This window comes from [Flexibacter] sp. ATCC 35208 (assembly GCF_001975825.1).
Classification (GTDB): domain Bacteria; phylum Bacteroidota; class Bacteroidia; order Chitinophagales; family Chitinophagaceae; genus Chitinophaga.
This window is the reverse complement of sequence record NZ_MTKN01000056.1, coordinates 1-52,284: the sequence shown is the minus strand read 5'-3', so window position 1 is coordinate 52,284 and position 52,284 is coordinate 1. Positions and strand designations below refer to the sequence as shown.

The following is a 52,284-nucleotide window of genomic DNA, read 5'->3' as shown; positions in this document are numbered from 1 at the left end:
AGTGTAAACAACTTCATTATGAAAAAAGGAGAGGGTATTTGCGGGAATTAACAAAGAATAGCAGGATTTTAGCCGATGGGGTTGCTAAAATGATTTAGTTTTTTCTTAGCTTGCTTTATATGTCCAAAACTGTATTGATCCTCGGCGCCAATTCTGATGTAGCGAAAGAAGCTACATTATTATATCTCGAAAAAGGGTATCAGGTGATAGCAGCCTCCCGTAGTACAGCAGCAATAGAATCGTTTATGGAAGCGAAGAAGGTTTCTGATAGCCGGTTGACTATCTGTTATTTTGATGCCATTGCTTTTGAAACACATGTGGCTTTCTACGCTTCATTGCCTGCAAAACCCCATATCGTTGTATATGCAGCCGGTTTTCAGGTAACGAATGAACAGGCCCTGACAGATTGGGAAGGTTGTTATCGGATGATGCAGGTACACTATGCCGGCGCTGTATCCATCATTAATATCATTGTAAATGACAAGGGGAATGAGCACCTGGAACGGATCATCGGGCTATCCTCGTTATCAGGTGTACGTGGACGAAAAAGTAACTTTATTTACGGTAGTACAAAAGCAGCATTTACGCAATATCTGGCAGGGATGAGACAATATTTGTTTGCCAGAAAGGTCGTGGTAAATGTGATAGTAGCAGGCTATATCCGTAGTAAGATGACGGCCGGACTTGACCTCCCGGAGTCTTTATTAATGGAACCTTCGTTTATTGCGAATGAAATTGTAAATGCAGGTAATGGGTTTACGATTGTACCGGGCATAAAATGGAAATTAATATATCAGGTATTGAGATTGATGCCTGAAAAGTTGGCGGCGAGATTGCCATAGTTTTAAAAGGTCTTTCTTTCTATCCCCCCCTACACCCCCAAAATCCGCCCTTACGTCAAACTTATTTCCCCCTCCCCAACATCCTCGCTAATTTTCCTGCATAAACTCAAACTTATGCAATCTTGAGAAGATTGATTTTCTTGATCTGAAAGGCATGTGTGAAAATGCCATTGAATTGAACTCGTTGCTAAAACAACAACAGGTAGATGTTTTATTCCTGGATATTGAGATGCCTTATATGACAGGTATTGAATTGTTAAAAAACCTTACCCGCCCGCCAAAGGTCGTATTTACCACTGCGTACGAAAAATACGCACTACATGGATATGAACTGGAAGTACTGGACTATTTATTAAAACCTATTTCTTTTGAACGCTTTCTCAAAACAGCCAATAAGATCTATGACCATTTCCAAACCCAACCATCCACAAGCGATTACTTCTTTGTAAAAGTTGATAGCAAGCTGGAAAAGATCAGCGTGAATGACATTCTCTTTGTCGAAGCCATGGAGAATTATGCTGCTATTCACGTACCTGACAGAAAGATCATCACACACCTTACATTAAAGATGTTGCAGGAGCACCTGCCCGCAACATCTTTTGTACAACCACACAAGTCTTACCTGGTGGCCATCGACAAAATCAATAGTATTGAAGGTAACACGCTGTATGTAGGTGCTTTCCAGATTCCAGTTTCCAAATATCAGAAGGAAGAAACACTACAACGCATTTTACATAATCGTTTCCTAAAGCGATAAGGCCGTAGCGACATTCACTATCCCCCAGCCAAAAGAACTATTGCGGGTCACAGGGTAGGTGCCTGCTCTCTGCATCTTGCTGATAATGCTATCTCTTGGATAACCCGGGTTTTTACTCCATATCAATGCTGCGATGGCAGAACAACTTGCCGTTGCTACAGAAGACCCGCCTACTGTGGAAGGTACATCCCCGCTCATCGCAATACTCAATGGATGCAAACCGTTACTGGCTTTTTCCATCACTATTGTAAAATCTACTTTGCTCCCTACGTGACAGTCGTCACAACGTGTGGTCAGGTTATCTTTCACCCCCGTTACAGCATGTACCTGTGGCTGGTTAGCCGGAAAGATCACTCCCACAAAACTTGCAAAGAATGAAAATGAAGTACCTGCGGCACAGAACATCAATTTCTGTTTGCTATCAGCATAAGCAATCGCATCCTTGATCTGACCATAGCTAAAGATGGTACCCAAACTCATACTGATGATCTTTACATCCGGATCATCTGCACCCAGTACATAAGCATCAGTTACACCATTTACAGATTTTGAAGAGAGGATCACCACATTTTCAGCCGCATGTACCATGAGCAGATTACAATTGTAGGCAATGCCAGCAGTATTGCCATCTGTGCCCCGAGGTCCTGCCAGTACACCCGCCATACTGGTACCATGCCCGCAATCGTCATTGGTGGTAGCACCGGAATATGTCACCGCACGTGCAATGCTTCGTCCCGAAGAGTAACCCTGATTGAATGCGGAGCCTAAGTTTTCCTGCGCATCACTGATACCCGTATCAATAATCATAACCTTGATATTTGCTCCTGTAGATTGTGCCCATGCCTCAGGAATGTGGTGATAAGTGTAATTCCAGGATTGTTTGGCTGCAGGGAGTATCGAAGTATATTCAATATTCGTTTGGGCTGTATTACTCCCGCAGCCGAAATTCAATAAGCTACTGGCAGGCCTTGCATTAGCCTGACTATAAGCACCATAGCCAATAGGATCTGCATAGCGAACAAATCCACGCAGTGCTTTGATCGTAGCATAATTACCCACTTTCAAATTAAGAAATGGCAATTTCCCTTCTTTAAATGGATAAATAAGCGCGCCTTCATGTTCCTTTACCACTTTTAATACTTTCTCCTTATCGCCGGTATTATAGCCTATACTTAATACACTATCTGACTGAATCAATGCACTCCACAACATACTATCATTGGCCATGGCCCAGTCGAAATGATCCTCCTCTTTAAGTCGTTGTTCAATAAAATCATTGATAGCAGATTTCGGAATAATCGTGTCAGGATTTGAATTGTTGATAGTGGGAAGCGTATCCTTCCGGGAACAGGCGCTGAGTGCCAGCAGGCACAGAATAGGGTAGATGGGTTTCATAACAAAGGATTTACCTAGAAGTTACGAAAGTTTTATGGAAAAGTTTCATTTGCAACAAAGTTGCATATCTTTGCTGCAAATAATACATATAATAATGACAGACCGTTTGCCTGTAACGGTACTCAGTGGTTTCCTGGGTGCCGGTAAGACTTCTTTGCTCAATCATATCCTACATAATAAAGAAGGCCTGAAAGTGGCCGTTATTGTCAACGATATGAGTGAGGTGAACATAGATGCCCAACTCGTAAAGAATGAAAATACCCTCAACAGAACAGAAGAAAAACTCGTAGAGATGAGCAACGGCTGCATCTGCTGCACCCTCCGCGAAGACCTACTTATTGAAGTAGAAAAATTGGCCAATGAAAAGCGGTTCGACTATTTATTAATAGAAAGCTCCGGTATCAGCGAACCGCTTCCCGTAGCGCAAACATTTACCTACGGCACGCTTGATGAATTATCCAGACTTGATACCTTAGTTACTGTTGTGGACTCCTACAACTTCCTCCAGGACTATGGCAGCACCCGTATCCATGAGGAGCGGACAGTGGTAAACCTGCTTACTGACCAATTGGAATTTGCGAATGTTATTATATTAAATAAAACAGACCTGATCACACCAGAGATGTTAGGCACTTTAAAAGCCATGATTAAAAAACTAAATCCCGGTGCAAAGATCATCACCAGCGAATTTGGAAAAATTGCCCCTGCTGACATACTGAATACTCACTTATTTGATTTCGACACCACCAGTCAACAAGCCGGCTGGATCGAAGAACTCAACAAAGAATACCATACACCGGAAACCGAAGAATACGGCATCAGCAGCTTTGTCTTCCGCAGCCGTGAACCCTTTCACCCAGCCCGCTTCTGGCGATATTTAAACGAGGAATGGCACTCCAACATCATTCGCAGTAAAGGTCTCTTCTGGCTCGCTTCCCGGCAGGATGACGCTATTAACTGGAGTCAGGCCGGAGGTAGTCTCCGCGCTGAAAAAGCCGGTGTATGGTGGTGTAGTATGCCCTACAAAGACCGTATCCGCTACGCCAGCTTCCTCGATTACAAAGAAGAAATAGAAAGCAGGTGGGATAAAAATTTTGGAGATAGATACAATGAACTGGTTATCATCGGCAAGGATATGGACAAGGATCTAATCACCATAGAACTGGAAAACTGTTTATGCACACCTGTGGAAATCGCAGCAATGCAAAGAGGACAAAGGTTTTCAGATGAGTTTCCCTTGTAGTTAACTTAAACATAATATAGAACCATTTTTTTCAATAATAATTTCGCATCGCTTTAGAGCTCCGTCTTATGATGAAGAATTTGACCGATGCGGAATTATTATCCTTAGTCCGGAAGGAGAACGATGAGAAAGCTTTTGCCATACTTGTATTACGCTACAATGTAGCGTTGTATAAGTATATTTATGCCCGCGTGCGATTGGAAGATGACGCCAAAGATATACTGCAGGAAGTACTGATCTCCTGCTGGAATAACCGGCACAACATTCAAAACCCCGAAAAGATCTTCAACTACATGTGCCGTGCCGCCTACTATTCTGTAATAGACTGGCAGATAGCGCACAAAAAAATATTAGCGCGGCAAACTACCTTATTAGAAAAAGACGAACCCAGTACTTTCCCTGTCGAGAACCAGTTAATAGCCGTCGAAATGCGGGAAAAGGTGGATACTGAAGTTGCAAAGATGAATGATACCATGCGGAAAGTTTTTATTTCCAGCCGCTGGGAATCTAAGTCTATCCACGAAATAGCCCAGGAATACGGACTCTCAGAGCAAACCGTAAAGAATACCATATCGCTTGCCCTCAAAAGGATCCGTCTCCGTCTACAAACAGACCATTGGCTCTCTGTTTACATTCTGTTAACATTGTGTTTACAATTCCTTAACGGTACCGCTTATATGATTTAGAGACTATACTGATGAATGCACACATCATCAGACAAAGCAGAGATATTATCGCTTTTAAAAAAATACAGAGCCGGTGAAGCTACGCCGGAGGAAGCTGCCCGTATCAGGGAGTGGTTTGATTCTTTCGAAGAATTACAAGACGATCCGGCATTTACGGATGCTGCTAATGACGCTGCCCTGGAGGCTTTGGAGCGCATATTCCATCCAAAGGTGAAGGTGCGTGTATTGCCACGCATCCTGAAAGTTGCCGCCGTATTTATATTAGTATGTACGTCTGTCCTATTTATATATAAACAATTACACCAGCCTCCTGCTCCCATTACCTATGCCTTGTTGCAGGCAGGAAAAGCTGAGCGTAAAAAGATCACCTTGCCTGATGGTAGTATCGTGACCATCAATGCGAATACGCAACTCCGCATCCCGTCTGACTTTGGCGTACGTGACCGTGTGCTCGAACTGACAGGTGAAGCCGTGTTTGATGTAGCGCAGCATATTGCAAAACCATTTATTGTTCGTAGTGGAAACCTGCAAACAGTAGTATTGGGTACTTCCTTCAACGTGAAAGCCTATCCCGGTGAAAAAGACGTAGAGATTGCGGTACTGACCGGTAAAGTAAGGATCGAGAAAAAGGCAGCTACCCAAACTACTGTACTCTCCGCAGGTTTGACCAAAGACCAGGTATTGACCTACAATAAAGAACACGACTCCTTAAACATAGGTACAGGAAAGTCAAATGAAATTGCCGCATGGCAGAACAATGTTTTCTACTTCGAACAAGCCAGTATTCCGGAAATAGCCGCTGTTTTAGAACGACAATACAATATCCATATCACCCTGACAGGACAAGCCAGACACAATTGTAAATACACATTACAGTTAAAAAATGAAACGGTGGAGAATGCCATGAGATTGCTGTCACAGTTATCCGGCATTACCTATCAGATTAATCATAATGAAATTAAAATCAACACAGCATCATGCGAATAAGATGTAAAATGCCAACAAATATGACGCACCGGGCGTACCTGCTGCTCATATTATTGACTTGTCATGTAATGGGTTTTGCGACAGAACTGCGCAGCCAGATCACGATACAGGTGCGTGATACACGCATTAATTTAGACGTTAAAAACACACCACTCAGAAAAGTATTTTTACTCATTGAATCTCAGACTGGCCTTTCCATTGGTTACAATACTACACATGTTGCAGATAATCAGCTTGTGAGCTACAAAGCTGCTGCTGCTCCACTGGCGTCCGTTTTGCAGGATTTACTGAAAGGGTACGAAGGTGCTGTGAAACAGGTGGATGAGCGTCACATCTTCCTGAAGATTGAAAAAATAAAAGCTGTTCCGGTTGTAGTAGCACAAACTACCGATGCCGCAACAGTGACCATCTCAGGTGTGGTTACTGACGAAAGCAACATGCCTATTCCAGGTGTGAGCATTCACGAAAAAACATCTAAGGTAAACACAACTACCGATGTTGATGGTAAGTACTCCATCAAAGTAAACATCGGTGATGTTCTGGTATTTAACTTCATCGGTTTCGCTCCACAGGAATTACCGGTTACTTCAGAGAACATTCTGAACGTACGTCTGAAAAGCCAGAACAGCCAGCTCCAGGAAGTGGTAGCCATCGGTTACCAGTCTGTAAGAAAGAGCGATCTGACCGGTGCTGTATCCAGCGTAAAAGCGAGCGAAATGAACCTCACAGCACCTACCGTAGGTCAGGCGATTGTAGGTAAAGTAGCAGGTGTACAGGTATCGCAGGTGAGCGGTGCACCTTACAAGAGCACCAAGATCCGTGTGCGTGGTATTGGCTCCTTCAATGCGAGCTCTGATCCATTGTATGTAGTAGATGGTTACCCTGTAGATGCAGACGTTTTCATCAACCCTGAAGATATCGAAACCATCGACATCCTCAAAGATGCGGCTTCTGCAGCCATCTATGGTTCCCGGGCTTCCGGCGGGGTGGTGATGATCACTACCAAAAGAGGTAAATCCGGTAGCAGAGGTAAACTGGAATATAGTTATACCACAGGTGTAAACCAGGTGTCTAAGAAAGTGAAGCTGTTAGACAGCAACCAGTTCCTGCAACTGCTGGTAGACGGTCGTAATGGTACTTATAGGAACCTGATAGAAAACAATACCTCTTTGACATGGAATGATGGTATGATGAGTGATAACAATGCTACCCGCGTGGCAAATGTGGGTAATGCGAACGCTGTGCAGATCGATCCCCGCTATTATGACTTCGCCAATCAAAAGGTAATTCCTTCTAAATATAATACTGACTGGCAGGACCTGATTTACAGGAATGCTTTCTTTGGTCGTCACAATGTATCCTTCTCTGGTGGTACTGACAATATCAGGTATTACATGAGTGGTGGTTACCAGGATCAGGATGGTGTGGTACTGAATACAAGTGTAAAAAAGATCAACCTGAGAATGAACCTGGATGCAACGATCAATCCAAGACTGAAGGCGGGTGTAAACATTTCTTACACCAACAACCAGAACAGGGAATTGAGTGAAGGCCGCTGGGATCACAACCCGATCATGACGGCGCTGTTGATGCCTCCAAGTGCACAGCCATACGATTCTAATGGTAATCCACTGAAGAATGAAATTGCTGCACTGTCTACTAAGTATGGTTACAACAGCTTCGAAAACCCGATTGCTCTGGCAAAGGAAATTAACATTACCCGCAAAGGTAACCGTAGTAACTACAACGCTTATGCTATTTATACCATCCTGCCAGAACTGACTGTGAAGGCAAACGTAGGTATGATGAGTTATTCCGAGAAGTATAACTATTATTACCCTACCAGCTTAAGTAGTGGCGTAAGTGCACCTTATTCTGACAATGCAAAGGCAGCAGCAAATGGTATTGCTCAAAACCAGAACGTGGTAGACCAGCTGGCTGAGTTCACCCTGAACTATAACAAGCGATTTGGTAAGCATAATATTACTGGTCTGGCTGGTTATTCTGCCCAGATAAATACCACTGATCTGGTAAAAGTGACTGCAAAAGGTTTTGAAGATGACCGTATCCAGGAAATCACTGCAAAAGGTGCTGATGGAACTGATTTCCAACTGACGGATGCCTACAAATCTACCTGGACGATGATGTCTTATTTTGGTCGTGCAAGTTATAATTACAATGAAAAATATTTCCTGACAGGATCTATCCGTACAGATGGTTCTTCCCGTTTTGGTCCTCAGAACAAGTGGGGTTTATTCCCTTCTGTATCCGCAGGCTGGAATATTTCAGGCGAATCTTTTTACCATGACTGGCTGGGGCAGCTCTCTACATTGAAACTGCGTGCCAGCTGGGGTTTAAGTGGTAACAATAATATCGGTAACTACAATACGATGACTACTATGGCAACAGCTACCGGTACCGTATTTGGTTCGGGTACTGTGAGCTCTGCCTATTATCCGGGTGACCTGAAAGATCAGAAACTGGGCTGGGAATCTACTTCACAGTTTAATACTGGTCTTGACATCGGCATCCTGAAAGGTCGTTTGAATTTCATTGCTAACTATTACCTTTCTTATTCCTACAACCTCTTGTTCCAACAAACAATTTCTGCTATCTCCGGTTCTACTTCCATCCTGACTAACCTGCGTGATTCAAAGATCCGTAATAGTGGCATAGACCTGCAGGTTGATGCCAGGGTAATTGATGGTAAAGATTTTCACCTGGGTGTAGCGGGTAATATCTCTATCAATAAAAATAAAGTACTGGATCTGGGTGGTGGTAGCACTATTATCAAGGCTGGTGCTGAGCGTTCTTACAAGACACACATTACAGAGGAAGGCCAACCGGTGGGTATGTTTTATGGCTTCAAGGTATTGGGTGTGGCCAAACCTGGTGATGTGGGCAAGGTGGCAGAATCTTCTGCTAACAGTTCTCCATTGAAAGCAGGCGATTTATACTTTGAAGATGTAAATAAGGATGGTGTTGTAAATGATAATGATAAAAAGGTGATCGGTTCTCCATATGCTAAATTTACTTATGGTTTCGCGCTGAATGCCAGCTATAAGAATTTCACCTTTTCTTCTTCTTTCAATGGTTCTTATGGCAACAAAGTACTGGATGGTCAGGATTACTACCTTTACAACATGGAAGGTTCCGGTAACCAATATGCCGATGCTGCAGGCCACTATGTGAGCGAAGCTAATCCAGGTAACGGTCACGTATTCCGTGCATCCAGAAGTGGTACACAGAGTAATAGTACCCGTTTGTCTACTTTCTACCTGCAGAATGGTTCTTTCTTCCGTTGTACAAATGCTACACTGGGTTATGACATTAAGTCGGGAGTGCTGAAAAAACGTCTTGGCCTGAGCAATGCAAGAGTCTATGCAAGTGTAGACAACCTATTCACTATTTCTAAATACAAAGGTTACAATCCTGAAGTAGATTATAATGATGGAAATAACCTGACACCAGGTGTAGACTATGGTAAGTATCCATTGGTACGTGCATATAATCTAGGTGTTAAGGTAGGCTTCTAATCCTTTTATTTTCAAAATTATTCAACATGAAACGAATATTTTTAGCAATAGCGGTAAGTGTGGTAATGGTTTCCTGTAGCAAGGATTTTCTGAACCAGTCTAACCCCAATGCGCTCAGTGTATCCGATTATTTTGCATCAGAAAATGATGTCCTTTTAGCAGTAAACGGTATATATCAATCCCTGAGAAGTTCTAACTGTATCGGTGAAAGCAGTGGCCTGTACCTGGAAGAGCGATCAGACAATACCGGTCGTAATGACTATTCCAACTCTGGTGAGCCATTCCAGTTTAATGATTTCTCAGTATTAGTCGGTAACTCTTATTTACTGTCTCACTGGGCAGCGTTATATGAAACTGTTTCCCGTGCGAATGTGGTATTATCCAATATTGATGGTGTAAGCTATTCCAGCAATGATACGAAGCTGGGTTATGCTGCAGAAGCTAAATTCCTGCGTGCATTGATGTACTTCCACCTGGTACGCCAGTGGGGTGCTGTGCCTTTGGTAACAAAGCAGTTGACTACTTCTGACGAGGTAACTGCTTATACCTATCGCGTAGCTGATACAGCTGTATATGCGCAGATCATTAGTGACCTGAAAGATGTATTGGAAAGTCCACTGCCCAACTTCCAGACCGGCGATAAAATTGGCCGCGCATCCAAGGCAGCTGCCAATGGTCTGCTGGGGCAGGTGTACCTGACAATGTCTCAGACTATTGAAGACGGTCAAAGCACAGCTCACTTACAGGATGCAAAAACATACCTCGAGGCTTGTTACAATATGCGCAACTTCGGTCAGCTGAGCGAAATCGCTTATTCAGATGTTTTTAACGTGGATAAAAAATCCAGTTGCCCTGAGCTGATCATGCAGATCGTGTATAAACAAGGTGATGCTACTTATTCCTCTTCTATAGCTGCAAATAACCAGGCCGCCGGTGAAACCATCAACTCACAAAAAGAAGCAACAGGTGTAGGTGGAAACGTTACAGGTGATTTGATCGATGATTATGAAACCGGTGATCCAAGAATGGATTTCTCTGTGAAATATGCGAATGCTTCCAATGTAAAAGATTACTTCATTACCAAGTTCCGCGATGCTTCTGATGCTGCCGGCGTGAATGGTTATGGTGGTAACGATTGGATCCTGATGCGCTATGCAGACATCATCCTGAATCTGGCTGAGGTAAACAATTTGCTGGGCGACCAGACGACTGCGATCTCTTTCCTGGATCAGGTGAGAACCAGGGCAGGTATGTCCGATTATGCTACTGCCTCAAAGGATGCTAACTATGCGGCTAAGTACCCAACTCTGAAACTGGCTATCCTGCACGAAAGAAGAATTGAACTGGCATTCGAAAACCACAGATGGTATGACCTGCTGAGAACATTCACCACTGACGAGCTGGTAAGTTACTTCCAGGCAAAGGATCCGGCAAGATATGGAATCGCAATTCCGCAACACTTTACCACTAAGGACAGGTATTATCCTATTCCTTCTGATGAGGTCAAGCTGAACCCAACAGGCATGTACCAAAATCCAGGCTACTAATATTTTACATTTTCCCCCTTATATTTGAGCATGGGGCCAGCTGTAATGGCTGGCCCCTTTTTTAATGATATATGTTATGTATAAACGCCTTTTATTTGTTGGCAGGTGGCAGACAGTGCTACGCACCCCGTCAGTAAATATCCTGATAGGATCATAGAATTACAGGATTTATTGGAAATGTATCCTGATTAAGATCACCCAATCGTTTTATGTCTGTTAAGTATAAACGATTTTTTATATTATAATATTTTTATACCTTCGCCCCCGTTGTTAAACCTTAACTCTTAAAATTTCTCTTAATGGGACAAGCGAACTTACCTAAATTCTTCAATCACCACGATTATTTCATTGACGAAAAAATCGGACTTTTTAAATTCTCTAATGCCTATAAAGTGTACGATGATCAGGGGCAGCAAATCGGTAATATTCAACAAACCGTACCTGTCTGGCACAAGCTCCTGCGTTTATTCCTGAGCAAAGCCGTATTCCCTTTCACCCTCGACATAAAAGAAATGGACAACACCATAGTCGCCACCATTCACCGTGGCTGGACTTTCTGGATGTCGAAAATCACGATACTCGATGGGAATGGTAATCAAATCGGTGGCATCAAACACAAGTTCAAACTTTTCAAACCTTTATTCCATATTACAGATCAATATGGTGCTGTGATTGCCGAGATCAAAGGGGACTGGAAAGCGTGGAATTTCACAATTGTGGATGCAAGTGGGAATGAATTGGGACAAATCACTAAAAAGTGGGCTGGTGTGATGAAAGAAGTGTTCACCACAGCTGATAAATACCGCGTGATCATTGGTAAAGAATGTCCTGAAGATCTGAAAAAGATCGCCATCGTAGCTGGTGCCATCACCATCGACATGGTGTTAAAGGAATCAAAATAATGTGGAGGCCGGGTAAAACCGGCCTTTTTTTCACCCCTCGTTGCCCCTCTCTTTCTACAAATTGTGTTAAAATAGTACCACAGCAACACACTCTGGCATTTTCTTTGAATTTAATGGTTGAACCTGTCCTCTAATTAGAGGCATCTTTATTGTGAAACCATTAATTAGATGTGAACCATGAGTAATGTTGTTAAATTCCCGTCTTTATGCATTGGCATTGGCTGCTCCGCCGGTGGTCTGGAACCCGTTTGTGAATTTTTTCAGCACTTCAGAGAAAAAACAGGCGCAGCTTTTGTAGTGATACCGCATTTATCAGCCGATTATCCAAGCCGTTTCAGCCACATTCTGCAGCGGTTTACAGAAATGCCGGTTCATCGTGTGACCGATACCGTAAAACTGCAACCAGATAATGTGTATGTATTGGTAGAAGGGATGATGATGATTGTGGAAGATCATATATTGCGGGTACGGAAACGCTATTCGCGCGAAATCATCAACAAGTCAATTGATCTCTTCTTCATATCAATGGCCAAATGCTATGCTGAAAACGCGGTCGGAATCATCCTGTCTGGTATGGGCACGGATGGTATTGAAGGTATTAAAGCGATAGAGGATAGGCATGGCCTCGTACTTGTGCAGGATCCGGAGACGACTGAATTCAATATCCTGCCCCTGACAGCCATCAATAGAGATGATCCGCATGTGGTACTGCCGCCACCGGAAATTGCTAAGTTCCTGCAGCGATACCTGAAAACTGATAAACGAATGATTTGATGCTATTTTTATATATCTTTATCGATTTATATAGACACAAGTCAAAAAAGTTTGTATGCCTGACATGCATCAAGATGCTGAGAGTAACCGGAGACGAATCGGTGCGGGGCCCAATGCTGCATTAAAAGGTATCCTATCTATCCTGTCAGAATTTTCAGGAGTAGATTTCTTGCAGTACAAGCTTTCCACCATTACAAGACGGTTACAACGCAGGATGTCATTAATGAACATTCCAGGTTTTGAAGAGTATCTAACATTAATAAAAGATAATGAGAACGAACAGAATGTAGTATTTGCTGAACTTTTAATTCATGTATCGTCGTTTTTTCGGGACCCCGGCAGTTTTGAATATCTCTTCAGAACTATCTTGCCACAGGTAACCCGGCAGGCAGTTGATGGGGACGACCAGGTACGTATCTGGGTGGCCGGTTGCGCCACTGGAGAAGAAGCCTATTCTATTGCCATCTGTCTCTATGAAATCATGGGGCACGACAACTTCACCGAAAAGGTAAAAATCTTTGCCACCGATCTCTCCGATGCTGTGATAGCCTCAGCCAGAAAAGCCCTTTATCCTAAAACACAGATGGGAGGCGTTTCTGATGCTAGGCTGGAAAAGTTTTTCAGAGAAGTAGAACAGGGATACGAAGTAGTTAGTTATATCCGCGACGTGTGTGTATTTGCATCTCACAATATGCTCACTGATCCACCATTTGCTAAACTGAATCTCATCAGTTGCCGCAATGTATTGATATACATGCAACCCGTACTACAAAAAAAAATGCTCAGCATTTTCAACTACGCGCTGAAAGATAAAGGGTTCCTCTGGCTGGGCAAATCTGAAACCAACCGCTCGCCCGACCTGTTTGAAATGCCTTCGAAAAAGACGAAGATCTATTTAAAAAAGAACGTAGATAAGTGGACGCTGAGAAGTGCGTTCCCCACTAATAAAAAAATCAAGCACATGACACCCAGCTTCGACCAGGAAAGAGATGAAAATGTAGATGCACAGAAGGCAGCTGATAGTATTATACTTTCCATGTTTGCTCCGTCGGCTGTATTACTCAACGAACAATTTGACATTATCGAATTCCGTGGTATAACCCTGCAGTTTTTCGAGCACGGGCCAGGTAAAGCCAGTCTGAATATCCTGAAACTAGCCCACAGAGATCTGGTACATAGTCTGCGCAGTGCCCTGAACCAGGCTCAAACAGGCAAAAGAAATGTAAAGAAAGAAGGGATCACCATCTCGGTTGTTTCCGGCCAATTCACCGTTGGCTTTGAGATCGTGCCTATCGTCAACCTGCACGAGACTTACTACCTGGTGATCTTTAATCATCAGTCTCCTGACCAATACGCCGCTGATACGAAGAGGACAGAACCTGTCACCGAAAGCACGGATGACAAGACACTGCGCGTATTGCAAATGGAAAAAGAAGTGCAACGCTACAAAGACGAACTGCGCGCTGTAGCCGAAGCATACGAGGCGACCAACGAAGAACTGCAATCTGCCAATGAAGAGCTGAAAAGTCTGAATGAGGAACTGGAAGTCTCGCAGGAAGAACTACAGGTGATCAACGATGAACTGAGTACCCGCAACAACGACCTGCTGGAACGAAATAATCAGTTGAATAACGCGCGGCTGTATGCAGAAGCCATCGTCAATACCGTACATGAATCACTCGTCATCCTGGATGCAAATATCCGCGTAGTAAGTGCCAACGCTTCTTTTTATCGCGTCTTCAAAATAGACAGAAAGGAAACCGAAGGCAAGATCTTCTACGAACTGGGTAATAAACAATGGAACAATTCCGACCTGCGTTCCCTACTCGAAAACCTGCATTCTTCCAGAACGCCGTTTATCAATTACGAACTCACTCACAAATTCAATACAATAGGAGAGCGTACCATGCTGCTGAATGGTCAGCTCATTACCTCCCAGGATCTCAGGGAAGACCTGATTCTGCTGGCTATCGAAGATATCTCCGAGGTCAGGGAAGCGCGTGAACGGATCGCCCGGAAGCAGGAACAGGTGCGTAACAACGAAGAGCGTTTACGCCTGGCCCTGGATGGTACAAAAACCGGTACCTGGGAATTCAACCCCGCTACCAGAGAAATATTATTATCCGACAGAAGCCGCGAATTACTCAATATCAGCAGTGATGCACCTGTAGAATATGATACCTTCATCAAAGCGATCCATCCATTGGACGTAGAAGGCGTACAAGGCTCTATACAGGCCGCACTGGCAGGCATTGACAATGGACAGATCAATATCGATTTCCGTATTACAGCCAGCGAAGACAGGATCAAATGGATCTCCTGCAAGGCGCAGGTATTCTTTGAAGAACGCATCGCCAGCCGCATTTTAGGTGTGGTGACAGATGTTACGGAATCCAAACAATACCAGCGTCATTTACAGGACGTGAACAACCGCCTGAACTTTGCCCTGGAAACGGGCAAATTAGGCTCATGGGAGCTCAATGTTGAAACAGGCATCCTGGAGTGCAATGAACTATGTAAAGCAAATTATGGCCTGTCTGCAAACGCTGTAGTGACCATAGACAAACTCCTGCAGGCCATTCATGCCGAAGACCGGAACCGTGTCATGAAGGCTCTGGATATTGCACTGGCAACCCAAACACCGTTTTCAGAAGAATACAGGATCAAAGGCCATGACCCTGTAATACGCTGGGTCATGGCCCGGGGACAATCTGTACTCGACGAACAAACTGGTGTGAGACACATGATCGGTATCACCCAGGATATCACGGAACGCAAGCAGGCTCAATTACACCTGCAACAAAGCGAAGCCTACTTCAGGATGATTGCCGATACCGCACCTGCCATGATCTGGATCGCGGAAAAAGATGGCTCCTTCTCCTTCTTCAACAAGGCGTGGCAAAAATACACAGGTCGCTCCATGGACCAGGATAAGGACAAAGGCTGGTACGACATTATGCATCCGGATGATATCGATAAATGGAAGATCAACTTTAGCCGTTCCTCCCGCGACAGACGAAATTTCTATGCTGAGTTCCGTTTGAAAAGACAGGATGGCAGCTATCATTGGTTATCCTGCTCCGGTATTCCCCGCTTTATAGCGCAGGATGAATTCGTAGGATTTATTGGCGCCTGTGTAGACATCGACGATCAGAAAATGGTGGAAGATGCGCTGGAAAGAAAAGTGCGCGAGCGTACCATCGCCCTGGAAGAGGCCAATGCAAACCTCTCCAAACGAAACCACGAACTTGAACAATTTGTATTCATCACCAGTCATGACCTGCAGGAACCGCTGAGAAAGATCCGCCTCTTTGCAGACATGCTCGAAAGTGTAAAGCCTGACAACAATAAAATTGATACCAGGTTGTACCTGGGCAAGGTCAAACAATCTGCCATCCGCATGTCGGACCTGATCCGTGACCTGATTGCATATTCCCGCCTGGAACTGGGCGAAAATGCCTTCCTGCCTGTGGACCTAAACCTGATCGTAGCCAATGTGACGGAAGATTTTGAACTCCTGATCAGGGAAAAACAGGCACAAATGGAAATCAGCGAACTACCCGTACTGGATGCCGTGCCATTGCAAATGAACCAGTTGTTCTACAACCTGATCGGCAATGCCCTGAAATTCTCGAATCCAAACGATTCCTGCCGCATCACCATCAGTGCCAAAAAGCTGACGGCCACGGACATGAACGATTACCCACACCTGAGTAAAAATACCTCCTGGTACCGGATCGTGGTGGCAGATAATGGCATCGGATTTAACCAGTCTTATGCCGATAAATTGTTTGTGATCTTCCAGCGGCTGAACCAGAAGGAAAAATTCGAGGGTACCGGTATCGGACTGGCATTATGCCGCAAGATCATGGAAATCCATAACGGTGATATTCAAGCATTTGGGGTAGAACAACAGGGCGCTGCCTTTCACATCATTATACCAGAAATACAACAATAAGCGCTTTTGTCTGCGGGTAAACGCGTATAATAAAAAGATAACATATCCACATTCGTCGATTTTATCCCCACAAATACAATAAATCCCCGTCGGAGTACGTAAAATATAGGAGGGGTTCAAATATTATTAACAAACCCTTGGTAATCATTATATATTATTATTGTAAAATTTAATATAATTTTGCGTAAATTTCGTCCTGATTACAAAATTTGACACTGGTTGGGCAATAGTGATCGAAAATGACTATGAGCCAGACCTACCCATATAGCTATGAGGCCTATCCTATGTCTATTTTTTATTATCGCGCAGTTGATCGTCAGGGGACAATCACAATCGTCGCCTCCGGCTGCATCACCACCACCGGCAGCAACGCCTGTCGCAACGGCATCTCCTACTGGAGGTGGACCGGGCAACACGCCTCCGCCACCAGCTACTCCTGCGCCAGTAGTAAGAAAAGGAAACTTTGAAACTGAATTTAAAATGAAATCAGGGAGCTACCTTGGTTTCGGACAAGTAAATCTGGGGCTGGGGGAAGTGGCAGTCAGAGTGACTGTTTTTTGTGAAAACAAACAATCAAAAGGCTCCAGACTCGAATTTAGAATAAACAGCCCTAAAGGAAAGAAAAGTCGTCGTATAGGTACCCTGAAGATCCCATATACCGGAGACACAACATATGCGCTCAAAATGACGGGCAATTCCAAATACTCATTTGGTGTACATGACCTCTACCTCGTAGCGAGGGGAAGCCAGTTCAGTATTACTGCTATTTCATTCGAGACGGATTATTAACCCGTATTGTCAAAGAAATTATTCTTCCTTGATTATTTTTTCTATTTTAGGATTGTGTTTAACAACCCGGACTTTTCATTTGTGTAATTGTAGCGAAAACCTGATTCATCAGCCAGATCCATGGCACCTTATTTTCATCATTCATTAAAAACAAAACCACGTTGTGATGATCATCCGAAATAAAAGCGTTTAACCAAACGGTAATTTTCGTTTATTAAACTCGTTGAAAACCAAAATCTTCAGTAACACCCGTTACTGCGGTCTTCGTATTCTGTAACTATCAAATCTCGCGTATGAAAAATTTGCTCCTCTTCCGGGGCTGGCTTTGCTATGCCCTGAGCCTGCTTTTTTATTGTAGCGTTATACAGGCACAAGATCTCCCTCTCAAAGGGCGTGTCGTAGACAAAACAAATGCGCCTGTCATCGGCGCCACCATCAAAGTAGATGGCACCTCAAAAGGTACTACCACAACCCCCGAAGGCACTTTTACCCTGCCCGTAGCCAAAGGGTCGAAAATCACTGTCAGCGCTATCGGCTATCTGCCGCAGACACTCACCGTTAATGGAGCAGTTATCGATGTCTCCCTCGAAGCTGATACCAAAGGCCTGAGTGAAGTCGTCGTAGTAGGTTACGGCGCCCAGAAAAAAGAAGCCGTTTCCGGCGCTATCACCAGTGTAAAAGGTGCGGACCTCATCAAGTCGCCCGCTACGAATTTATCCAATTCCATTTCCGGTCGTATGCCGGGTGTCACTGCTATGCAAAACAGCGGTGAACCAGGGTATGATGGTTCCACACTACGCATTCGTGGTTCCAACACCCTGGGGAATAATGATCCCCTCGTCGTGATCGATGGTGTGGCCAACCGCGTGGGTGGATTGGAAAGAATTAACCCCGTGGATATCGAAAGTATCTCCGTTTTAAAAGATGCCTCGGCTGCCATTTATGGCGCCCGCGCTGCAAATGGTGTTATCCTTGTTACGACCAAAAGAGGGAAATCCGGTAAGCCCCAGCTGGCCTATTCATTCAACCAGGGATGGTCTCAACCTACTCACATTCCCGATATGTCCAATGCCCCTGAGTATGCACAGTTGCGTGATGAGCTCAGTCTGTACAGGGATGTACCGGCTACAGAATGGAACAATGCATGGAGTGTATACCAACAGCATGGCACTTACACTTCTCCTTCTACCAACAAGACCTGGGATGTAGCCTTTGGTCTGGATGAAATCCAGAAATACAAAGATGGATCTGACCCCTGGTTATACCCCAATACCAACTGGTATAAGTCTACTTTCAAAACCTGGTCTCCACAATCCAATCATAGCCTGCAAATGTCTGGTGGTTCTGAAAATGTAAAGTACCTCACCTCGTTTGGGTACCAGTCACAGGACGCTTATTACAAACACTCTGCTACCGGTTATAATCAGTACAGCCTCCGCGTAAATCTCGATGCAAAGGTCAATAAGTACATGAACGTAGCTGTAGACCTGATGGGCAGAGAAGAAAACCGTCATTTTCCTACACGTAGCGCCAGCGACATTTTTCGGATGCTCATGCGTGGAAAGCCTACAGAGCCGGCATTCTGGCCAAATGGTCTGCCCGGACCTGATATTGAATATGGTAACAATCCTGTTGTAATCACCACCGACCAAACCGGTTATGACAAAGATCGTCGTTACTATGTACAGAGCAATGCACGACTCGACATCATCATTCCATGGGTAGAAGGATTGAAGCTGAGCGGTAACATCGCTTACGATAAATACCTGAAGCGTACCAAAGACTGGATGACGCCCTGGTACCTATATACCTGGGATAAGAAAACTTATGAAGACGATGGTAAAACACCCTTGCTGATCAAAAGCAAAAGAGGGACAGATCAGGCCAGCCTTTCACAAGGTGCTGAGGACCAGACGAATCTGTTGCTAAGAGGCTTGCTCACTTATGATCATACTTTTAATAAAGATCATACTGTAAACATGGTATTTGGTATAGAAAAAGAAACTGTCAACTTCGACGATTTCGGTGCTTCCCGCAAATACTTTCTTTCCAGTTTGATTGACCAGCTTAGTGCAGGTGGTGATGCAGAAAAAGATAACTATGGAGGTGCATGGGATCGCGCGCGCTTAAATTATTTTGGTCGTGCGGCATACAATTACAAAGAGAAATACCTCGCTGAATTTGTATGGAGATATGATGGTTCGTACATGTTCCCTGCCTCTTCCCGTTTCGGTTTCTTCCCAGGTATCATGGCAGGGTGGCGTATTTCAGAAGAGAACTTCTGGAAGAACAATGTGAAAATCATCAACTACCTCAAGCTCCGTGCATCGTGGGGTAAACTGGGTAATGACCAGATCTATTTTGATGATGATGGAGATGGTACGCTTACGCTGCAGGAATATCAATACTACGCTACTTATGGTTTCAATAGTTATATTCTTGGTGGCAATGTGGTGAAATCACTCTATGAAGCACGTATGCCTAACCCCTTCATAACCTGGGAAGTAGCGAATAATTACAACGTTGGTTTAGATGGTGCATTATTGAACAGCAGACTTTACTTTGAATTAGATGCATTCATGAATAAACGTACCGGTATCCTCGTTAGAAGGAATGCTTCTGTGCCACAAACCACTGGTATGACACTACCTGCAGAGAACATTGGTAAGGTCGATAACAAAGGCTTTGAATTCCGCATTGGTTATACCGACAAGATCGGTCCTGATTTCAGGTACGATATCAGCGTAAACGGTGGTTATTCTAAAAACAAGATCATTTTCTGGGATGAAGCACCCGGCGCACCCAGCTGGCAAAGGTCTACAGGCCGTCCTATGAACACGGCGCTCTACTATGAATATGATGGCGTATTCAAAGATTTTGATGATATAAACAAAAATACAATCGATTACAGCGCCCTGACCAATAACCTCAAGCCGGGCGATATGAAGTTTAAAGATATAGATGGGAATGGTAAAATTGATGGCGATGACAAGGTAAGGAATGATAAGAGTACTCAGCCAACATTTACAGGTGGTGTCAACATCAGTTTACAATACAAGGGCTTTGATATGGCCGTATTGATACAAGGCGCTACCGGTGGTGGGCTGGCCATCAACACAGAATCCGGTGAGATCGGCAACTTCACAAAAGATTATTACGATCATCGCTGGAGTCCTGATCATCCCAGTTCTGTAGATCCTCGTGTCAATGACAGAAATGATACCTATTGGGCTACTGGTAATACGTACTGGTTCAGAAAAACAAATTATATCAGATTGAAAAACCTTGAAATCGGTTACAGTTTATCTGACTTAATAAAGAAGCGTTCAGGCATAAATGGACTGCGCATTTATGCGAATTGTCTGAACCTTTTTACGCTGGATAAATTAGGTATCCTGGATCCTGAATCCGTGAATGGAAATGGCCAGTATTATCCACAGGCCAGAGTGATCAATGCCGGTTTTACATTAACGCTTTAATACAATCATTGTATGAAATATATATGCTTATTATTGTTGCTGACAACAGCAGCCTGTAATACAGACTTCCTGAATACCAGGCCTTTGGGAGAGGCTACTTCAGATGATGTATGGACTGATCCTGCGCTGGCCGAAGCGTATGTCAATGATATTTATAATGGTCTGGGAAATGGTGGTTTCCCTGAAACGATGTTGTCTTCTGCAACAGATGAAACCATGTTTACGCATAACTATGGTATGAAAAATATGGTCGAGTCTACCATTAGCCCCACTGATGCAGAATATGTAAATAGCCGTGGTGCATTCCAGTGGGGAACGATGTATCTGCGTATACGTGCGTGCAATAATTTCTTTGCGAATATATCGAAGGTGACCTTTGATAAACAATTGCAGGCAGCGCGTTTGAGAGGAGAAGTGTTCTTTCTGCGTGCATGGTTTTATCAGCAGCTGGTGCGGAGTTTTGGAGGTGTGCCTTTGGTAGATCAGGTGTATAGTTTAGCTGATGCAGATTATAGTATAGCAAGAAATACATTTGAAGAATGTGTGGATCACATCGTGAAAGATTGTGACTCCGCTGCATATTATCTGCATGGTACAGAATCGGTATCGGTAAAAGGTCGTGCCACGGAAGGTGCGGCGCTGGCTCTCAAATCCCGTATCTTATTATATGCAGCGAGTGATCTGCATGATATACCAACAGCGAAAAGTAAATCGGCTACCATTGCAGCTGCTGCACAACCTGAGTTATTAGGTTATACATCCGGTGATCGTAACAGTCGCTGGCAGAAAGCGCTCGATGCGGCAAAGGCGGTAATGGATCTCGGTACATATTCCTTAGCTTCTCCTGATCCGGCTTCTGCTGAGGAAGCCACTACTAACTATCAGGCGATGTTCCTGAAGGATAATACAGAAAGTATCTTCTCCCGTTATTTTGTAAATGCCAAGTCTGAAGCAGGTGGGCAGATTGGGTTGTACAATGGATTAAATGGGTATCATAACTGGTCGGGAAATACACCTACACAGTTATTGATTGATGATTACGAAATGAGTGATGGTAGCTCTTTTGATTGGAATAATGCGACACAAAAGGCAAACCCATACCAGAATCGTGATCCCCGCTTTTATGCGACGATTTTGTATGATGGTGCTAACTGGCGCCAGCGCCCTACAGATGTGGCGGATATGGATCCGGCCAATCAGGTGCAGGCAGGTAGCTATGAAGTATGGGATGGATCGAAGGCCATTTCCAATCCAGGCCTGGATACCCGCCAGGGGCCTATAGAAGACTGGAATGGTAGTTTCACAGGCTATTATTTTAAGAAATTCATCGACCCTGCTGTAGATGCACAATATTTCAGACAGGAAGTGCCCTGGCCATTTTTCAGGTATACTGAGATCATTCTCAACTATGCAGAAGCACTGATGGAATTAGGACAGGAAGGAGAGGCGCGTACTTACCTGAACATGATCCGGAAAAGGGCGGCCATGCCTGATATCACCTCTTCTGGTGCGGTGCTGAAAGCAGATTACCAGCATGAACGTGAAATAGAAATGGTGTTTGAAGAACAACGTTTTTTTGATGTAAGACGTTGGATGATTGCACCAGCTACCATTGGTCGTGCGCTGAGAGGGATCAATGTACAGGGAAAACTTAAGGCGGGGAGCCAGGTGACCTTGTATAAGTATGATCCGGCTAATTATGATTATACCTATACCCCTGTTACACTGGTCAATGAGAACAGGTTGTGGCTGGATAAGATGTATTTTATGCCAATTCAAAGGGATGAGATCAATAGAAATAACAAATTAGTACAGAATCCGGGTTTTTAATGGCCAATTAACCTCATAAATAACCACTCATTTAAAAAATAGCTACCCTCGCTCCGCAAGAGCGAGGGTATTTTGTAATTTCATCCTGGCTTTAAAAAAACTCAAAACCACGCAACCCAAATGAACAAAGCATTCACTCTGGCTACTGTAGCACTTACCAGCCTCCTCACCAGCTTCGGCCCCGGTGTACCTGGTACTACCGTAACCCCTGATGCAGACAATGCAGGTCTGAAACTCCCTTCCGGTTTCGGCGCCCTGGTAGCAACTGAAGGCCTCGGCCATGCACGCCACCTGACCGTCACCCCAGAAGGCGACCTCTATGTAAAAGTAGAAGGCACCCGCAATAAAGGAAATACTATCTGGTATCTGCAGGACACCAACGGCGATGGTAAAATTGACAATAAGACCAGCTTCTTCAAATACGACGGCACTGGTATCGAAGTGAAAGGCAACTACTTATATGCCTCTTCCAACACCGACGTGTACCGCTTTAAACTTAATAACAAACACCAGGTGATGGATACCTCCAAAGCTGAAGTCATCGTCACTGGCCTCATCAACCGTCACCAGCACGAAGCAAAAGCATTCAAGCTCGACAACGATGGCAACCTGTACGTGAACATCGGTGCTTACTCCAATTCCTGCCAGACAAAAGACCGTACCAAGGGGTCCCTCGGTATGCAACCTTGTCCGGTCCTGGATTCTGCCGGGGGCATCTGGCAGTTCAAAGCTGACAAACTTAACCAGACCTACGGCGATGGCGTTCGCTATGCCACCGGTCTGCGCAACGTGGTGGGGCTTGACTGGAACACGCAGCTGAACCAGCTGTTTGTGATGCAGCATGGCCGTGACCAGCTGCATGACCTTTTCCCTGACATATACGACGAAAAGCAATCTGCCGAACTGCCTGCTGAGTGCATGTACGCCCTGCACAAAGGTTCTGACTGTGGTTGGCCATATATCTACTACGACCAGTTCCAGCACAAGAAGATCCTCGCCCCTGAATACGGTGGCGATGGCAAAAAGACAGGTGGAGATCACATTCAGGATCCCGCTGCAGCTTATCCGGGTCATATGGCACCGAATGATATGCTGTTCTACACAGGCAACATGTTCCCTGAAAAGTATCGCAACGGTGCCTTCATCGCCTTCCATGGATCCTGGAACCGTGCTCCTGAACCTCAGAAAGGTTATTTCGTAGTATTCCAGCCATTCAAAGATGGCAAACCTGCCGGCGACTGGGAAGTCTTTGCTGAAGGATTTGCAGGTCCTGGTGAAATCAAATCACCAGGCCAGGCGCAACACCGTCCATGCGGACTTGCACAAGGCCCTGATGGCTCCCTGTATGTATCTGACGATGTGAAAGGAACCGTGTACCGGATTATATATAAAAAGTAGTATGATAAGATGGATAATGGCAGCGATGCTGCTAATGAGTGTTGCAGGTGTTGGTATGGCACAGACTAAAAGCAAAACTGCTGGTAAAGCTAATGGTAATACTGCTGGCAGCGCCGCTTCAATAGCCCGCGGAAAAGTACTGTACCAGAATATATGTTTAGCCTGTCACCAGGCAGACGGCAGCGGGGTACCCCGCATGAACCCACCCCTGATCAGGACAAGCTTCGTACTGGGCGATAAAACAAAATTGATCACCATCGTCCTGAAAGGGCTGAATGACGATGTGGAAATTGAAGGGGAGTATTACTCCAATCCTATGCCCCCACAGGCGCAGCTCAAGGACGAGGAAATCGCCGACGTGCTCACCTTTGTAAGAAACAGTTTCGGGAATAAAGCCAGCGCCATAAAACCCGCAGAGGTCAAAGCCGTTAGGGCAAAAATTAAATAATTAGAAAGGCCAGCTGAAAATGCCGGCCTTTTTTAATTATTCCCTCGCCCTTCATTTTCAACATATTTGCACATTATAAAACTGATTTATATTTTTGTACAAATTCAATGGGACATGTCATCGAATCTTGAAGTGGTACAGGAAATCAGTGAGTTTAACAGATACTATACCAGTTTGTCGGAAACCTTGAACCGACACGTATCCGAAAACAACCTTACCTTGACGGCCTTAAGGGTACTCCACACCTTAACAGCTGAAGACCAGTGCACCGCTGGTAAACTTGTGGATAATCTTGGAATTGACGGCGGCTACCTAAGCCGTATGCTCAAAGCTTTTGAAAGCGAGCAACTACTTTCCAGAAAGAAATCTGCGTTGGATGGCCGTACCTGGTACCTGCAGATTACTGCCAAAGGACGGAAGCTGCTGGAGATGATGCAGGAAACGGCGGGTGAACAGATCCGTCAGTTGCTGGACCCAATTCCTGACGAGCAACAGTTAGCGCTGGCTGCCGCCATGAAGACCATCCGCCACATCCTGTCCGAAGAAAACCGGATCACCGCTAACGATATTACATGGAGATACCAGCTGCTCCCCGGAGACCCTGGTTACCTGATGTATATGCACGGCACCTTGTATGCCAAAGAACTGGGGTATAACCTGGAATTCGATACCAGCGTATGTAAGAACTTCGCCGAGTTCCTGGAAGCGTACAATCCTTCCAAGGATCAGGTATACCTCGCACTGCATGGCAACCAGATCGTGGCGTCAATCGCTGTCGTTTGGCATTCCCGCTATGCCGCACAGCTCAAATGGTTCCTGGTACATCCTGATTTCAGAGGGATGGGGCTGGGCCGCAAGTTACTGGCAGATGCCATTATTAACTGCCGGGAGAAGGGGTATCACAAAATTTACCTGTTTTCAACCAATCTGGCCGAAACGGCTAATAATATGTTTAGAAAAGCAGGCTTCCGCAAGACAGGCGAAAAACCGGTTGGCTTGTACGGAAAGCATATGAACGAAGAGCGTTACGACATGGATCTCGTCTAAAATAAACAAGGATGAAGGCGGCCGCAGGCCAAATTGCTCCTTTTGCAAAAAAAAATAGCTTATGCCGCTAGGCATAAGCTATTTTTTTTACTACCTTAACAATCCACGTTACTGGTTTTTATATCTCTCAAAATAAACCCACGAAAATGAAACCCATTTTTACACTCAGTGTCCTGCTGTTATTTATACAGCTGTGCACCTTCGGCCAGCTTGCTACCTATGGTCCTGTAGCAGAAACTTTACAGGCAAGTATGTACAACACCTTTGGCGTTCCCACGAATAATTATTGGTGGTGTGCGCATGGTGTAGACGCCCTCAACGACGGTTATTTACGTACCCGCTCCGACACTTACAAGACCCGTATGAAGAGCCTCCTGCTGGGTACCAAATCATTTAACGGCAACACCTATATCAATACATTCTATGATGATATGGAGTGGATGGGATTAGCCGCATTGAATGCGTACAAATCTACTGCCGATGCTGACTATTACAGCGTAGCTTCCCTGCTCTGGACGGACATCAACACGGGGTATTCCAATGGTGCGCTCGACTGGAACAAGAATTGTTCCGGGTGCAAAAACACCTGTGCCAATACTCCTGCGGTGATCCTGGGTGCACGCATCTATCGCTACACCGGCAATGCAGCTGACCTGCAAAGGGCAAAGGATATCTACTCCTTTGTAAAAACAAACCTCGTAGATGCCACCACCGGTGCGGTGTGGGACAACATCAACCTGAACACTGGTGTGACGCAGAAGGACTGGGTCTTCTCTTACAATGTAGGTACGTACATCGGTGCCGCCTGGGAGTTGTACAAGGCGACGAATGACGTCACTTACCTGAATGATGCGATCAAGACGGCTGAATATGCTTACAATAGCCGTCGTCCCAACGGGATGTTTTTTGCAGATGAAACAGGGGGCGGAGATGGAGGTTTGTTCAAAGGTATCTTTATTCGCTATCTCTCTATCTTAGCCAGGGAAGGGGTTTTGACAGATGCGGTAAGAGCAAAGTACAATGCCGCTATTCAGTACAATGCAGAAGTACTCCGTACGCAGGGGATCAATACTTCTAACAACCTGGTCAGCCCTAACTGGTCAGTGCCCCCTTCATCCTCCACAGATTATTCCACACAACTGAGTGGGGTAATGCTGGAAGAAGCAGCGGCCAATTTAGATCAGGCATTTTTCTATAAAGATATCACTTATGGCGGTTATGCATGGCCTTTACCGTTAGGAGCATACAATACGGCTGCGTTAGTGGCAAAAGGTATCAAGGATAATGATATCACCAGTTATGCCATCCCTGCCGGGTACCAGGTAACGCTGTATAAGAATGATAATTTCTCAGGAGAAAATTTCACGATTACAGGATTGAGTACATGGATCGGAAATGCATGGAATGATAGTGCTTCATCTTTGATTGTCCACCCCGTTGGCGTAGCTACTTTCTATAAGGATTGTAATTATACAGGTGCGTTTGTGAGTTTGACAGCGGGTACATATACCTTGTCTCAGTTGCAGGCAAGAGGTATTCTGAATGATGATGTATCTTCTTTGAAAGTGACGGGCGGGTATCAGGTAACACTATATCTGAATGATAACTTCAGCGGAAGAACAATCGTAAAGACGGCGGATGATGCCTGTCTGGTAGATGATAATTTTAATGATTCAACATCATCTATTAAGATTAGTGCAACGGCTGCGGTTATTGCATCATCAGCAGTAACGTCTTCTGCTTCACATACAGCGAACGATCCGTCATTTACCATTTATCCCAACCCGGTAAAAGACGTGTTGACAGTAAAAGCCGGATTTGATTTCTCTAAAGAAATTGTGCGTGTAGTAGATATTTCCGGGAGAGTTGTATTAACTACCTATACCTCCACAGGTAAGATAGATGTATCCCGTTTACCATCCGGCGTATATACACTCGTGTTACTACATGGTAATCAACAATATGTACGTAAATTCATAAAATAAGCCAGCCAGAGGGCGTTCTCACCCTAGGCCGGCCGCAGGCCCCCAGGCCCGGAAAATCCCCTGTGATTGTATAGCAATCATAGGGGATTTTCTCATAATTTATTATACCTTTGCATATTGTGAAGTTTGTTTCGTAGGCGGACAATAGAGAATCATTCCCCATCAATATATGTTGAATTTGAATCGTTCAAAAAGCGGTAAACTGCTATTTTCATTTAATGGCATTTTACTGATTGTGTTAGCCCAATTACTACTCGGAGGTCTGGATACCAAAACATCCACCCCCCGAAAACCTGTGTCGCTCAAAGCGACGGTACCTGTAGCAAGGTTACGTGAACCTGGCATTGCCGATACTATCAGTTTCTCGATAGTAGGAGACCTCATGGTCGGTTCCAGCTATCCTTCCACCTACTATCTTCCAAAATATGATAGTGGAACGATCCTGCAGGAGGCGCTGCCCGTGTTATCACAAACCGATCTCCGCATTGGGAACCTGGAAAGCTGTGTATCCGACTCGGCCCCTGTGTTCAAAAGCTGTGGTACTAACCAGTGCTTCGCTTTCCGTACTCCCACAAAATTTGCCCAGTGGTACAAAGACGCCGGTTTCGAATACCTCAACCTGGCTAACAACCACAGTTTTGATTTCGGTCTGACAGGGGTCACGAACACCCTCGCCTGGTTGCAGGAGAATAATATCCGTACCAGCGGTACCCTGCAGCACCCTACGGATAGCATCACGGTCAGGAATACCCGCATCGGGTTCATATCCTTTGCCCCACACAGTAACTGCCTGGATCTCAATGACGATTCACTGGTAACTGCCATGATATCTGAACTAAAACCCCGTTTTGACATCGTAGTCGTATTCTTCCATGGAGGTGCAGAAGGGGCTTCCAAAATGACCACGCCGAAGACAAAAGAGGTCTTTTTTGGGCAAAACAGGGGAAATGTCCGTCATTTTGCGCGTCTTTGTGTAGATGCCGGAGCGGACATGGTAATCGGCTCAGGTCCCCATGTAGTACGGGGAATGGAGGTATATAAGGAAAAATTAATCGCTTATAGTTTAGGTAATTTTTCAACTTATCACCAATTCAATTTAAAATATCCGCTAAATATTGCACCTTTGTTGCAAGTAACAATCACAAAAGAGGGGAGAATGCTGGACAATAAAGTCTTCTCTTTCAAGCAAGAAGGAGAAGGTATCCCAAAACCTGACTCGGCTATGAAAGCTTTCAAAATGATCCGTTCATTGTCGGTGAAGGATTTTGGATATACAGGAGTGAATGTAGGGACCTTGTGATGCAAAACATGTAATTGTGAAGAGGCTAATACTACTGCTACTGCCCCTGGGGGCGACCATAACGACTGCTGCTGCACAGCAGAAAAAGAAAACCAAAGCCACGCCTGCGAAAAAGCAAACGCACGTGGTGCATTCCACGCATGCTAAAACCACAGCACATGCGCATAATTCCCAATCTGGTAAAACGGCTCACCTGCCCCATACTAAACCCGGAAAAAAAGGGACTGCTCATCACCCTGCAAAGGGGGGGAAAGCTGCTATGGCGGTGAGACCTGGTTCGGGTGTCAATCCTGACTTACCGGACGAGCCGGTGCATCAGGTGTATGTGCCTGACAGCGCCGATCTGGCCAGTATCAAACAGGAGGAGGTGCGCAATATGCTGCTCACCCTGGTATCGGAACTGGGTAAACCTTATGTTCGTGGTGCAATCGGCCCCATTGGGTTTGATTGTAGCGGGTTGATTAATTATGGTTTTAATGCCATCGGTATGACCATCCCAAGAACGGCTGCGAGTATTTCTGTACTAGGGCAGGTGGTGAGTCCGGAGAATTTCAGTCCTGGTGATCTGTTGTTCTTTACAGGAAGGAAGAATGTAAAAGGCAAGAAAGTAGGTCACGTAGGTATGGTCTATAAGGTGGAAGGCGGAAAGGTGATGATGATTCACTCATCCAACCAGGGGGTGAATATTGTTGACATCACGAATAGTACTTACTACAAAAAGAGATTAGTCGCTGCAAAGCGTATATTCTCACCAATGCCGGTAGATTCCTGTCAGGAGCCACTGCCACTGAATGAGAGCAAGAAATAAAAAAATTATAGAAATAAAAACGCTTCTGCCCTGCAGAAGCGTTTTTATTTGCCCCCAATCCCTTATTTTTAAGAAGAATCATCCCCGAACACAAAACAATCGTTATGGAAGCACAGCAACTGGACAAGAACAGGAATGAAGATGCCATGCGCAGATCGCTCAGTACCCTGAAACAACGCCTCGCCATTGTAGAACAGGGCGGAGGTAAAAAGAACCTCGAAAAAGTCCGACAGCGGGGCAAATTGACTCCCCGTGAACGTATCGCATATCTCTGTGACAAAGACGCGACCTTTACTGAAATAGGGGCATTTGCTGCCTATGGGATGTATGAAGAACATGGTGGGTGCCCAGCGGCAGGCACTGTCGGAGGTATCGGCTACATTGCCGGGCGGCAGTGTATGATCGTGGCCAATGATATGACCGTGAAAGCGGGGGCCTGGTTCCCTATGACGGGGAAGAAAAACCTTCGCCTGCAGGAGATCGCAATGGAGAATCATTTGCCCATTATTTACCTGGTAGATAGTGCGGGGGTATACTTGCCTATGCAGGATGAGATCTTCCCGGATAAGGAGCATTTTGGCCGTATATTTCGCAATAATGCGCGTATGAGTGCGATGGGTATTACACAGATAGCGGCGGTGATGGGTAGTTGTGTAGCAGGTGGTGCGTATCTGCCTATCATGAGTGATGAAGTGCTGATGGTAGAAGGTAATGGTTCTATCTTTCTCGCAGGGCCATATTTAGTAAAGGCGGCTATTGGTGAAACTATAGATGCAGAGACCCTGGGTGGCGCCGTGACACATACAGAAATTTCAGGTATTGCTGATTATAAATTCAAATCAGATGAGGAGTGTCTGGATCATATAAAGAAAATAGTCAGCAAGCTGGGGCACCCGGCCGATGCGGGTTTTGACAGGGTCGCAGCTGTTGCTCCGGCAAAAGATCCTTCGGAATTATATAGCCTGATTCCTGAAGATAGTACCCGTCCTTATGATATGGTGGACGTAATTTCACGGATAGTAGATAATTCTGAATTTGATCAATACAAAGAAGATTATGGTAAAAGCATTCTGTGTGGCTATGCCCGCATAGATGGTTGGGCAGTGGGTATAGTAGCGAATCAGCGGAAGATAGTAAAAAGCAGGAAAGGTGAAATGCAGATGGGTGGTGTGATCTATAATGATAGTGCGGATAAGGCAGCCCGTTTTATCATGAATTGTAATCAGAAGAAAATACCGCTGGTGTTTTTACAGGATGTAACCGGGTTTATGGTGGGTAGCCGTAGTGAACATGCGGGTATCATTAAAGATGGAGCAAAGCTGGTGAATGCAGTGGCGAATTCTATCGTTCCCAAAATTACAGTAATCGTGGGAAACTCTTATGGTGCGGGCAACTATGCGATGTGTGGGAAGGCATATGATCCACGTTTTATCTATGCATGGCCCAATGCAAAGATTGCGGTAATGGGAGGGGAGCAGGCGGCAAAGACATTGTTGCAGATCCAGGTGGCTTCGCTCAAAGCAAAAGGGGAGGAGATTACGCCTGAGGATGAAAATAAATTGCTGTCTGAGATCACAGCGAAGTATAATAGTCAAACCACGCCCTATTATGCGGCGGCTAGATTATGGGTAGATGAAATAATAGACCCATTGGATACACGAAGAATAATTTCTGAGAGTATAAAGGCCGCGAATCAGGCGCCCGTGGAGGGTAATTTTAGTTTGGGCGTATTTCAGGTGTAATACAAAATACTCGTCCCTACCAAAGAAGCCGCCACCGCTGTCAAGGAAAAAGAAACCAGCCAGATTAAAGAAATGAAAAAAGATTTCTTTAATCTGGTTACCATTTAAGCTACTACAGGAGGAATAAGACCGACCTTTCATACTGTACGCTGGTCACAATATTCACTACGCTAAGAAAAAATAAGATCTTTCTTGCTTGCTGTCGCAGGCCCAAACCAAATTTCCTATCTTTGCCCGCTATGTCCGAAGTAATAATCTACACAGACGGTTCATCCCGCGGCAATCCAGGCCCAGGCGGCTACGGCGTCATCCTCATGTGGAACTCAGTTCGCAAAGAACTCTCCCAGGGATATCGCAAAACCACCAACAACCGCATGGAACTCCTCGCTGTTATCGTCGCGCTCGAAACGCTCAAAAAGGACGGTTTGCCAGTCCGCATCTTCACCGACAGTGAATACGTAGTCAATTCTATTGAAAAAGGTTGGCTCTGGAACTGGGTAAAGATCGGCTTCAAAGACAAAAAGAACAAAGACCTCTGGCAGCGGTTTATTCCTGCTTACAGAAGACAGCAAGTGAAATTTACCTGGGTAAAAGGGCACTCTACCAATCCACTCAATAACCGCTGTGATGAATTGGCTACTGCCGCTGCTGATAGTGGACAATGGTTGATAGATCAGGGGTTTGAAGCGGGGAATTAAAAAGTATTCGTAAAGGATTTATAAAAGCATTCGGGAAGCATTCAATATAAGTTTTCGTATTACATTCAATAAACGAGGCCGTATCTTACTTAAGATATGGCCTCGTTTTATTCGGGTACCTAATGGAGGTAGTCCTTTAAGCACTTCTGAGGAGGTTTATTTATTTTTGATGCAATCTCTTTTATTGAAAAGGATTTAAAACATAATACCATTAAATGCCTAAACCCATAGAATGCATTAGTTAATCACTTTAAAAACTCGCATAATGCTTCATCACAATATTCGTTATCTCCCCATAAGACCTCCCAACTGCCGCCTGAAACAATTCCCCCACCGTAGGTGAAGGCAAATCCTGCCCGCCAATCAACTTCCTATCCTCCGGGGTCAGCACCCTTTCATCTCCCTTAAAATAACAAAACGAATTACTCCATCCCGCATCCGCAGGCAACACAATCTTCTCCATATCATCATCATTCGCCCCATCTATCAGATAACACACAATATTCCCCCCAGTCACCACACTCACCGTATTAAAATACAACACCCCTTTATATGTCTCCTTCCTCACCTTATCCGCTTGTCTCGGCCGCTTAGTCGTATCCGCAGGCTCTATAATCTCTACCGTCTTTACCAGCTCCCTATAATTCTTCTGTATATTCGGCTTACTCACCAGAAAATCTTCCACCCTGATATCCACCACATAATCTGCATGGAGCTTATTTTTCACTACTTCACTTTCCGGTAATATCTGCACAAAACTATTATTATTCTTTGCCCGCAGGTTATTCAACACATTATCTCTGAAGATCGCTGCACCCGGCTCCAGGGCTCTCTGGTCATACTGTGATACCAATGCTACATCGCGTACTTCCACAACAGCCATTCCCATCTGGTACGCCTGCTCCATCATCTCCTTCGCATTCTTATAATCCGGCACCAGCGACAAAGCCGCCTGGAAATTACTATATGCTTTCCGTGCACTAAATCGATCTCCATTCCTCAACAACGCCATCCCATGATCATATCTCGTAGCTGCTGCCGTATCTCTGGATGCAGATATCGCATTCCTGTAATCCTTCGGTGTCACCACCGTAAGGCATGCCGGACACGCTTCAATATTATTATAGAGGTTTTGCAGTACCTGGTACTCCCTCAATGCTGCTTCAAATTTTAAATTTGCAGTGGTGCCCAATGCAGCCGACGCATTTTTTTCATGCAACTGTACTGATTGCGCATATGCCTGTGGCAATAAAGTCAGTGAAGTCTGGTGTGTGGGAGTTTTACGGAGTTTCTTTACAAATGCAATAACGGCTTCGTCGTAACGGCCCTTATTGTACAATTTCTCCCCTGATTTGCAGGACAATGCAAAAATAAGTGGTGCTATCAGCCACCAGCGACAGTTAGGTTTGTTTATCATGATATAGGTATAGTCCCCCTTGTATAAAAAGAGCTTACTTTAGATGCTACCTGATCAGCTATGTGTATCTCCATGATAAAAAGCCTTTACTTCAGATACCATTTGATCTCTCTGAGAACCCTGCAATTAAAATCTTTCCTTTCAGATACCGCTTGATCTCTCTCTGAGAATCCTGCAGTTAAAATCCTTACTTCAGATACCGCTTAATCTCTCTCTGCGTATCTCTCTCCTTAATAGACTCACGCTTATCATGCATTTTCTTCCCTCTGCCAAGTCCTATCTCCATCTTCGCCAACCCCTTCTCACTCAAAAAAATACGTAATGGAACGATGGTAAACCCTTTCTCCTTAATCTTCCCTTCCATCTTACGCAGCTCCCGTTTTGTCAACAGCAACTTACGCTCGCGCAATGGGTCATGATTCGCGTAGGCGCCATGCGAATATTCGGTGATATGCAGGCTTCTAACAAACAATTCTCCTTTAGAAAAATAGCAGAATGAGTCATTAAAACTAACCCGGCTCTGTCGGATAGATTTAATCTCAGTACCTGTCAATACCATCCCTGCAATAAATTTATCCTCTATTGCGTACTCATAAAATGCCGATCTGTTCCTCAGTTCTGCCACTTTAAATTGGGATTTACAAATTGCGGATTACAATGGCATGAATTCACACCAGCTGTAATCCGCAGTTATTTTAAAAAATTAGTTTTTAAACAATTCGAGCAACTGTGCCAGTTTGGCCTTCATTTCTTTACGGTCAATAATCAGGTCCAAAAAGCCATGTTCCAGCAGGAACTCAGCACTCTGGAAACCCTCAGGCAAGTCTTTCTTGATCGTTTCCTTAATGATACGTGGACCAGCGAAACCGATCAGGGCCTTAGGCTCTGCAATGTTCAGGTCACCCAGCATTGCGAAAGAAGCCGTTACACCACCCGTGGTCGGATCTGTTGCCAGAGAGATGAAAGGCAGCTTCGCATCCGCCAACTGCGTCAGCTTGGCAGAAGTTTTTGCCATTTGCATCAGGGAAAAAGCACTTTCCATCATACGGGCACCACCAGATTTGGAGATGATCATTAATGGCATTTTGTGTGCAATACAATAATCAATGGAGCGGGCGATTTTCTCACCTACCACTGAACCCATAGAACCGCCAATAAAAGCAAAGTCCATGCAGGAAACCACCAGGTCGTTACCAAATACTTTACCCACACCTACACGCATCGCGTCTTTCAGTCCGGATTTCTTCTGAGCATCTATTAACCTTGCGCCATATGGCTTTAAGTCCTTGAATCCCAAAAAGTCCTTTGGATAAATATTAGGGAACAGCTCTTCGAACTGATTGTTATCGAATAAGATCTCGAAATATTCAGCAGAATCGATACGATTGTGGTAATTACACTTATCGCACACGTAAAAGTGGTCCTTCAGGTCTTTGACCGTAACTGTTTTTTTGCAGCTAGGGCATTTGTGCCACAAACCATCCGGCGCTTCTTTCTTCTCACTTGTAGACGTTTGAATGCCTTGTTTAATTCGCTTAAACCAGCTTGACATATTGAACTATTAGGTTACAAAATAGTTGTGCAAGATACAAATTAAATTAACTTCAAAAGTATCTCGTTTGCAATATTATAATAAAACAGGTTGGCGGTCAGGTTTTTCTTTGAGAACGGGCAGGCTGAGAGCTGATTTATTCAAAAGTGGCTGGTTTTCAATCCTTCCGGAGTCCACCTTAAAAGAAAAAGCCGGTAATTTTCACAATTACCGGCTTCCCTGAAGTATATCTCCCTCAATATTAAGCATTTCTGCCAATGCAGTTCAGATCTTTGAACGCCTCTTCCAGACGTTTTACAAAAGTCTCTTCACCTTTACGCAGCCATACACGAGGATCATAGAATTTCTTATTTGGCTTATCAGCACCCTCTGGGTTACCCAGCTGAGCCTGCAGATAATCTCTCTTAGCTTCGTAGAAATCATGAACACCTTCCCAGAATGCCCACTGCATATCTGTATCCAGGTTCATCTTGATTACACCGTAACCCAGTGCTTCTGTAATCTGATGCTTAGGAGAACCTGAACCACCATGGAATACATAATAAACTGGTTTAGCAGCAGTTTTGTGCTTAGCCTGGATGAAGTCCTGGCAATTCTGCAGGATCTCAGGACGCAGTGCCACGTTACCTGGTGAATATACACCATGTACGTTACCAAAAGCAGCAGCTACTGTGAAACGAGTACCTACCTGAGACAGTTGCTCGTAAGCGAAGTTTACATCTTCAGGCTGAGTATACAGCTTGGAGTTGTCTACGCCGGAGTTATCAACACCGTCTTCTTCACCACCAGTTACGCCCAGCTCGATTTCGATGGACATACCCAGCTTGTTCATACGCTCGAAATATTTTTTAGAGATCTCGATGTTCTCATGGATTGGCTCTTCAGAAAGATCCAGCATGTGGGAACTGTACAGTGGCTGACCAGTTTGTTTCTTAAATTCTTCACCCGCATCCAGCAGACCGTCGATCCATGGCAACCATTTTTTAGCAGCATGGTCTGTGTGCAATACAACCGGTACACCGTAGTATTTAGCTACTTCATGTACGTGTTTTGCACCGGAAATGCCACCTGCAATGTTTGCCTGCAACTTATCATTCGGCATTCCTTTACCTGCAAAGAACTGTGCACCACCGTTAGAAAACTGAATAATAACAGGTGAGTTTACTTTTGCAGCAGTTTCCAGTACAGCATTTACTGTATTAGTACCTACCACGTTTACCGCAGGCATTGCCCATGCATTGTTCTTGGCATCATTGTACAGCGCTTCCAGCTCTTCGCCGAATAATACGCCAGCTCTGTATTTTCCCATAGCTTTCGGATTGTTTTACATTTAAGGACAGCAAATATAAGTACTAAATAACAAGTTTTATAGTGTTAGAATCATGTTTTCTAGTGATTTATATGATATTCGTCAAAAAAAAGCCTGATTTTGGTAGAAATTATCCCGAAAATAAGCCGCAGCGCGCAAGATTCTACTACCATACCAGCTGAACATTTCTCCATCTACCAGCTGAACAGGAAGAGAGGTAAAAAATGGAAAATGGGCTGCTTTGAAAGGAAAAGGTTCAGAAGATAATAGAACTAGTTGACAATCAGTATACTGTAATTCATCAAGGGTAATAACAGGGTAACGGGTCCTTTTTTTAAAAACATTCTCAAACCCACATTGCTCCAACATGGCAGATATAAATGTGTCTCCTCCGGCTACCATCCAGGGATCTTTCCAGATGAAATAGGCCACTTTTTTGTGAGGAGGACCATTTTTAGAAAAAAAGGCCAACTGCTCAAAGGCTGTTTTTATCTCCGAACAAATTTGCACCCCCTTTGCTGCCCGGTCTGTAATTGCACTAATTTGTGAAATCATTTCCAGGGCACTCTCCAAATCATGCACATCTGTCACCCAAACCGGGAAATCGGCCATCAATGATAAGATCTGCTCCCGTTCATTCTCCTCCTTATTAGCAATGATCAGATCCGGTATTAACTCCCTAATCTGATCTATATGTAATTTCTTTGTTCCTCCCACCCGGGTTTTATCATTCACCGGGTGAATACAAAATTTTGTCACTCCCACAATCTCATCAGAAAGCCCAAGATCAAATAATAACTCTGTTTGCGAAGGAACTAATGATACAATCCGGTGAGGTGGAAAGGACAACCTCACCGGATTGCCAGTTTGATCTTTAAGCGGTAAATCAGAAAATGTAGTATCCATCTTTCCGCTGTTTACATCTTAGTTGCCAAGTGCCTGAATAATATCGTATTTCGTAATGATGTGTGCCTTTCCACTTTCATCGCGTGTCAGCACCGCACCATTTTCTTTATTGATATAAGAAGACAATTTCTCTATCGGCGTATCCATTTTTACCTCCGGGAATGCAGCCTGCATCACCTGTTTGATCTGCGCATCTTTCAGGTTCACATCATCAATCAGTCTGTTGAAAAGTCCATTTTCAGAAATAGAACCTACTATTTCCTGCTGATGTAAAACCGGGATATGTTCGATATCATACTTCTTCATTTTAGTAATCGCCTCACTCACTTTCTCTTCCTGTTCTACCGTTACCAATGGCTGGTTACGGCGACTATTCACCACATCTTTCACTGTCTTCACATCGAGGAAACCTCTTTCCATCATCCACTGATCATTGTACACTTTACCTACATAACGGCTGCCAGAATCATGGAAAATCACCACGACTACATCTGTTGGTTTTAAAGATGCTTTCAGTTGTAATAGCCCTGCAATCGCAGAACCAGCGGAGTACCCCACAAAAATGCCTTCTTCTTTGGTAATACGTCTTGCCATCACAGCCCCGTCTTTGTCCGTTACTTTTGTAAAGGCATCGATCACATTCATGTCGTAGTTCTGCGGTACAAAGTCTTCGCCAATACCTTCGGTGATGTAAGGATAAACTTCCGACATATCCAGTTCTCCTGTTTCAAAGTATTTCTTCAGCAGGGAACCGTAGCTGTCTATGGCCCATACTTTTATGTCCGGATTCTTTTCTTTCAGGAACTTGCCCGTACCGGTAATGGTACCGCCAGTACCCGTGGCCACAACCAGGTGAGTCACCTTTCCATCTGTCTGTTCCCAGATTTCAGGACCCGTTTGTTCGTAGTGTGCATCACGATTGGCAAGGTTATCGTATTGGTTTACATAGAAACTGTTCGGCACCTCAGTAGCCAGCCGTTTGGATACTGAGTAGTAGGAGCGGGGATCTTCAGGTTCTACGTTAGTAGGGCATACGATCACCTCGGCGCCTACGGCTTTGAGTATGTCTACTTTTTCTTTGGACTGTTTATCGGTGGTGGTAAAGATACATTTGTAACCCTTGATCACAGCGGCCAGCGCAAGACCCATACCTGTATTGCCGGAGGTACCTTCAATGATGGTGCCGCCTGGTTTTAGTAAACCTTGTTTTTCTGCGACTTCTACCATTTTGATAGCCATACGGTCTTTGATAGAGTTGCCAGGGTTAAAGAATTCTACTTTGGCAAAGACAGGGCAGGGAAGGCCTGCGGTAACGCGGTGGAGTTTTACCAATGGGGTGTTTCCTATGGTTTCAAGGATGCTGTTGCAAAACTTCATAACTATATTAAATTGATCGGAGCGAAAATAAGGTAAATGAATGATTTGCCCCAAATCACTCAATAACCACTATATAATTAATATACAATATCTTTGCACAATTATGACAAACCGCATCTTCATCACCGGCATTGGCACGGGCGTAGGCAAAACCATCACCTCCGCCTGTATCACCGAGTCCCTCCAGGCCGATTACTGGAAACCAGTGCAAACCGGTCTGAAAGAAGGCACTGATACTGACACCATAAAAAATCTACTCACAAATCCAGTTTCAAAATGCCATAAAGAGGCCTACCGCCTCCTGGAACCAGCCTCTCCGCACCTCGCTGCAAGGCTCGAAAACGTAACCATTAATGTAAAAAGAATAATAGAAATAGCTGAGACTTACCAACCGGCCAACCGCCCCCTCATCATCGAAGGCGCCGGCGGCCTCATGGTACCTATCACTGAAACGACCTTTACCATCGACCTGATCCAACAACTCAAAGCCAAAGTCATTATCGTGGCAGGCAACTACCTCGGCTCCATCAACCATTCATTACTCACCGCAAAAGTCCTCCAGCAGGCACAAATTCCTGTTCTGGGCTGGATCTTCAGTGGCGAAACACATACTAATGAAGACGAAGTTGTCACCTGGTCCGGATTCCCCAAACTGGGAAGGATTCCTCAAACCAGCCATATTGACAAGGCTTTTGTAAAGGAACAGGCAGAAAAGCTATCTTTACAATTAAAATAACTCAGCGTACCATATTGTTAACAAAAAAGGATATACGCCGGGAGTTTCTTGAAAAAAGACTGAATACTCCCTCCGACGAGATTACCAAGCTCAATGCGCAGTTGCTCGCACAATGCAGGCTACTGGATTTCAGCCCTTACAAGCTGGCACACATTTTTCTACCTATCAGGGAAAAAAAGGAAGTGGATACACCAGCTCTTGTAGACTATACCCGGATCCATTTTCCGGACCTCCAATGGGTAATTTCACGTTCCAATATGGCCGATAGCACCATGTTGCATTACCTTTGGGATCAAAACACCGTACTGGAAAAGAACAACTACGGCATTCCCGAGCCTACATCAGGTACCCTCATCGCGCCATCTGAGCTGGACCTGGTATTCGTACCACTGCTGGCATTCGATACCGCCGGCCACCGCGTAGGCTATGGCAAAGGGATGTACGACCGCTTTCTGGAACAATGCCGCCCGGATGTTACCACCATCGGACTGTCATTGTTCGACCCGGTAACCGGCATTGCCGACATCGGCACCTGGGATGTTCCACTGCATATCGTGGTCACACCCAATACGACTTATCATTTCACAAAAAGCTGATGCATGCTGCAATATCTTAAGATCTTATTATATCCTTTCTCACTTTTGTACGGTTTGGTCATGTGGACCCGCAACAGGATGTACGACAATAAAGTACTCACTGCTGTGGAATTCGACCTGCCCGTGATCGCTGTGGGCAACCTTTCTGTAGGAGGCACTGGCAAGACTCCCCATGTCGAACACCTCATCCGCCTGCTCAAAGACCGCGTACACACCGCTACCCTGAGCCGTGGCTATAACCGCCGTACCAAAGGCTACCTGCTGGCAGATGAAAACAGCACCGCCTCACAGCTGGGTGATGAACCCATGCAGTTTCACCAAAAGTACCCGGACATCAGCGTTTGCGTGGGCGAAGAGAGAATGCTCGCCATTCCCCAACTGCTCGGAGAACGCCCCGAAACACAGGTGATCCTGCTGGACGATGCCTTTCAGCACCGCTCTGTAAAACCAGGTATGAACATTATGATCACCGACTACAGCCGCCGGTTTACCAAAGATCATGTGGTACCATTTGGTCGCCTCCGGGAAGGACGCAAAGGATACGAAAGGGCCAATTGTATCATCGTATCCAAATGTCCACCCCACCTTTCTGAAACTGAAAAAAACGCTATCAGGCAGGAAATCAATCCCTTGCATGAACAACATGTATATTTTACCACATTGCAATATGGTCAGCTGTACGACCTGTTCAGCGGTGCACCCACTACTATACCGGCAGATACAACACTGTTGCTGGTAGCCGGTATCGCCCGTCCTGAACCACTCCTGCAGCACTTGAAAAGCAGCCACCGGGAGGTCTTCCAGCTGCCTTTTCCCGATCATTATTACTATGGGGTGCACGACCTTGATAAGATACAACGTGAACTCGGGAACCTGCCCGGGGAGAATAAAATGGTGATCACCACCGAAAAAGATGCCGTAAGGCTACAGCTCCTGGCCCCGCAACTCCGGGAGCGAAACATAACCATCGCCGTTATGCCGGTGGAAATATCTTTCCTGTTCGGGGAAGGAGATTCATTTAATAATTATATTTTTGATTACGTGGAACAGTTTGGAAGTAACCATGATTAAATGTTACGAGAATGACTAAAAAGAAAAAACCTCAAAAAGAAAAAGGCGCTAGCAGCAGAGAAAAAGGCAGTAGCAGCCAAAAGAAAACCTACAAGGGAACAATAGAAATCACCCGTTCCGGCATGGCTTTCGTCATCGTCGAAGGACAGGAAAAAGATGTACTTGTAAGGCAGAAAAACCTGAATACCGCTTTAGACGGAGATGAAGTAAACGTGGATGTTATCAAACCAGCTAAGAACCAGGGACGAATGGAAGGAGTGATAACGGCGATTACTAAACGTAAGAAGACAGAGTTTACCGGCACCCTGCAGGTGAATAAGGGATTCGCATTCCTTATACCTGACAAGGGTATCTTCATGCCGGATATATATATTCCAGCGAACGAAGTAAAAGACATGAAGAGCGGCGATAAGGCCGTAGTCAGGATTGTACAGTGGGGCGAAAAGACCCGCAAACCCGTTGGCGAGATTGTAGAACTACTGGATGCCAGCGATACCAACGACCTGGCTATGAAGGAGATCCTTATCGAAGCGGGCTTCCCGCTTAGCTTCCCGGCGGATGTGATGCAGGAACTACAGGCCGTCAAAGAAGACATCAGCAGTGATGAAGTAAAGAAACGTAAGGACTTCCGCAAGACCCTCACCTTTACCATCGACCCTGTGGATGCCAAGGACTTTGACGATGCCCTCTCTGTCAAAAAGACCCGTGGTGGCTGGTACGAGATCGGTGTGCACATTGCTGACGTAAGTCACTATGTACTGCCGGATACTGCGCTGGATAAGGAAGCAGACAAACGTGCTACTTCCGTATACCTGCCGGATCGCGTACTGCCTATGCTGCCGGAAAAGATCTCGAACGAGCTCTGTTCCCTGCGTCCGCACGAAGATAAACTGACATTCTCTGCCGTGTTTAAGATCAATGAGCAAGGGGAGATCAGGGAGCAATGGATTGGCAGAACCGTGATCCATTCCGATCATCGATTTACCTACGAAGAGGTACAGGAGATCATCGAAAAGGGAGACGGACCTTACAAAGATGAATTGCTGTTGCTGAATACCATCGCACAGACTATGCGCAAAACACGTATTCAACATGGCGCTATCAACTTCTCTTCGCAGGAAGTTCGCTTCCAGCTGGATGAACATGCAAAGCCGATCGGCATCATGATCAAGGAGAGCAAGGAAGCCCACCAGTTGATCGAAGAATTCATGCTGCTTGCCAATAGAAAGGTAGCAGAATATGTATACAATATCCGCATCGGCAATAACCAGCAGGTGCCGTTCCCATATCGTACCCACGATACACCGGATGAAGAGAAGCTGAAAGTGTTCTCTGGTTTCGTAAACAAGTTCGGTCACAAGCTGGATCTTTCTAACCCTGAAGCGCTGGCGAATAGCTTCAATGCAATGTTGCAGATGGCGAAGGGCAAACCTGAACAGCATGTACTCGAAACCCTCGGTATCCGTACCATGGCCAAAGCCGTTTACCAGACGGAAGATATCGGTCACTATGGATTGGGTTTTGATCACTACTGTCACTTTACATCTCCGATCCGTCGTTACCCCGATGTATTGGTACACCGGGTGGTAGCGCAGTGCCTGGCCAATGATATTCATGCTGATAAAAGGATGGATGCAATGTGTAAGCACTCTTCAGAGATGGAGCGCAAGGCGATGGAAGCAGAAAGAGCTGGGAACAAATACAAGCAGGTGGAATACATGCAGCAGTTCCTGGGCGAGACTTTCGATGGTGTGGTGAGTGGGGTCGCTCATTTTGGTTTCTGGGTAGAGACAGTGGATACCAAGTGTGAAGGACTGGTGAGTTTGCAGAGTATGATGACGAAGGATGATTTTAAGTATGATGAGAATGAATATTCACTGATAGGGATGAATACGGGTCGGAAGGTTCGTATTGGAGATAAGGTGAAGGTGCAGGTAGCTGCGGCAAACCTGGTAAAGAGACAGCTGGATTATGAGCTGATAGAAGATGAGGATGCAGATTTCCCGCCGCAGGGTAGAGTAGTACGTGGTCGTGGCGGAGAAGCTCCACGCAGCAGAAGAGACCAGGATACTGATTTTAATCGCTCTCCCCGCGGCAAAAGGCAACCTTCCGAAAGGAGTGGCGGCCCTGCCAAAGGCAAACCAGCTAAAGGTGACAGATCTGCCACTGATAAGAAGAAATCATCCTCTGCAAAGAAGGGTGGCGGTGCTTCCCGTAAAAAGGCATAATTTCGACCTGATTAATAATTATTGACAAGATACCATGCATTCATTTCAGGAATTAACGATCCAGTTTGGAGAACACTTTGCGAAGGAACATTTTCCGGAAAAACCTAAGAAATTGTACGATGCGGCCAGCCACATACTCAAAATAGGTGGGAAGCGTATACGCCCTATACTGGCACTGATGGGCAATGAATTGTTTGATAATATTCACCCTGACTCGTTCCAGGTAGGAACAGCGGTGGAGCTCTTTCACAATTTCACCCTCGTACATGACGATTTGATGGATAAGGCCCCCCTCCGCAGAAACCACCCAACCGTACACACTCTGTATGGTGATACCGCTGCGATCCTGGCCGGAGATGTGATGCTGATCAATGTATATGAATACCTGAACAAGGTACAGCCTCAGCATAAACAAAAACTGTTAGCCGCTTTTAACAAAGCTGCGATCGAAGTGTGCGAAGGCCAGCAGATAGATATGGACTTTGAAGAGATGGAGCCGGAGCATGTACAATTCGATGATTATGTAAACATGATCGCACTGAAGACTTCCGTATTGCTGGCAGCCAGTCTGAAGATGGGTGCTATCATTGGCGGGGGAAGTGAATACAACCAGGATCACCTGTATCAATTTGGTAAGAACGTAGGGATTGCCTTCCAGATCCAGGATGACTTTCTGGATGCCTTCGGAGATCCGGAGAAATTTGGGAAACAACAGGGGGGAGATATCTTAGTGAATAAAAAAACCTTCCTGTTGCTCAAAGCACTGGAACTTTGTAATGCTACACAGCGGACCAAGCTGAAGGAGCTGTTAGCAACTAATCCGGAAGATAAGGTAGCGCAGGTGCTGCAATTATTCCATGACTGTCAGATTGATCAGTGGGCGGAAAAGGAGAAGGAAAGGTTCCATGATCTGGCATTGGAGCACCTGGAAAAGATCGCGGTATTATCTGCCAGGAAACAACCATTGATCGAACTGGCTGATTTTCTCTTAAAAAGAGAACATTAATGCATAATGCAGGACAACCATCTGCCACAAGATCCGAACTGGCTGATTTTCTGCTAAAAAGAGAACATTAATGCAGGGCAACCATCTGCCACAAGATCCGAACTGACTGATTTCCTCTTAAAAAGAGGGCATTAATGCATAAAGGAGATCACTACCGATCGAATTGGCTGATTTCCTTCTGAAAAATAAAGGAACTTCAGGAAACAATTATTCGAACTCCCTGATTTTCTGCTTCAAAGCGGGCATTAATTAAATTTCAATATATTCGCATCATCGCTAAACCTAAGGAAGGTCAACAACAAAATATCACCACCAGATGTCTAAATCGCTGTTTCGAAAGAAATCTATTACTACTATTCTGAAAGATGCACAAGATGGTTTATCAGATGACGCACATGGTGGCGGGTTACATAAAGTTCTGAAAGTAAAGGACCTGACAGCAATGGGCATTGCTGCCGTCATTGGCGCTGGTATCTTTTCAACCATTGGCGAAGCGTCGTTTCATGGTGGTCCCGGGGTTTCCCTGTTATTTATTATTACTGCTATCACCTGTGGTTTTTCGGCCCTTTGTTACGCCGAATTTGCCAGCAGGGTACCCGTGTCGGGAAGTGCATATACCTACTCGTATGTGACCTTCGGAGAACTGGCAGCCTGGGTGATTGGTTGGGCGCTGATCCTGGAATACGCCATCGGGAACATTGCCGTAGCCATATCGTGGAGCGGCTATTTCAATAACCTGCTCGCTGGTGTAGGAAAGGCTTTTGGGATGAATTTATCCCTGCCGGTGTGGCTGACGAGTAATTATGATAGTGCTACGCCTGAAATTTATGCAGCGGCACCGCACATTGGAGGCCTGCCTGTTATACTGAATTTACCTGCTTTTATTATAGTAATTTTAGTGACTTACCTCGCTTATGTAGGTATCCGTGAGAGTAAAAAGAGCGCCAACTTCATGGTGGGGCTCAAGATCGCAGTGATCCTCTTTGTAATTATAGTCGGTTCATTTTATGTACATCCTGACAACTGGTCACCGTTTATGCCAAATGGTTTTTCAGGGGTACTAAAAGGTGTGTCTGCCGTATTCTTTGCCTACATAGGTTTTGATGCGATCAGTACCACGGCTGAGGAGTGTGCAGATCCGCAGCGCGACCTGCCCAAGGGCATGATCTATTCATTGATCATCTGTACCATATTATATATCCTGATTGCATTTGTATTGACAGGGATGGTATCTTATTCACAGCTGAAAGTAGAGGATCCATTAGCATTCGTATTCAATGCGGTCAACCTTCACAAAATAAGTTTCCTGATATCTGTAAGTGCGGTAGTAGCCACCACGAGTGTACTGCTTGTATTCCAGATCGGTCAGCCACGTATCTGGATGAGTATGAGTCGTGACGGGTTGTTGCCAAAGAAATTCAGTAAGATCCATCCGAAGTTCAAAACACCTTCATTTGCAACAATTATCACAGGTGTGATCGTAGGTGTACCTGCGCTCTTTCTGAACCTGACCGTTGTAACAGACCTGACCAGTATCGGAACTTTATTTGCATTCATCCTGGTATGTGGTGGGGTATTATTACTGCCCCCGCAGGAGAAAAATGATGGTAGCAAACGATTCCGTTTACCATATATCAATGGGCAGTATATCATACCAGCGATCGTGCTGATCTTCATTTTTATCTTCAGAAAAGAATTACCAGGCCGTTTCTCATTTGAAGGTGGCTGGGATGTATGGAAACACAATATTCCATTCTTCTTCTTTGCCATAGCAGCCGTGATCTTTGTGGTGTTGTCATTTGTAAAGAAACTGTCGGCGATACCTGTTCTTGGTTTGCTCAGTTGTTTTTACCTGATGACAGAAATTGGTTTCAGGAACTGGGTAGTGTTCACGATCTGGCTCATCATCGGTTTGACTATTTATTTTGGCTATAGTTACAGAAAGAGCAAGCTGAATCAGGATATACCAAAGCATACTTTCTAAAATATTCATATCAAATAATAAGAACGGTTTTACCAAACAAAAGGTAAAACCGTTCTTTTTTATAACCAGTCCCCAATAAAAAATAGGAAATCTTCCATGTTGCCGCAGGCCTGTTTTATTTAACTACCTCACCTTTAACAACTTGCAGCACTTATCTAATTTGGAAAGTCCATAAAAAAATTATATATTTAAGTAGTTCTTTGATCCTAAACTCATATTTTATGAACCTGCTACAGCGAATTGACCATTGGGGCGAATCGCATCATCCAAAATGGGTTGATGGCATTCGCGTCCTTCTTGGAATATTTTTGTTCTGGAAAGGAGTTGTATTCATTCAAAATATCGATGTTCTCAAAGCCGTGATAAACCAGAGCCCGTTTATCACCGTATTATCCTTCTGGCTTGCTCATTACATTGTCTTTGCTCATCTCCTGGGCGGGGTCCTTATCACATTTGGCCTCCTCACCCGAGCTGCTGTCATCGCACAGATCCCCATTCTACTTGGCGCCCTCTTCTTTGTACATACCCCTACAGGGTTATTCAATGTACATAGCGAATCCGGCCTTTCCATCCTTGTTCTACTGTTGCTGTTAGTATTTCTTGTAGAAGGTAGTGGCCCCATTTCTTATGATGGTTATATGCGCCGGCATCCTGCATGACCGGCTGCAAAGAAGTAAGAGTCCCATAATTTATGTAGTTTTGCTGCACTGCGATACAGGTAGCAGGGGGATTCCTGCTATCTGTCATTGTTATTTAGAGACGCAGTGTAGTTATCATGAAGTACGAAATTGGAGATAAGATATTATTGCTTCATTCAAAAGAAGAAGGTACTGTTGTCGACATTATCAATAACGATATGGTGATGGTAGAGATTGGCAAAGTTACCTTCCCCGTGTACCTGGATCAAATCGATTTCCCTTATTTTCACCGGTTTACAACCGCGCCCAAGAATGGCAACCCACCTGCCAGAAAATCTGGTTTTGATATTAAGCCTGAAAAGAAACAGGATACTTTTAAAATGGACAAAGGGGTATTCCTCTCTGTACTGCCTGTATTCCGTGTAGAGGGATATGAGGAAAATGTAGAACAACTCAAGTTTCACCTGGCCAATGAGACCAATACTGCCTGGAAGTTCCATTTCCAGGTATACCTCAAAAATCAGCTGGAACTGGAGATGAAAAATGAAATCCAGCCATTTGCAAATTTCTATCTCAGCGACCTTCCTTTCGAAGCGCTGAACGATAGTCCAAGAATAGAATTCACCTTCTATCCCAAAGAACCAGATCCAAAACTGGCGCCGAGTTTCCAGAAAACCTGGAAGATGAAAACAAAGCAGATCTTCCAGCAACTGAGTGATTTACAGGCCAGAAGAAACGCTACATTAAGTTATTTACTGTTCGATAAGTTTCCGCCAAAACCGGAAAAATCGGGTAATGATTTCGATACTCCTTCAATCGGTAAGTTCGCAGCGTCTAATACGACCACTTCGACCAATACCCTTCCTGAAGTACCCCTTACACCTAAGTACGAACTGGACCTGCACATCGAAACGCTCACAGACGACTGGAAAGGGATGAAGAACATTGAAATTCTTGCGATACAGCTCAATGAATTTGTGCGTTACCTGGAACTGGCCATTTCCCACCATCAACATAATATGTTCGTGATCCATGGGGTAGGGAAGGGCAGACTCAAGGATGAAATTCATAAGATATTAAAAGATACGCCTGAAGTAGATAAATTCTCAAATGAATATCACCCCAGGTACGGATTTGGTGCAACTGAGATATTTTTTAAGTAACCTTTTTACTATTTTTGCAAAAACTACAAACCGTGCTATCGTTCCAGGCAACTGGTAAGGAAAGTCCGGACAGCATAGAGCAACGCACCACCTAACTGGTGGGGACCTGTTCTCCTCGTCTCTGACGGCTTGCACAGGTCACAGAAAGTGCCACAGAAAATGACCGCCTTGTCTTGTACAGGGTAAGGGTGAAAATGTAGGGTAAGAGCCTACGTTCTGGAATGGCAACATACTAGAAGGGTAAACCTTGCGTGCTGAAATGCCATGTATACGGTCGATTAAGGGCGGCTCGTCCAATGACCGAGGGTAGGCAGATACAGATGACGTGCGAACGTTGTCGCAGATAAATGATAGCATCAGTCGTCGCAAGACGATTGAACAGAATCCGGCTTATAGGTTTGTAGTTTTTGTTTTTATCTTCACATGGAATAGCTTACACCCAAATCTATTATACCCAATGAATCAAAAAGACGAAAAAACCTGGGCGATATTTATCAGCCTTGCCGGCATTATAGGAATGACAATAGGGCTTATTTCTCCTGTCGGTAACATTATTGCTGTACTTGTACTTTGGCTGATCAAAAGAGAGCAGTCTACTTTCCTGGACACTGAAGGGAAGGAAGCGCTGAACTTCCAGATCACCATGAGTATCGCAGCGTTGATCGTAAATATGATTTTATTCTTTATTGGTACCCTCTGGACCCTCACAACTTTCTGGTGGATGTCCAGCTCACCTAATTTCAGTTTTAGGTTTGTAAGCGGCCGTAATGGGATTGTTTGGTTGATCAATGTGATATTTTCTATTATCGCTACCATCAAAGCGAGTAATGGAGAGGTATATAGATATCCAATCAACCTGAGACTCGTTAAATAATTAAAAAGGGCTTTTGCTATCAGCAAAAGCCCTTTTTCCTCTGAAAATGGTTTTCATGCCTGTTGGTGAATCCCCTTTTTCAGCAATGCTTTTATACGGATATTTTATCCTTTTTTGATCTTCATTACTTTTGGTTTCTTCCCCAGTTTCTCCACCTTCATGGTACTTGCTACCTTCAGGGCATTATAAGCATTCACCAAACCACCCGTTGCAGACAAATCAGCAAAGGCGACTGTCTGACCAGGCGCACCAGGTTTAGTTACTTCTTTCGTACCGTCAGGCAAAGGCACTGCCGATTTCAACAATACATATTTCAACTGCTCTGCAGTCAGATCAGGGTAGTAAGACAATACCAACGCCGCTACACCGGCTACGACCGGACAAGCCATGCTGGTACCACTCAGACTGCCATATTTATTACCTCCTGGCAGGGTAGCATAAATAGATACACCTGGTGCAAACAGATCTACCGTACGCTTACCGTAGTTAGAGAAGCTTGCCACTTTAGCACCTGTTTTACCATTACTGGTGGCACCCACAGTCACTACATTACCAGCCACACCACCGTTCAGGAAATCGGCATTGGGGAAGTTGTCAGTACTGTCTACATTCTTACCATCATTACCCGCTGCATGTATCAACAATACATTGTGGTCCGCCGCATATTTGAAAGCAGCATCTACCCAATCCTTATGCGGAGAAAATGATTTACCAAAGCTCATATTGATAATACGCGCACCATTGTCTACTGCATAACGAATAGCCAATGCTACGTCTTTATCACGCTCATCACCATCTGGTACTGCTTTCACTGCCATGATCCTTACATTGTCTGCCACACCATCCATACCTACACCATTGTTTCTTGCAGCTGCAATGATACCGGATACGTGAGTACCATGGAGACCAAATTGTCCCATTACATCATTATTACCGTAGTATTTGTCGTTGATATCATTGATATCATCGCCTACGATTTCCTTGCGTTTTGCATTAGGTGTATAGTTGTCAGAGATCTCTGCTTTCTTTTTCAGGTCTTCTATGTACTCTTCGAATTCAGGTTTGAAATCAGCATAAGTAATAGCAGAATCGCCGGTGCTGTTAAACAGGCGGATCATGAAATTCTTTGCCACCATTACATCTTCGTCTTTAGTCTGGATGCTGTCGAGTTTGGGTACATTGAAGTCGCTGGTATGCAGGAAGGTGGTGAGAATACCGCCGGCTTTATTCACGTTGTCCTGCAGTTTCAGCATGGCTCTATAAGTCGTTTTGCTTTCAGTAGAAGGTTTGGCAATTTTGCTGGATACCTTTAACCAATAAGTATATTCTTTTGAGTCGTGGTTGAGTGCGGAATCAGGTTTTACATATTTGTCCTTTAACCGTACATATTCCCTGGTCGCTTCGTCAGAATCATCTTTTAAGCTACGGCCGTCCTTTCCACCTAAAAAATTCCATCCATGTACATCGTCTACATAACCATTCTTGTCATCGTCAATTCCATTTCCGGGAATTTCTTTTGGATTCGTCCATAAAATGGACTTCAGATCTTCGTGTAGTGTATCGATACCTGAGTCGATCACAGCAACGATCACAGGGGTACTTTTTCTCCCTTTTAACAGTTCAGTGTAGGCGCGCTGCACGCTGGTGCCATAAACGCTGTCAGCGGTGTAGTCCAGCAGGTGCCAGTTCTTTGGTACTGCATTACCCTGTGCATAGGCCGAATTAGTTGTAAGTGCAGTCATCATCGCAACACATCCTGCCATGACTGCTATTGCTCCGCTAGATTTCATTAGTCTGTATTTTTTCACAATAAGCATATCAATACAAATACCATAAATGGTTAAAGGTTATATAAAGTGTAACGGGCCAAGATAAGACGAATTGATGAAGAGGGGAAATAGAATATTATGATCAGTTGAATGGTGTGGTAGATGGGGGTGAATACCTATTCGTAGAATGAAATTATTGAATATTATAAAATATTTTCCACTATGGAGCGTAGGACGATTTTCTTTGAAAAGTGGCTACGGGCACAACAATAATACGATTTGAAGGCTAAACTGCTGGTAAATAGCAAGGAAAGTAGCACGAAAGTAGAATATGAAATTCCAGGAAAAAGTGTAATATTTAGAGCTGGAAGAATAATTAGGAGACTCTCCAATTATTTTTCTCATAAGCATGGTTTCCGTTTAACGAAAAAGCGAGGTTCTCTAACCTCGCTATTTTTTTACCTATTTGTCGCTCATTAAATGTGGCATGTTCCAGATGCCTGGGTTTTGGATGTTGATTGGTTTTGGTATAAAACGAATTTATTATTATTTTATTGTATATGTTTAGGCGTAAAAAGGTAATAAATTAATGCAACAGCAATAATTTGATCATTGCACAACACAAGTCATGCAGGTGTGCTTCACACCAACAGCTATGCAGCAATTTATTACTAATTCATCCAGGTATTTATTCCAGTTTCAACTCCCTGGGCGTTTCATTTCCCGGTAAATCTACAGCCACTACGACTACTTTGCCGCCTGATGGCAGATAGCCAGCCTTATAATACCAATCCACGCCATTTCTGCCTAAAACAGCCTTTCCTCTTTCCAGCATAGCACCTGCCGCATCGTGTACCCGTACGTCCACTTCTACTACCCTGAATTCATCCTTTGCTGTTACTACTACCGTCTCCTCTTCCAGTCGGATATTCTGAATCTCCGGCGACTTGTATGCATCCTTTATGGCCAAGTTATAAGCATTCTGGCCAGGACCTGCCAGTGACTTATAATATGCCTTCAGTTCAGGGTCCTGCAGGATTGCCTTCGCATAAGCTGCGGCTATGGTCATCTTATACCTGGCTTCCAGCTGCTTTTTTGTTGGCTTTTTCTTTGACGGACCGCGTTTTTTGGCCATTATAATCTGCCCGTTTCTTTCGTAGATCGTGAGTTGCTTGCCGAGGGTGCCTCGTACAAGTTGAAGGAGTATGCTGTCTTTTACAAGTGCCATAACAAACAATTTTGAGGTTACAAGACAATATTAAAACCTTCATCCGAACTATAGTGCAACTTCGTTACCAAATGAGTACTAACACTTCACTATAAGTACACTTCAATATCAATTTGATATACAGATGTACTTTTAATGTACTTATGGTATACTTATGGTGCACTTGTAGCATTAAAGCTATGCTATAGTTTACCTGGCTATTCGGCAATAAAACATTCATGAAAGAGGGTATTCACTAAGAGGCATGAAACCCATTTTTAGAAAAAACCCTCATGAACC

General features: G+C 44.6%; 39 protein-coding genes and 1 other RNA gene. 31 read left to right on the top strand and 9 right to left on the bottom strand.

Annotated features, from left to right (window positions below; translation table 11 throughout):
• Positions 1–119 precede the first annotated feature (119 nt).
• Entirely contained in the window at positions 120–842 is a 723-nt protein-coding gene (locus tag BW716_RS27030) for an SDR family NAD(P)-dependent oxidoreductase (RefSeq protein ID WP_083728867.1), read from the top strand.
• A 154-nt stretch (positions 843–996) separates the two neighbouring features.
• Positions 997–1,599: a LytTR family DNA-binding domain-containing protein gene (locus BW716_RS27025; RefSeq protein WP_083728865.1), complete on the top strand. Its 603-nt coding sequence runs from the start codon at positions 997–999 to the stop codon at positions 1,597–1,599.
• Here the strand turns inward: BW716_RS27025 and BW716_RS27020 are convergent.
• Complete coding sequence (locus BW716_RS27020; protein ID WP_083728863.1) at positions 1,588–2,994, bottom strand: S8/S53 family peptidase; 1,407 nt, start codon at positions 2,992–2,994, stop codon at positions 1,588–1,590. The two genes, BW716_RS27025 and BW716_RS27020, sit on opposite strands and share 12 nt — an antisense overlap.
• A gap of 94 nt (positions 2,995–3,088) precedes the next feature.
• Here BW716_RS27020 and BW716_RS27015 point away from each other — a divergent pair, with 94 nt between their 5' ends.
• From BW716_RS27015 to rnhA, 19 genes are all read left to right on the top strand, one after another.
• Positions 3,089–4,237, top strand: coding sequence for a GTP-binding protein (locus BW716_RS27015; RefSeq protein WP_083728861.1), 1,149 nt, complete (start codon positions 3,089–3,091; stop codon positions 4,235–4,237).
• 68 nt (positions 4,238–4,305) lie between these two features.
• The gene (locus tag BW716_RS27010) at positions 4,306–4,923 is read left to right on the top strand and encodes an RNA polymerase sigma factor (RefSeq protein WP_083728859.1); all 618 of its coding nucleotides are present in this window, start codon (positions 4,306–4,308) and stop codon (positions 4,921–4,923) included.
• Between the two features lie 15 nt (positions 4,924–4,938).
• A complete protein-coding gene (locus BW716_RS27005) occupies positions 4,939–5,910 on the top strand; it encodes a FecR family protein (protein ID WP_083728857.1) in 972 nt (323 codons plus the stop codon).
• A 20-nt stretch (positions 5,911–5,930) separates the two neighbouring features.
• Positions 5,931–9,446 carry a TonB-dependent receptor gene (locus tag BW716_RS27000; RefSeq protein ID WP_083728871.1) on the top strand — a complete coding sequence of 1,172 codons (3,516 nt, stop codon included), beginning with the start codon at positions 5,931–5,933 and terminating at the stop codon, positions 9,444–9,446.
• 26 nt (positions 9,447–9,472) lie between these two features.
• Complete coding sequence (locus BW716_RS26995) at positions 9,473–10,993, top strand: RagB/SusD family nutrient uptake outer membrane protein (RefSeq protein WP_083728855.1); 1,521 nt, start codon at positions 9,473–9,475, stop codon at positions 10,991–10,993.
• Positions 10,994–11,292: 299 nt separating this feature from the next.
• A complete protein-coding gene (locus BW716_RS26990; protein WP_083728853.1) occupies positions 11,293–11,895 on the top strand; it encodes an LURP-one-related/scramblase family protein in 603 nt (200 codons plus the stop codon).
• Positions 11,896–12,072: 177 nt separating this feature from the next.
• The gene (locus BW716_RS26985) at positions 12,073–12,669 is read left to right on the top strand and encodes a chemotaxis protein CheB (protein WP_083728851.1); all 597 of its coding nucleotides are present in this window, start codon (positions 12,073–12,075) and stop codon (positions 12,667–12,669) included.
• Between the two features lie 55 nt (positions 12,670–12,724).
• Entirely contained in the window at positions 12,725–16,627 is a 3,903-nt protein-coding gene (locus BW716_RS26980) for a CheR family methyltransferase (protein ID WP_083728849.1), read from the top strand.
• A 270-nt stretch (positions 16,628–16,897) separates the two neighbouring features.
• Positions 16,898–17,416 (top strand): carbohydrate-binding protein, encoded by a 519-nt coding sequence (locus BW716_RS26975; protein ID WP_083728847.1) that lies wholly within the window; start codon positions 16,898–16,900, stop codon positions 17,414–17,416.
• 293 nt (positions 17,417–17,709) lie between these two features.
• On the top strand, positions 17,710–20,895 hold the full coding sequence (locus BW716_RS26970; protein ID WP_083728845.1) for a TonB-dependent receptor: 3,186 nt from the start codon (positions 17,710–17,712) through the stop codon (positions 20,893–20,895).
• A 12-nt stretch (positions 20,896–20,907) separates the two neighbouring features.
• Entirely contained in the window at positions 20,908–22,725 is a 1,818-nt protein-coding gene (locus tag BW716_RS26965) for a RagB/SusD family nutrient uptake outer membrane protein (protein ID WP_083728843.1), read from the top strand.
• Positions 22,726–22,845: 120 nt separating this feature from the next.
• Positions 22,846–24,123: a sorbosone dehydrogenase family protein gene (locus BW716_RS26960; protein ID WP_083728841.1), complete on the top strand. Its 1,278-nt coding sequence runs from the start codon at positions 22,846–22,848 to the stop codon at positions 24,121–24,123.
• A gap of 1 nt (position 24,124) precedes the next feature.
• A complete protein-coding gene (locus tag BW716_RS26955) occupies positions 24,125–24,571 on the top strand; it encodes a cytochrome c (protein ID WP_083728839.1) in 447 nt (148 codons plus the stop codon).
• Positions 24,572–24,685: 114 nt separating this feature from the next.
• A complete protein-coding gene (locus BW716_RS26950) occupies positions 24,686–25,618 on the top strand; it encodes a bifunctional helix-turn-helix transcriptional regulator/GNAT family N-acetyltransferase (RefSeq protein WP_083728837.1) in 933 nt (310 codons plus the stop codon).
• 146 nt (positions 25,619–25,764) lie between these two features.
• The gene (locus BW716_RS26945; RefSeq protein WP_083728835.1) at positions 25,765–27,603 is read left to right on the top strand and encodes a glycoside hydrolase family 76 protein; all 1,839 of its coding nucleotides are present in this window, start codon (positions 25,765–25,767) and stop codon (positions 27,601–27,603) included.
• Between the two features lie 178 nt (positions 27,604–27,781).
• The gene (locus BW716_RS26940; protein WP_220388840.1) at positions 27,782–28,903 is read left to right on the top strand and encodes a CapA family protein; all 1,122 of its coding nucleotides are present in this window, start codon (positions 27,782–27,784) and stop codon (positions 28,901–28,903) included.
• A 16-nt stretch (positions 28,904–28,919) separates the two neighbouring features.
• Positions 28,920–29,711, top strand: a complete 792-nt coding sequence (locus tag BW716_RS26935; protein ID WP_083728831.1) for a C40 family peptidase — start codon at positions 28,920–28,922, stop codon at positions 29,709–29,711.
• Positions 29,712–29,815: 104 nt separating this feature from the next.
• Complete coding sequence (locus BW716_RS26930; protein WP_083728829.1) at positions 29,816–31,453, top strand: acyl-CoA carboxylase subunit beta; 1,638 nt, start codon at positions 29,816–29,818, stop codon at positions 31,451–31,453.
• Positions 31,454–31,692: 239 nt separating this feature from the next.
• Positions 31,693–32,151, top strand: a complete 459-nt coding sequence (gene rnhA / locus BW716_RS26925) for a ribonuclease HI (protein WP_083728827.1) — start codon at positions 31,693–31,695, stop codon at positions 32,149–32,151.
• Positions 32,152–32,401: 250 nt separating this feature from the next.
• Here rnhA and BW716_RS26920 read toward each other — a convergent pair whose 3' ends face one another.
• The 6 genes from BW716_RS26920 to BW716_RS26895 all read right to left on the bottom strand — a co-directional run bounded on the left by BW716_RS26920 (position 32,402) and on the right by BW716_RS26895 (position 38,712).
• Positions 32,402–33,568: a hypothetical protein gene (locus tag BW716_RS26920; RefSeq protein WP_083728825.1), complete on the bottom strand. Its 1,167-nt coding sequence runs from the start codon at positions 33,566–33,568 to the stop codon at positions 32,402–32,404.
• Between the two features lie 187 nt (positions 33,569–33,755).
• Positions 33,756–34,193, bottom strand: coding sequence for an SsrA-binding protein SmpB (smpB, locus tag BW716_RS26915; protein WP_083728823.1), 438 nt, complete (start codon positions 34,191–34,193; stop codon positions 33,756–33,758).
• 78 nt (positions 34,194–34,271) lie between these two features.
• Positions 34,272–35,120 carry an acetyl-CoA carboxylase, carboxyltransferase subunit beta gene (accD, locus tag BW716_RS26910; RefSeq protein ID WP_083728821.1) on the bottom strand — a complete coding sequence of 283 codons (849 nt, stop codon included), beginning with the start codon at positions 35,118–35,120 and terminating at the stop codon, positions 34,272–34,274.
• 241 nt (positions 35,121–35,361) lie between these two features.
• Complete coding sequence (gene fbaA, locus BW716_RS26905) at positions 35,362–36,429, bottom strand: class II fructose-bisphosphate aldolase (protein WP_083728819.1); 1,068 nt, start codon at positions 36,427–36,429, stop codon at positions 35,362–35,364.
• A 102-nt stretch (positions 36,430–36,531) separates the two neighbouring features.
• Positions 36,532–37,335, bottom strand: coding sequence for a helical backbone metal receptor (locus BW716_RS26900; protein WP_083728817.1), 804 nt, complete (start codon positions 37,333–37,335; stop codon positions 36,532–36,534).
• An 18-nt stretch (positions 37,336–37,353) separates the two neighbouring features.
• The gene (locus tag BW716_RS26895) at positions 37,354–38,712 is read right to left on the bottom strand and encodes a pyridoxal-phosphate dependent enzyme (RefSeq protein WP_083728815.1); all 1,359 of its coding nucleotides are present in this window, start codon (positions 38,710–38,712) and stop codon (positions 37,354–37,356) included.
• 103 nt (positions 38,713–38,815) lie between these two features.
• On the opposite strand from BW716_RS26895, the gene bioD reads away from it, so the two are divergent.
• The 10 genes from bioD (at position 38,816) to BW716_RS26845 (ending at position 49,008) form a co-directional block, all read left to right on the top strand.
• A complete protein-coding gene (gene bioD, locus BW716_RS26890; protein WP_083728813.1) occupies positions 38,816–39,448 on the top strand; it encodes a dethiobiotin synthase in 633 nt (210 codons plus the stop codon).
• 14 nt (positions 39,449–39,462) lie between these two features.
• Positions 39,463–40,044: a 5-formyltetrahydrofolate cyclo-ligase gene (locus tag BW716_RS26885; protein ID WP_179091286.1), complete on the top strand. Its 582-nt coding sequence runs from the start codon at positions 39,463–39,465 to the stop codon at positions 40,042–40,044.
• Positions 40,045–40,047: 3 nt separating this feature from the next.
• The gene (lpxK, locus tag BW716_RS26880; protein WP_083728809.1) at positions 40,048–41,115 is read left to right on the top strand and encodes a tetraacyldisaccharide 4'-kinase; all 1,068 of its coding nucleotides are present in this window, start codon (positions 40,048–40,050) and stop codon (positions 41,113–41,115) included.
• 11 nt (positions 41,116–41,126) lie between these two features.
• Positions 41,127–43,343, top strand: coding sequence for a ribonuclease R (gene rnr, locus BW716_RS26875; RefSeq protein ID WP_083728807.1), 2,217 nt, complete (start codon positions 41,127–41,129; stop codon positions 43,341–43,343).
• A 34-nt stretch (positions 43,344–43,377) separates the two neighbouring features.
• Positions 43,378–44,349, top strand: a complete 972-nt coding sequence (locus BW716_RS26870) for a polyprenyl synthetase family protein (RefSeq protein WP_083728805.1) — start codon at positions 43,378–43,380, stop codon at positions 44,347–44,349.
• 316 nt (positions 44,350–44,665) lie between these two features.
• The gene (locus BW716_RS26865) at positions 44,666–46,333 is read left to right on the top strand and encodes an amino acid permease (RefSeq protein WP_083728803.1); all 1,668 of its coding nucleotides are present in this window, start codon (positions 44,666–44,668) and stop codon (positions 46,331–46,333) included.
• A 221-nt stretch (positions 46,334–46,554) separates the two neighbouring features.
• Positions 46,555–46,992, top strand: coding sequence for a DoxX family protein (locus BW716_RS26860; protein ID WP_083728801.1), 438 nt, complete (start codon positions 46,555–46,557; stop codon positions 46,990–46,992).
• 116 nt (positions 46,993–47,108) lie between these two features.
• The gene (locus BW716_RS26855; RefSeq protein ID WP_083728799.1) at positions 47,109–48,134 is read left to right on the top strand and encodes a Smr/MutS family protein; all 1,026 of its coding nucleotides are present in this window, start codon (positions 47,109–47,111) and stop codon (positions 48,132–48,134) included.
• Between the two features lie 22 nt (positions 48,135–48,156).
• An RNA gene (gene rnpB, locus BW716_RS26850) (RNase P RNA component class A) lies at positions 48,157–48,543 on the top strand.
• A gap of 48 nt (positions 48,544–48,591) precedes the next feature.
• Positions 48,592–49,008, top strand: a complete 417-nt coding sequence (locus BW716_RS26845) for a DUF4870 domain-containing protein (RefSeq protein WP_083728797.1) — start codon at positions 48,592–48,594, stop codon at positions 49,006–49,008.
• A 104-nt stretch (positions 49,009–49,112) separates the two neighbouring features.
• Here BW716_RS26845 and BW716_RS26840 read toward each other — a convergent pair whose 3' ends face one another.
• Both BW716_RS26840 and BW716_RS26835 read right to left on the bottom strand, forming a co-directional pair.
• A complete protein-coding gene (locus BW716_RS26840) occupies positions 49,113–50,798 on the bottom strand; it encodes a S8 family peptidase (RefSeq protein WP_235643956.1) in 1,686 nt (561 codons plus the stop codon).
• A 667-nt stretch (positions 50,799–51,465) separates the two neighbouring features.
• Entirely contained in the window at positions 51,466–52,005 is a 540-nt protein-coding gene (locus BW716_RS26835) for a hypothetical protein (protein WP_083728795.1), read from the bottom strand.
• Between the last annotated feature and the right edge of the window lie 279 nt (positions 52,006–52,284).

What these genes read in the sequence shown, in the direction of transcription:
- BW716_RS27030 (WP_083728867.1), top strand. Translation starts at nt 120, where the DNA reads ATGTCCAAAACTGTATTGATCCTCGGCGCCAATTCTGATGTAGCGAAA.
- BW716_RS27025 (WP_083728865.1), top strand. Translation starts at nt 997, where the DNA reads ATGTGTGAAAATGCCATTGAATTGAACTCGTTGCTAAAACAACAACAG.
- BW716_RS27020 (WP_083728863.1), bottom strand. Translation starts at nt 2,994, where the DNA reads ATGAAACCCATCTACCCTATTCTGTGCCTGCTGGCACTCAGCGCCTGT.
- BW716_RS27015 (WP_083728861.1), top strand. Translation starts at nt 3,089, where the DNA reads ATGACAGACCGTTTGCCTGTAACGGTACTCAGTGGTTTCCTGGGTGCC.
- BW716_RS27010 (WP_083728859.1), top strand. Translation starts at nt 4,306, where the DNA reads ATGATGAAGAATTTGACCGATGCGGAATTATTATCCTTAGTCCGGAAG.
- BW716_RS27005 (WP_083728857.1), top strand. Translation starts at nt 4,939, where the DNA reads ATGCACACATCATCAGACAAAGCAGAGATATTATCGCTTTTAAAAAAA.
- BW716_RS27000 (WP_083728871.1), top strand. Translation starts at nt 5,931, where the DNA reads ATGACGCACCGGGCGTACCTGCTGCTCATATTATTGACTTGTCATGTA.
- BW716_RS26995 (WP_083728855.1), top strand. Translation starts at nt 9,473, where the DNA reads ATGAAACGAATATTTTTAGCAATAGCGGTAAGTGTGGTAATGGTTTCC.
- BW716_RS26990 (WP_083728853.1), top strand. Translation starts at nt 11,293, where the DNA reads ATGGGACAAGCGAACTTACCTAAATTCTTCAATCACCACGATTATTTC.
- BW716_RS26985 (WP_083728851.1), top strand. Translation starts at nt 12,073, where the DNA reads ATGAGTAATGTTGTTAAATTCCCGTCTTTATGCATTGGCATTGGCTGC.
- BW716_RS26980 (WP_083728849.1), top strand. Translation starts at nt 12,725, where the DNA reads ATGCCTGACATGCATCAAGATGCTGAGAGTAACCGGAGACGAATCGGT.
- BW716_RS26975 (WP_083728847.1), top strand. Translation starts at nt 16,898, where the DNA reads ATGAGGCCTATCCTATGTCTATTTTTTATTATCGCGCAGTTGATCGTC.
- BW716_RS26970 (WP_083728845.1), top strand. Translation starts at nt 17,710, where the DNA reads ATGAAAAATTTGCTCCTCTTCCGGGGCTGGCTTTGCTATGCCCTGAGC.
- BW716_RS26965 (WP_083728843.1), top strand. Translation starts at nt 20,908, where the DNA reads ATGAAATATATATGCTTATTATTGTTGCTGACAACAGCAGCCTGTAAT.
- BW716_RS26960 (WP_083728841.1), top strand. Translation starts at nt 22,846, where the DNA reads ATGAACAAAGCATTCACTCTGGCTACTGTAGCACTTACCAGCCTCCTC.
- BW716_RS26955 (WP_083728839.1), top strand. Translation starts at nt 24,125, where the DNA reads ATGATAAGATGGATAATGGCAGCGATGCTGCTAATGAGTGTTGCAGGT.
- BW716_RS26950 (WP_083728837.1), top strand. Translation starts at nt 24,686, where the DNA reads ATGTCATCGAATCTTGAAGTGGTACAGGAAATCAGTGAGTTTAACAGA.
- BW716_RS26945 (WP_083728835.1), top strand. Translation starts at nt 25,765, where the DNA reads ATGAAACCCATTTTTACACTCAGTGTCCTGCTGTTATTTATACAGCTG.
- BW716_RS26930 (WP_083728829.1), top strand. Translation starts at nt 29,816, where the DNA reads ATGGAAGCACAGCAACTGGACAAGAACAGGAATGAAGATGCCATGCGC.
- rnhA (WP_083728827.1), top strand. Translation starts at nt 31,693, where the DNA reads ATGTCCGAAGTAATAATCTACACAGACGGTTCATCCCGCGGCAATCCA.
- BW716_RS26920 (WP_083728825.1), bottom strand. Translation starts at nt 33,568, where the DNA reads ATGATAAACAAACCTAACTGTCGCTGGTGGCTGATAGCACCACTTATT.
- accD (WP_083728821.1), bottom strand. Translation starts at nt 35,120, where the DNA reads ATGTCAAGCTGGTTTAAGCGAATTAAACAAGGCATTCAAACGTCTACA.
- fbaA (WP_083728819.1), bottom strand. Translation starts at nt 36,429, where the DNA reads ATGGGAAAATACAGAGCTGGCGTATTATTCGGCGAAGAGCTGGAAGCG.
- BW716_RS26900 (WP_083728817.1), bottom strand. Translation starts at nt 37,335, where the DNA reads ATGGATACTACATTTTCTGATTTACCGCTTAAAGATCAAACTGGCAAT.
- BW716_RS26895 (WP_083728815.1), bottom strand. Translation starts at nt 38,712, where the DNA reads ATGAAGTTTTGCAACAGCATCCTTGAAACCATAGGAAACACCCCATTG.
- bioD (WP_083728813.1), top strand. Translation starts at nt 38,816, where the DNA reads ATGACAAACCGCATCTTCATCACCGGCATTGGCACGGGCGTAGGCAAA.
- lpxK (WP_083728809.1), top strand. Translation starts at nt 40,048, where the DNA reads ATGCTGCAATATCTTAAGATCTTATTATATCCTTTCTCACTTTTGTAC.
- rnr (WP_083728807.1), top strand. Translation starts at nt 41,127, where the DNA reads ATGACTAAAAAGAAAAAACCTCAAAAAGAAAAAGGCGCTAGCAGCAGA.
- BW716_RS26870 (WP_083728805.1), top strand. Translation starts at nt 43,378, where the DNA reads ATGCATTCATTTCAGGAATTAACGATCCAGTTTGGAGAACACTTTGCG.
- BW716_RS26865 (WP_083728803.1), top strand. Translation starts at nt 44,666, where the DNA reads ATGTCTAAATCGCTGTTTCGAAAGAAATCTATTACTACTATTCTGAAA.
- BW716_RS26860 (WP_083728801.1), top strand. Translation starts at nt 46,555, where the DNA reads ATGAACCTGCTACAGCGAATTGACCATTGGGGCGAATCGCATCATCCA.
- BW716_RS26855 (WP_083728799.1), top strand. Translation starts at nt 47,109, where the DNA reads ATGAAGTACGAAATTGGAGATAAGATATTATTGCTTCATTCAAAAGAA.
- BW716_RS26845 (WP_083728797.1), top strand. Translation starts at nt 48,592, where the DNA reads ATGAATCAAAAAGACGAAAAAACCTGGGCGATATTTATCAGCCTTGCC.
- BW716_RS26840 (WP_235643956.1), bottom strand. Translation starts at nt 50,798, where the DNA reads ATGAAATCTAGCGGAGCAATAGCAGTCATGGCAGGATGTGTTGCGATG.
- BW716_RS26835 (WP_083728795.1), bottom strand. Translation starts at nt 52,005, where the DNA reads ATGGCACTTGTAAAAGACAGCATACTCCTTCAACTTGTACGAGGCACC.